Source organism: Lelliottia jeotgali, from assembly GCF_016771845.1.
Taxonomy (GTDB): Bacteria; Pseudomonadota; Gammaproteobacteria; order Enterobacterales; family Enterobacteriaceae; genus Enterobacter; species Enterobacter jeotgali.
This window is the reverse complement of sequence record NZ_JAENMQ010000010.1, coordinates 1-57,671: the sequence shown is the minus strand read 5'-3', so window position 1 is coordinate 57,671 and position 57,671 is coordinate 1. Positions and strand designations below refer to the sequence as shown.

Below are 57,671 nucleotides of genomic sequence, written 5' to 3'. Positions count from 1 at the left end.
CACTCTTCGGGGGACGAAAACGCTAAACGTCTGATGCTGGCTTTCGGCATCACGGCTTCGTTTATGGTTATCGAGGTTGTCGGCGGACTTATTTCTGGTTCACTGGCCCTGCTGGCGGATGCGGGTCATATGCTCACTGACGCCGCCGCACTGCTGTTCGCGTTAATCGCCGTGCAATTTGCCCGCCGTCCACCTAATGCACGCCATACGTTTGGCTGGCTACGCCTGACCACACTCGCCGCTTTCGTCAATGCCATTGCGCTGGTAGTGATTACTGTCTTAATCGTTTGGGAAGCCTTCCAGCGTTTCCGCCATCCGCAGCCTGTTGCCGGAATGACGATGATGGTGATTGCCGTCGCCGGGTTGCTGGCTAATATTCTTGCGTTCTGGATTTTGCATCGTGGCAGTAGCGAGAAAAATCTTAATGTACGTGCGGCGGCGCTGCACGTGCTGGGCGATCTGCTGGGATCAGTAGGTGCTATTGTCGCGGCACTGGTAATTATCTACACCGGCTGGACGCCTATCGACCCTATTCTGTCGGTACTGGTCTCGTGCCTGGTGCTGCGTAGCGCATGGGGATTATTAAAAGAGAGTGTGAACGAACTGCTGGAAGGCGCGCCGGTGTCACTGGATATTCCGGCGCTAAAACGCAAAATGTGCCGGGATATCCCGGAAGTGCGCGATGTACATCATGTTCACGTCTGGCTGGTCGGTGAGAAACCGGTGATGACCCTGCACGTACAGGTCATTCCGCCGCACGATCACGATGCTCTGCTGGGACGTATCCAACACTTCCTGGAACATCATTACGAAATTTCACACGCCACCATCCAGATGGAGTATCAGACCTGCAACGGGTCGGACTGCCATCTCAATGAGACACAGTCCGACCATTCACACCATCACCACCATTAACTGGACAGCGCGTGGGAGCCACGCTGACGCGCGCTGTTAATCCACATCCGGCTGCCGTTCAGGGCGATAAAGGTGAGCAGGAGATATTCCAGCGACATAGCGTAGACGCCCTGCAACGCGAAAATCACCACGCTAATGACGTTGATGATCACCCACAACAGCCAGTTCTCTACGTACTTACGCGTCATCAGGATCATCGCGGCGATAGACAGCACCATCATGCAGGAATCCCAGAACGGGAAAGCATCTGGCTGAAGTTCGGGCATTGTGACGTTCAAACCCAGGCTGGACATCACCGACACCGCAATGCGGGTCAGGAAACCAAACACCGGGTTGATGAAGACTGTCATCAGACCAATCGCCACCACGCAGGCAACAAGCCAGGCGATAGCCTTTGGTAAAGGCAGCCAGCGAATCTGTAGCTCGGCTTCCTTCTCACTGTTTTGCCGTGACCAGGCGTACCAGCCGTAGATGTTCGCGGCGAAGAAAAACAGCTGCAACAGCAGGCTCGCATAGAGCTGAATCTGGAAAAAGATAATCGCAAACAGCGTGACGTTAATCAGGCCAAATGCATAGTTGCTTATCTTCTCCAGACTCGCCAGCCAGATGCAGAGCAACCCTGCCAGCGTACCGATGGCTTCAATCCATGACAGGTCGTAGCCGCCCGCCCCGATCGGTATGTGAACCAGGATGTTCTGCGTGCTAAAAAAATCCATCTTTTCCCCAGAGCGTAGTGATACGCGTTATCTCATCTCAGGAGCGTAGTGTAGCCGCAAAATCGAGCATGCGGTTAAGCGGAATTAACGCGCCCTCACGCAACGCAGCGTCGACATGGATTTCATGTGCCGCTCCGCCAGATTCCAGCCCTTCAGCAATCGCCTTGAGGCCATTCATAGCCATCCACGGACAGTGTGCGCAGCTACGGCAGGTGGCCCCTTCTCCGGCGGTCGGCGCTTCGAACAACTCTTTGTCCGGTACCGCCTGCTGCATTTTATAAAAGATGCCGCGATCGGTGGCGACAATCAGTTTCTGGTTCGGCAGGGTTTTCGCCGCATTAATCAGTTGGCTGGTGGAGCCGACCGCATCTGCCATGTCGACCACCGACTGTGGAGATTCAGGATGCACCAGAATCGCCGCTTCAGGATAGAGGGCTTTCATGCGCGCCAACGCCTGAGTTTTGAACTCGTCGTGCACAATACACGCACCCTGCCAGCACAGCACGTCTGCGCCAGTTTGCTTCTGCACGTAATTGCCCAGATGCTTATCCGGTGCCCAGATGATTTTTTGCCCCAGACTGTCCAGATGCTCAATGAGTTCAACCGCGATGCTGGAAGTAACCACCCAGTCAGCGCGCGCTTTCACGGCAGCAGACGTGTTGGCGTACACGACGACCGTACGGTCTGGGTGGGCATCGCAAAACGCGCTGAATTCGTCGATCGGACAGCCTAAATCCAGAGAGCACTCCGCATTGAGCGTAGGCATCAGGATGGTTTTTTCCGGACTGAGGATTTTCGCCGTCTCACCCATGAAGCGTACGCCCGCAACGAGCAGCGTTGAGGCAGGATGTTTCGCCCCAAAACGCGCCATCTCAAGAGAATCGGAGATACAGCCGCCGGTCTCTTCCGCCAGCTGCTGGATTTCGGGATCGGTATAGTAATGCGCGACCATCACCGCATCTCGCTCCTTCAACAGGCGCTTGATTTTTTCACGGTAAAACTGTTTTTCGTCCCGATTGAGTGGCACGGGTTTCGGCGGGAAAGGATAGATTGCGGCTTCAGGATCAAACATCACGCTCATCATTGCTTCTCGTTTTACTGGCTTAACAATAATGTCTCTCTTTTGCGTTCTGAACGAAAGATATGACATTTGTGTTTTGTATACTAAACAAGATAGCGCGTTGAGCGGAAAAAGTCACAATATTTGGATAGCAAAAAGGCGCCTTTAGGGCGCCTTTTTACATAGAGATTTAACATCAAGTCACAATGCTAAAATTGGTGGGTCGTGCAGGATTCGAACCTGCGACCAATTGATTAAAAGTCAACTGCTCTACCAACTGAGCTAACGACCCCTTTCGGGACTTGCAAATTGTATTCAGGCTGGTGGGGCGTGCAGGATTCGAACCTGCGACCAATTGATTAAAAGTCAACTGCTCTACCAACTGAGCTAACGCCCCTTCCGGGTGCTGCCTGAATTTTCACTTAAAACTGTAGTATTGGTGGGGCGTGCAGGATTCGAACCTGCGACCAATTGATTAAAAGTCAACTGCTCTACCAACTGAGCTAACGCCCCAAATGGTGGGTGATGACGGGCTCGAACCGCCGACCCCCTCCGTGTAAAGGAGGTGCTCTACCAACTGAGCTAATCACCCAACGCATACTACCGGGTACTACAGGAAAATCTTAAGTGGTGGGTCGTGCAGGATTCGAACCTGCGACCAATTGATTAAAAGTCAACTGCTCTACCAACTGAGCTAACGACCCACTTTTTTCGCGGCTTTCGGGCTGTTCGATATCCCTTGGCAACGGCGGCATATATTACTGATTTAAGAATTCAGCGCAACAAAAATTTCGACGAAGATCACTTAACTGCTTACGAATCAGGCAGCACGACCAGAAATAATGCGATTTCTGGTCATGCGACACTCAACCCATCGATCCAAGACGTTTTTGCGCTTGTTTTGCACCTTCGGTGCCAGGGTACTTCGTGACCACCTGCTGATAAACGGCCTTCGCTTTCGCGCTGTCGCCTTTATCCTGCATGATGACGCCGACCTTAAACATGGCATCAGGCGCTTTAGGTGATTTTGGGTAATTTTTCACCACGGAGGCAAAATAGAACGCAGCATCATCCTTTTTCCCCTTGTTGTAATTCAACTGACCGAGCCAGTAATTGGCATTCGGCTGATACGTTGAATCCGGGTACTTTTTCACGAAGTTCTGAAACGCCGCGATAGCGTCGTCCTGACGCGATTTATCCTGCACCAGGGCAATGGCTGCGTTGTAGTCAGTATTCGCGTCACCGCTCTGTACAGGAGCACCTGTTGAGGCTGACGCATCTGCCGATGGCGCTGGAGTGGCTGTCGCCGCCCCACTCTGATCGCCAGCCGCAGGTTGCGCCGTTGCACCACCGTTGCTCATGCCGTCGATCTGCAACAGGATCTGCTTCTGACGCTCGACAACCTGGTTCAACTGGTACTGACTTTCCTGAATCTGACCACGGAGAGAATCAATATCGTTTTGGTTATCGGAGAGTTGCTGCTGGAGTTGGGTTAAAAGCTGACTATGAGCGTTAGAAATACGCTCGAGTTGAGTGACGCGGTCTTCGACCGAGCCGGAGCCGACACTACTGATTGGTGCCTGAGCAAAAGCGGCCCAGGGGGCCGCTATTCCAACCAGTAACGACAGACTCAATAGTTGATGTCTGAAGTTACTGCTCATGCAATTCTCTTAGTAAACCAGTACGGCACGACGGTTTTTGGAGTAAGCCGCTTCGTCATGACCCAGTACTGCAGGTTTTTCTTTACCGTAAGAAACGATGGAGATCTGGTCAGCAGAAACGCCTTTACCCTGCAGGTACATCTTAACGGCGTTCGCACGACGCTCACCCAGGGAGATGTTGTACTCAGGAGTACCACGTTCGTCCGCATGACCTTCTACGGTGACTTTGTAAGATGGGTTGCTACGCAGGAAGTTTGCGTGCGCATCCAGCATCGCAGCGAAGTCAGAACGGATGTCATACTTGTCCAGATCGAAGTAAACAATGTTGTTCTGCTGCAGCTGCTGCATCTGAAGACGCGCTTGCTCTTCAGAAGACATGTTGCCGTTACCGTTAGCGTCCATACCAGTGCCGGCACCCATCATGCCTTCGCCGCTCTGGTCGTTGCTTGCATTCTTGTTGGAAGAACACGCCGCGATTGCCATTACAGGCAGAGCGATCATCAGCCCCTTCAGCACTTTGTTCAGTTGCATTTCTAAGATTCCTTTAGTAATCAATTAATTATTATTTACAGATACGGCGACCAGGCAGGTGATTTTACCTGTCCATCAGTTGCCGGAATACGCGCTTTGAAACGCCCATCTGTAGAAACCAGATTCAGCACAGATCCCATCCCCTGAGAAGAGCTGTAGATTACCATCGTGCCGTTAGGTGCCAGACTTGGCGTTTCATCCAGGAACGTTGACGATAAAACTTGCACGCCACCCGTTACCAGATCTTGTTTGGCAATGTGCTGCTGGCCACCAGCAGAACTGACCATTACCATAAATTTACCATCACTGCTTACATCAGAATCCTGGTTTTGTGAACCTTCCCAGGTGATGCGCTGCGGTGCACCGCCATTCACATTGACTTTGTATACCTGCGGGCGGCCCGCCTGGTCAGACGTGAACGCCAGATTCTGGCTGTCCGGGAACCAGGTTGGTTCAGTGTTGTTGCTACGACCATCAGTCACCTGACGGATCTGGCCGGAACCGATATCCATCACGTAGAGGTTCAGGCTGCCTGTTTTAGACAGAGCAAATGCCAGTTTAGAACCATCCGGTGAGAATGCAGGCGCACCGTTGTGACGTGGGAACGAAGCCACCTGACGCACAGCGCCGTTGGACAGCGTCTGGATAACCAGTGCTGAACGACCACTTTCGAAGGTCACGTAAGCCAGTTTAGAACCATCCGGTGACCATGCCGGAGACATCAGCGGCTGCGGTGAACGGTGTACGGTGAACTGGTTATAACCATCGTAGTCAGACACGCGCAGTTCATACGGGAACTGGCCGCCGTTAGTCTGAACAACATAAGCGATACGGGTACGGAAGGCACCTTTAATACCGGTCAGCTTCTCGAACACTTCATCACTCGCAGTGTGACCCGCGTAGCGAAGCCACTGCTTGTTCACTTTATACGAGTTCTGCGCCAGAACGGTGCCTGGCGCGCCACCAGTATCTACCAGTTGATACGCCACGGTGTAGCCACCGTCCGGATTCGGAGTCACCTGACCCACAACCACGGCATCAATACCCAGTGCAGACCAGGCAGCAGGCTGAACTTCCTGAGCGGTACCCGGCTGCTGCGGCAGACGAGAGCGATCTAATGGATTGAATTTGCCGCTGTTACGCAAGTCAGCCGCAACAATGCCGCCAACATCTTCAGGTGCAGCGCCAGGGCCTGCCCACTGGAACGGAACAACGCCAATTGGACGCGCGGAGTCCACCCCTTGGGTGATCTCAATGCGTACCTCTGCGTGCAGCACAGCTGCCCACAGCATAAAGAAACTTACTGCAACACGTAATGCCTGCTTCATCATATCTCCCTTATCTGGGTAACCTTACCCACGATAATTTAGCAGAATGTTAACAAACTCAAATAGACAAAACTACCAGAACCCTGTGACTAAACCTGGTCTATTTTTCCCCGTTTGCACGGAGAAATTGTGACTTAAGGTTTAAAGTCCAGCGGCGCATTTTTAAAGACTTCATAGACGGCTTGCGAAGGTGGTTTTGGCATCTTCGCCTGACGTGCCGCTGCCAGCGCAGCAGTACACAGGGCCGGATCGCCACCTTCGGACTGAATATCAAGTAACATGCCATCCGGTGCCAGTTTTATCCGCAGCGTACACGTTTTACCGGCATAAGATGAAGCATCATAAAATCGACTTTCAATCGCTGATTTAATCTGCGAGGCATAGCCATTGATTTCAGCGCCTGAAGCGCCGTTATTCTTAGTGTTACCACTTCCTGCAGGCGACGCGTTACTTCCTTTCGCCCCGCCGCCCGTTTTCGGTGCATTCTTACCTGAACTCAGGTCACCGAAAAGGTCGTCAACATCTGATGCTGAAGCTTTTTCCGACGCGGCTTTTTTGGCCGCGGCAGCTTTGGCGGCTGCTGCTTTATCGGCAGCGGCTTTCTTATCTGCAGCAGCTTTTTCAGCGGCAGCGGCTTTTTTGTCGGCCGCAGCCTTCTCAGCAGCAGCGGCTTTTTCAGCCGCGGCCTTCTCTGCTGCAGCCGCTTTCTTCGCAGCATCGGCAGCGGCTTTCTTCTCCGCCTCCTGAGCTGCTTTCTTCGCGGTTTCTGCTTCAGCTTTCTTCTGTGCATCAGCGGCGGCTTTCTTCGCCGCTTCTGCTTGTGCTTTTTTCTCTGCGTCAGCAGCCGCTTTCTTCACGGCTTCGGCTTCAGCGACTTTTTGGGCATCAGCTGCGGCTTTCTTCGCTGCGTCAGCGGCTTGTTTTGCCTGAGCATCAGCCTTCGCTTTGGCATCCGCTGCGGATTTTGCTGCCGCCTCTTCTGCCTGCTTTTGCTGCTCTTGCGCTTTTTGAGCGGCAGCTTCAGCCTGTTTCTGCTGATCCGCCTGCTCTTTCGCCGCTTCTTGCGCCTGCAAACGTTCTTTCTCGAGCTGCTTCAGACGCTCTTGCTCCGCGGCCTGTTTTTCACGCAGTTCCTCGGCTTGCTGTTGCGCCTGTTTGTCACGCTGCTCTTCAGCTCGTTTTGCACTCGCCTGCTGCTGTTGCTGACGATTATAGTTTTGCACTACCGCGCCGGGATCTACCATGACGGCGTCGATGGAAGAGCCCCCACCACCGCCGGCTGACGCGTCAATGTGCTCATCGAACGAACTCCAGATCAGCACTGCAAAAAGAATCACATGCAGCACTGCGGAGACAATTATCGCTCGCTTAAGCTTGTCGTTTTGTTCGGTTGCCTTTGACACTATCGGTTCCCAAAAACTGTGCAGATGATTAGATCGGTTGCGTCATCAAGCCTACCGACTTAACACCCGCGCTATGTAGCAAGTTCAGCGCTTTAATAATTTCATCGTAAGGCACATCTTTGGCGCCACCGATTAAGAAGACCGTTTTCGGATTTGACTCCAGGCGGCGCTGCGCTTCAGCAATAACCTGCTCTGGCGGCAGCTGATCCATACGATCTTTCTCAACCACAACGCTGTATTGCCCCACGCCGGAAACCTCAATAATGACCGGAGGATCGTCATTGCTGCTTACCGCTTGTGATTCTGTCGCATCCGGCAGATCAACTTCAACGCTCTGGGTAATGATCGGCGCTGTCGCCATAAAGATCAGCAGCAGCACCAGCAATACGTCCAGCAGCGGTACGATATTGATTTCGGACTTAAGTTCGCGACGATTTCGTCCACGCGCTCTGGCCATGGTTTACCCCTTGTTACTCTCGGTGCTGGTAAACGCCTGACGGTGCAGAATCGCCGTGAACTCTTCCATGAAGTTGTCGTAGTTCAGTTCCAGTTTGTTCACGCGCTGGTTCAGTCGGTTATAGGCCATAACCGCCGGAATAGCGGCGAACAGACCGATTGCGGTCGCGATCAGAGCTTCTGCGATACCCGGTGCAACCATTTGCAGCGTAGCCTGTTTAACCGCACCCAATGCGATAAAGGCGTGCATGATCCCCCACACGGTACCAAACAGACCGATATACGGGCTGATAGAACCTACCGTGCCAAGGAACGGGATGTGCGTTTCAAGGGATTCCAGTTCACGGTTCATCGAGATGCGCATAGCACGCGATGCCCCTTCAACGACCGCTTCAGGTGCATGATTGTTAGCACGATGCAGCCGAGCGAACTCTTTGAAACCGCTATAGAAAATTTGTTCGGAGCCTGAAAGGTTCTCACGACGTCCCTGGCTTTCTTGATATAAACGAGAAAGCTCGATACCCGACCAGAACTTGTCTTCAAATGCTTCGGCTTCACGGCCAGCAGCGTTAAGAATACGGGTTCTCTGGATAATGATGGCCCAGGATGCGATTGAAAAACCAATCAAAATCAACATGATAAGTTTAACCAGAAGGCTAGCCTTCAGGAACAAATCAAGGATATTCATGTCAGTCACTGCTTAAACTCCGCGACAATAGACTTAGGAAGCGCACGAGGCTTCATGATGAGTGGATCAACACAAACAATCAGAACTTCTGCTTCGTTCAAAACTGTGTTCTCTGCGTTGACGATCCGCTGCGTGAAAACCAGTGAGGTTCCACGCATTGATGTTATTTCCGTTTGGACTTCGAGCATATCGTCGAGTCTGGCGGGTGCAAAATACTCCAGCGTCATCTTGCGTACCACGAAGGCAACTCGCTCAGCCAACAAAACCTGTTGGCTAAAATGATGATGGCGCAGCATCTCAGTGCGTGCCCGTTCATAAAAAGCAACGTAGCTGGCGTGGTAGACCACACCCCCGGCATCGGTATCTTCGTAGTAGACCCTGACCGGCCATCGAAACAGCGTTGTATTCACTTTACATCCTGGTAATGCAACAAAAGTTTAGAGCTTTTAAACTTCGCTACTATACGCGCGGGAATGATGGTTTGGAATGGGGGAAAGTAAACGGAGAGTAAATTTTTATGGGCTCGGGTAAGCCCATAAGATTAACGGACAGTTCTTATTCAGCTAAAGAAAAAAACAAGTCCTGCGAGAAGCACTACATCAGCGATTAACGGGCAGAAAATACCTTGCCAGTGAATGGCTCTCGGGCGAAAGCCGACGCCGTGAATGACGCCTGCGCAAACGGCCCACATGATCAAGAAACCATGCCAGATTTCCAGTTCACTGGTCTTCGCTGCAAAACGCGACGGGTCCCAGAAAATGCAGCCTGCCAGCAGCAATGCCATCACTAAGGAAAGCGCCCTTAGCGGGCGCTTGTCCATTACCGCATAGATATACTTAATCATTCAGGCTGCCTCTTCGTTGGCTGCGTCTGCTCACCCCAGTCACTGACTTGTGTCAGCTCCTGGGGATTCTCAGTCTTGCCGCCTCGACGCAACCAGAATGCTGTCGTATATCGCTTTACGATAACATTCATCATCAGTGCTTTTCTTCACCGGTTTTGGTCGCTTCGATATGTTCAAGCGCCAGCGCGGTAATGACACCAAATGCACAGGCAAGAAGCGTCCCCAAAATCCATGCGAAATACCACATATTCAGCTCCTTACTTAGTACAGGGAATGAGTGTTGCTTTCGATGTCTTCTTTCGTGATACGACCGAACATTTTCCAGTAACACCAGGAGGTGTAGAGCAGGATAATCGGTACGAACACGCAAGCAACATACGTCATCAGGTTAAGCGTCAACTGGCTTGACGTCGCATCCCACATGGTCAGGCTCGCATTCATCATGGTGCTGGATGGCATCACGAACGGGAACATCGCAATGCCCGCAGTCAGGATGATGCACGCCAGCGTCAGAGAGGAGAATACGAATGCCCACGCGCCTTTTTCCAGACGAGAGGTCAGCACAGTCAGCAGCGGCAACAACACGCCCAGAGCCGGGATAGCCCACAGCGCAGGAGTATTGTTGAAGTTGACCAGCCATGCACCAGCCTGACGCGCCACTTCTTTGGTCAGCGGGTTAGACGGCGCGGTATGGTTGATTGCCGAAGTCACAACATAACCGTCGATACCGTAAACCACCCAAACGCCAGCTAACGCGAAGCAGACCAGCGTCACCAGAGCCGCAACCTGAGCAGTTGCGCGGGAACGCAGATGCAGTTCACCCACAGTACGCATCTGCAGATAGGTCGCACCCTGAGTGATAATCATCGCAACGCTCACCACACCTGCCAGCAGACCAAACGGATTCAGCAGCTGGAAGAAGTTACCGGTGTAGTACAGACGCATATATTCATCTAGGTGGAACGGAACGCCCTGCAACAAGTTGCCGAACGCTACGCCGATCACCAGCGGTGGCACGAAGCTACCGATGAAGATGCCCCAGTCCCACATGTTGCGCCAGCGGGTGTCTTCAATCTTAGAACGGTAGTCAAAACCGACCGGACGGAAGAACAAGGACGCCAGTACCAGAATCATCGCGACATAGAAGCCGGAGAACGCAGCTGCGTAAACCATCGGCCAGGCGGCAAACAGTGCGCCGCCCGCAGTGATTAACCACACCTGGTTACCGTCCCAGTGCGGGGCGATGGAGTTGATCATGATTCGACGCTCGGTGTCATTACGACCGAGGAAACGGGTGAGCATGCCCACCCCCATGTCGAAACCGTCAGTGACTGCAAAACCAATCAGTAAAATACCGACCAGCAGCCACCAGATAAAACGCAATACTTCATAATCGATCATTTGACGACTCCTGTCTTAGCGTGCCGGCTGAGTAGTCACAGTGGACTGCTCGTAGTGATAGCGACCGGTTTTCAGGCTGCTCGGGCCGAGGCGTGCGAACTTGAACATCAGGAACAGTTCAGCCACCAGGAACAGGGTGTACAGACCGCAAATCAGCAGCATGGAGAAAATCAGATCCCCTGCAGTCAGCGACGAGTTAGCCACTGCCGTTGGCAGCACCTCACCTATCGCCCAAGGCTGACGGCCATACTCCGCAACAAACCAGCCGGATTCGATAGCAATCCACGGCAGTGGAATACCGTACATCGCGGTACGCAGCAGCCATTTTTTCTGACCGATACGGTTACGAATCACGGACCAGAAGGACGCCGCGATAATCAGCAGCATCAGGATGCCGCAACCAACCATGATACGGAAGGCGAAGTACAGCGGAGCCACGCGAGGAATAGAATCCTTGGTCGCCATCTGAATCTGTGCTTCAGTCGCATCAGAAACGTTCGGCGTATAGCGTTTGAGCAGCAAACCGTAACCCAGGTCTTTCTTCACGTCGTTGAACTGATCGCGAACAGCCTGATCGGTCGAGCCTGAACGCAGCTGTTCCAGCAGCGCGTAAGCTTTCATACCGTTACGGATACGTCCTTCGTGCTGCACCATCAGATCTTTCAGGCCCGTTACCTGCTTATCAACAGAACGGGTGGCGATGATACCCAGCGCGTAAGGGATCTGAATAGCAAAGCGGTTTTCCTGTGCATCCTGGTCAGGAATACCAAACAGGGTAAACGCTGCCGGAGCCGGCTGAGTTTCCCATTCGGCTTCAATTGCAGCCAGTTTGGTTTTCTGCACGTCGCCCATTTCGTAACCGGATTCATCACCCAGAACAATAACAGACAGGATTGCCGCCATACCGAAGCTTGCCGCGATGGCAAAGGAGCGTTTGGCGAAAGCGAAGTCACGACCGCGCAGCATATAGTAGGAGCTGATGCCCAGCACGAACATCGCGCCGCAGACATAACCCGATGCCACGGTGTGAACGAATTTCACCTGAGCAACCGGGTTCAGGACCAGCTCGGCAAAGCTGACCATCTCCATACGCATGGTTTCGAAGTTGAAATCAGACGCGATAGGGTTCTGCATCCAGCCGTTAGCAACCAGAATCCACAGTGCGGACAGGTTGGAGCCTAAGGCCACCAGCCAGGTCACTGCCATGTGCTGAACTTTACCCAGACGGTCCCAACCGAAGAAGAACAGACCTACAAAGGTGGATTCGAGGAAGAAGGCCATCAGACCTTCAATGGCCAGCGGCGCACCGAAGATATCCCCAACGTAGTGAGAATAGTAAGACCAGTTAGTCCCGAACTGGAACTCCATGGTCAGGCCGGTCGCCACGCCCAGCGCAAAGTTGATACCAAACAACTTGCCCCAGAACTTGGTCATATCTTTATAAATCTGTTTGCCGGAAAGGACGTAGACCGTTTCCATGATGGCCAGCAGGAACGCCATACCGAGCGTTAGTGGCACAAAAAGGAAGTGGTACATCGCGGTCAAGGCAAACTGTAAGCGCGACAGTTCGACTATATCTAACATCATGACTCCTTGCTCATCGCATGAAGACTCCGAGAGTGAATCCCTTAGAAAGGGTTCACACACATGCCCCAATACAAAGTTATCTGTTTCCCTTCTTCGTGACCTATTCTTCAAAAGAGGAAAAAGCCATGATGAAAAGTTACAAATACGTTAAGAAAAAACTCTAATTGATCCCGCAAATATAATACGCTGCAAAGCCCTTACAATAAACAGGTTTTTATTGAACGAGATTTACGTTTTACGACGTTGATCAATATATAGCGAATTTACACCTTTTCAGCCAATTTGATCGCGGACAATTTAGCGTCTTTTGGGGTGCATTTCCAAGCATTAAACATTGATTTAAATCAAAAACGGGTGATTCTGTTAAAGGTGTTTAAATGCATTAGCCATAGTAAATACAATGTTAATGATATGTAGATTTGATCACTGCAATGGTTAGCGAATGCGGAATGATATATAAATAATAGTGATTTTTTTTAACGCTGCTTGTCGTCTCGCTTTATAAAGCTGACAAACATTTAAGGATAGCGGCTTAGACTTCTTTTTCCATTTCGGCAATAGCCCAGCCAAAAATAACATTTATTTTACCTATCACCAGCTTCTAATTAACACCTCGCCGTGACTATACCGTTAACGAAATGATCACCGGAACGTGTCCGCCAATCTGTTCGAGTGAATTTTAGACAGATTTGATACTGCGGAAGGTGGCTGCTGCATACTCAAGCAGGTAGAAGAACCGATGTTCATCGCGCATTCCTGCCCGGCAGCTCCGCCAGGCAGGTTTTGCCGCTGCTTAGAGCGTAAACGTCATACCGATGCGGTAACGCGACTCGGCGATACCGTCTTCTCCTTCGTAAAAACCCTGTTTATCCAGGTAATCGTATTCCACATACGGGCTGAACCAGCTGTTCCATTTATAACGTAGCGTAACGGCATTTTCCGTTGCCGATGATTTATCATTCTTATATTTATAATCATCATTAACATGTTTATATATCGTTCCCTGATAGAGTACGCTCCACTGTGGATTAATTTTATAACCCAAATACAGATCCAGACGGTTAACGCTATCCCGATGAGACTCACCGCTACCATTCACCGTTTCATAAGTATTATAGTCATAGCGATAACGTAAACTTGTATTTAAATCGGCAGTGATTTTATAATTCAGGCGTAAATAGGGCCGGATTTGTGTACCATTGCTGCTCCAGTGATAAATACCTCCAGGTTGAAAACTCCATTGTTCCGTTAACGGAATCGTGTAATTAGACTCTATTTCATTATAATCTGACTTACTGTCACCCAATGAATGAGCACCGTCCGATTTATCCCCACCGTTTGTACCTCTGCCGTTACTCTTATTATTTTTGTTATCGGTTTCGATACTTCCCCACCAGCCACTCTTCCAGCTCTGGCTGACCTTATAGCGCGATTCATATGAGTGACTACCCGCTCTGTAGCCGCCTCTGACGTCAAACGTCAGTGCCTGACAAACAAGCGGACACGCTGTAACACAAGACAGTAATAACCATTGCCATTTTTTCTGCATAATCCATCCCTTGATACTTTATAAGCTGAGATACGCAATATTTACTGCGTTATCACACCGACACCAAACCACAGGGAGGCATAATATTCATTAATTAAAATCGGTCACTCTCATTATTTTAAAAACAAGATCATCCACACACTTTTTATTGAAATAGTGTTTTGTTTTTATATTAACGAAAAATAGATCATTTTGATAAATGGTTTGAATGAATTAATTCATGGTGTTTATATATTTTTTATATTAATTAATTTTTACCGTATTTAAAAATCTGTGAGCATCATCAAGCACGGGCAGATATATTTCCAATAGCATTAATTGAAATTGCATTTCATTTTTAAAACAACAAAATTTCAACATACTCAAGGAAGGCACCGTGAAGATAAAAAAACTACGCTGGTACATTATTTCACTCGTTATGCTCGGCACCATTATCAATTACCTCGCGCGCAGCACGCTCGGCGTTGCTGCCCCGGAAATGATGAAAACACTGCATCTTTCGAGCGAGCAATACTCGTGGATCGTGTCAGTGTTTCCGTTTACCTACGCCATCGGCGGGATCGCCTGCGGTTTCATCATCGATAAGTTTGGCTTGCGCTTCAGCTTTAGCATACTGGCCATGCTGTGGTCACTGTGCAACATGTTAACCGCGCTTTTCAGCAGTTGGTTACCGATAGCCTGCCTGCGCGGCGGCCTCGGTTTAACCGAAGCGGCATTTAACCCGGCTGGTATGAAAGTGACCGCCGAATGGTTCCCGGCAAAAGAGCGAGGGCTGGCCTGCGGGATCTACAGCCTGGGGACCTCACTCGGCGCGATGCTCGCCCCGCCGCTCGTGGTTTGGGCCATCCTTAATTACAATTGGGAAATGTCGTTTGTGGTTACCGGCGGGATGGGGATTCTGTGGAGCATTTTGTGGCTGGTGTGCTATCGATCGCCGGAAAGCCATCCGGCGCTGCTCAAAGCGGAATATGACGAAGTTCAGGCGGACAACGGTCTGGTCCTGACGACAGAAAAAGCGACCCTCAGCTCGATGATCAAAGACAAAAATTTGTGGGCTATCTCTTTACCCCGCTTTATGGCTGACCCGGCCTGGGGAACCCTGCACTACTGGATGCCGCTGTATCTCGTCACCGTGCGTCATATGAATCTGAGTGAAATCGCTATGTTTGCCTGGCTTCCGTTCCTGACGGCAGATTTAGGCTGTCTGGCAGCCGGATACATCTCGAAGTTTCTTAACAATCGAGGCATTCACATTATCAATGCTAAACGCATCACCTTTACCTTCGCTGCGTTGCTGATGCTGGCGATGGCGGCTGTCGGCTACGTCGAAAACGTCTATGCTGCCATTGCGCTATTTTGCATTGCGGGCTTTGCCCATCAGTGCTTGTCCATCACCGTCATCAGCATGTCGTCCGACCTTTTCCCCAAACAAAAAGTCGCAACTGCCACCGGCTTTGCAGCCTTCACCGGCAGCATGGGAAACTTCGCATTTAGCCTTTTCCTCGGCGCGATGGTTGCCGTGGTTGGCTACAATGCTTTCTTTATTGGACTGGGTGTTTTCGATCTTATTGGCGCTGCGTTCCTGTGGTTGCTCATCAAAAATCCTGCAGCGGCATTCAAACCTGCTGTCGCCTGAACAAGGAAACGACAATGAAATATCAAACACTGTTCTTCGCTTGCCTGCTGTGTTCTGCACCGCTGTATGCCCAGTCCGCTGCTGATTCCTGCCTGACTTACGACTGCCAGCAGATGCAGGAGGTAAAAACGAAGATCGCCCAGAATGACGCCACCTACACGCCAGCCATTCAGGCACTGATGAAAAAAGCCGATGCTGCCCTGTTGCATCCTCCGTACAGCGTAACGCAGAAAAAGCTGCTCCCGGCCTCCGGCAATAAACACGATTACTACAGTTTTGGCCCTTACTGGTGGCCGAACCCGGATACCAAAGACCACCTCCCCTACGTGCGCGACGACGGTAATATCAATCCGTCTTCCAAAACCGATGATACGGACAGCGCGAGAATGGCCCATTTTTCCGATGACATCCGCGCGTTGGCCCTGGCGGCGTTCTACAGCGGCGACCCTAAATATGCGCAAAAGGCGAATGCTCAGCTGCAAACCTGGTTCTTGCACAAAGAAACCCGGATGAACCCGAATCTCAACTATGCCCAGGCGATTCCAGGCATCGTGAACGGACGGGGGATCGGCATTATCGACACACGCGTACTGATTGATGTCGCCGACAGCATTGTGCTGTTACACAACGCGAAAACACTTTCGGATCAGGATTTCAAACGCTATCAGCGCTGGTACGCTGACTACACTCGCTGGCTGAAAACCAGTCAGAACGGGCATGAAGAATCGAACTGGTACAACAATCATGGAGCCTGGTACGACACCCAGGTTACCGCGTTCTCGCTTTTCACCGGAGATAAAAAACAGGCGACAGAGCAGATTGAGATCTTTAAGCATCGCCATCTGATCTCGCAGATCAACAGCAAAGGTGAAATCACGGCAGAGCTTGAGCGCACCCGCTCCTTCCATTATTCGAATTTTGCCCTCGCCGCCTATGGCCGAATGGGGCGTTACGGGGAGCAGACCGGAAATGACGTGTGGAATTTCCAGCTCGACAGCCGCACTACCAAAAGCGCGTTTGCCTTCATCAGCGAGCAAATGGGCAAACCGGCCAGCAGCTGGCCGTATCCGGAGCTGAAATACACCCCGGAGGAAGCCACCGGCCCGATGCTGGCTGCGGCGAGAGCCTATAAAGATGCCACCTTTACGCAGAGCGTCGCCCTTCTGAGCAAAGAGAATGCCGATAATATCAACTTTTTAATGCCCGGCTCTCCGCTGGTGAAATAATCGGGTACAGGTGCACAGTGAAACAATTTACCGCAGAACAACTTACCGCCGCCCGTCAAAATGTCAGCCCGGCGATCCTCGCCGGGCTGATTGAGAGCAACCGCGACGTCATCAACAACGACACGCTGGTGCCCGAAACCGGATGCGCCACCTGGAACCACTACTTCTTCTGCCCTGAGCACAGCGTGCGCTTGCTGTGGAACCGGCACTCGCCCAACAAACATCGCTGCCCCGTGGACGGGGCCGTTTTTACCGGCGAACCCTACTACGGCGCCTGGTGGCGCTGGCTAAACGGATTGAATGCGAAAGCAAGCTACGAGCTTAGCGTTCTCTGGCTACTGACCGGTGAAATACGCTATCGGGATAAAGTGATCGATATTCTGATGCAGTATGCTAAGTACTATCCCGACTATCAGGAACACGGCGGTATTCCCTACAACGGTCCTGGAAAAGCCAATGCTCAGACGCTCTGTGAAGCGAATTGTCACGCCGATTTTGCTCGTGGGTTTGACCTGATTCGTTCTGAGCTCACGACCGAACAGAATGAGTTTATTGCTACGCGCCTGCTGCGTTGTGGAGCTGATTTTCTGATGCAGCATCGCAGCAATCAGATTCATAACCATGAGGTTAAAATCAGTGCCACCATCGGCATCATTGGCGCCGTGCTGGAAGAGAATGCTTATCTGGAGTTTGCCGTTAACAGCCCCTACGGCCTGCGTTATCAGCTGGAGAACGCCCTGCTGTCGGGCGGATTATGGTTTGAAGGCTCGCTGCACTATCACTACTACGCCCTGGAAGCCTTTTTCGCCTTTGAGAAACTGGCGAAAAACAGCGAATTTAGCCTGCTTGATCAACCGTTCTATCCGCAGATGCTCGGCCTGCCGATGCAATTCCTGCTACCAGATATGACGCTGCCGAAAGTGAATGATTGCGTAAACGGCCAGGAGCAGCTCGGCCATGCGGATATCTATGAATTTGCGTATTTTTATTATGGCAAAGAGGTGTACGGGCAGTTGCTCTCCTGTCTCTATCGCACCACGCCGCGCAATCATATCGACGCGTTGTTTTACGGCCAACCGCTGCCCGCTGACGCCCTGCAAGCCCCGACCGCCAGCGAACACCACCCCGGCGCAGGTTTTACCCTGATCCGAAACGCACCGGGCCGGGCAGTATGCATCAAACATGGCCCGTACGGTGGGGAGCACGATCATTACGATCGTCTGAACCTGATCGTTTTCAATCAGGGAAAAGCGTTGTTTCCCGATCTCGGCACGACGGGCTACGGCGCACCGCTGCACTACGGCTACTACAAAAACTCATTTTCACACAATACATTATGCGTGAACGGGTTGAACCAGCCACCCGCCGTCCCGCGCGTGCTTCGATATGAGGAGACACCTGCTGCTACGCACCTGATTACCGAAGTGGACTGGAAAACCCAGGCCGCCCTGCCCGACAGCAAAACGCGCGTGGAATGGGATGAGGAATCCTACCACGATGTCGTTTTCCGCCGCAGCGTACAGGTTACGGAAAATCTGCTGATCGACAGGTGGGATATCGAGAATCCTCATGCCCAGTGCGTGGATGCGATCTACCTGATTCGCGGTGAATCCCGGCCTGATATGCCGCAAACCGGGATCAGCCTGTGTTATCCCTACGTCCGCCAGGCCACACAAATGCCGCTGAACGGTCAGACGGACTTACGCTATCAGGCTGATAAACCCGTGACAATCAGCTGTTTTTCGCTCAGCAACGCGCACGTCATTCAGGCCAAAGGGCCTGACAATCCCTCGACGTCCGAACTGGAGTATCTGATTTTGCGCAGCCATGACCCACGGATTTGCTGGGTGTTTGTGACGGATTTAAGCGGCGAAAGTGAAGTGAGTATCGAAGCGCGCGAAGGCGAAATCATCGTGACGGATAAAGGGCTACATAAGGATTACCTGGCATAACTGCAGCGAAGTGCAGAAAATGAATGAACTGGTGGCGACCCATCCATGCCGCTGTTGCTGGTGCGCTTCGCTTTCCTGCACGTCATTCGGCCACGTCTCGCGACGGGTGAGATTGAGGTTTAATCGCAGGTGAAGCGCAACCGTCTTTAGATGTTTTCAAACATATCGCCACTGTGTTTAACGTTACGACGGGCTGGCTGATTTTTGAGGAAGATGAACGTGGACCCCAGGATATACTGATGATGATATTTGAGGCGGTTAAGCAAAGCCTGAGCTAAAAAACGGCTAGCAAGTGGGACTTTAACCGCACGGCATGCCGCTTTAAAGACTTTCCGGACTCGTTATTATTCGCGACACCCAAGCCTGAACCTTAAAGGCGACTGAGGTGGGATTTGATAACGGGTTACGGTGACAGTGAGATTATCGGAAGGATACCTGACTATTATTGTGACAGCAGCGAAGTTCAGGCACTGCGGACGGAACTTTGTCAGGTTAAGGGGATGAAGGGGGCTGGTTGCTTAGTGGATTAGATGGAGTTAAAGAATAATTAAAACCGGAAAGGAATGATGACATTTCCGGCTATTATAATAATTTAATGTTTAGAATACATAAAACTCAAACTATAAATGATTTAACATATCTTGCACTTCGTATAAAAAAGCTTTGCATGCAGATTCTTCATCATCAAAATACTCAGGATCAGTCCTCCCCCCCTTCTCACTATAGAAAACAATCCACTTTCCATTTTCCATTATTAAACAAAGAGTTTCATTATTCACCTCATCAATTGAATAAGTGCTTTCTGGGATATTCAGTTTTTTAAAGGCATTTATAAGATCTAGCTTATCCACAGCAGTCAACTCCTTCTATCATTTTTTTAAGATGGCCTGAATCTAAATAGGATTGAACGCTATACTCTAATTTATATTGCGTCCCCATACCCATTTCCCCAAACCAAGGTGCAATTTTGCTTTCCGCCACATTTGGAATGTGTTTCATAACTTTGTAAACAGTATAAGGTCCTGAATCCGTTCCTGGCGGTAACGCTCTCATAGGATAATGCGTTCCAACTGGAGAAACATATTTTCCTCTAGGTAAACCATACCTATCAATAGTCGTACCAGGCTCTAAAGTTGTAGAGCTTACTGGGCCATGTGCACCATCGTTCGGTGGATAGTAAGTTACAGGTAAATTACTTAAGCCCAGTGGATCAATATATTTCAGCGGATTTGATGCATATCCATATGGGTTTAATCCACCAAATAACCCTATCGGGTCGGCCGAGATGTACTGCCCCGTCTCAGCATCATAGTACCGGAATCGGTTGTAATACAACCCGGATTCGGCATCCTCGTATTGCCCCGGAAAACGCAGGCGACAGACAGGTGCGTCTTCTTTGTTGACGCCCTCTTCCCGGCCCCACAGCTGCTGCTTTCCCCGCCAGACAATCGTGCCGTCTTCGGTCATCAGCTCCTGAACGCGCCCGGTGATATCCGTCACTGCATAGTGCAGTTGCCCCTTTTCATAGCGCGCCATCGGCGTAAAACTGCCGGGGGCATATATCCAGCGAATCGCCTTTTCGTCATCCGGCGTGCCGTCAGGGGACAGCGGGATTTCTTCCGTTAACTGGTCGCCATTCCAGTGAAAATCCATCCCCGGTTTGTCGTGACTGGTGCACCGCTTGCTGATGCGCCGGCCGGACGGGTCGTATCTGTATTCCCACCGTTCACCCTCCGGCGTTTCCAGTCCGGTGAGCTGGCTTTTCGCGTCCCAGCGGTAGCGCCACTGCTGCGGGCGATAGCCACCTTTATCGACGAGTTTTTCCACCAGACGGCCATTCGCATCGTATTTCCAGGTGATGCCATGGGCATTCACGACCCGGACAAATTTCCCTTCTTCCGGCATTCCTGTGTCGGGGTTGATGCGACTGGTCGTGTGTCGCCAGCTTTTGTATTCGCGAGTGATGACCCGTCCGTGCTGTTGCAGCTGGTGCGCCTCACTTTCCAGCACGTCATTCAGCCACGTCTGACGGCAGGTGAGATTGAGATTTTTGTCGTAGGTGAAACGTTCCTCACGCATCGGCGTGGTGCCGCTGCCGGTCCAGGTGGCGTGGCTTATCTGATCGTTCGCCGTCAGGGTGTGGACGGCGGTGCCGCGCAGCGAGTCGGTTATCATTGTCAGGTTGTATGCGTGGTCATACAGCCACTCGCGCTGCAGGCTTTTATTGCGCCCGTAAGGCCCGGCGCGGTGGTCCCCGGCTTTTTGCTGTGCGAGCATCCCGGCCGGGGTGTAGTCCTGTTGCTGGTAAAAACCGGCATCGCTGCGGCGCAATGTTTCCTGGCCGCGCAGGTCGTGCTCAAACGTGAGTGGAGCGTAGTCGTTAAGCTGCCATGCCTTCAGCTCGCCCATTAACCCGCGGGTGAAGTGCTCAGTGAGCCCGCCTGTTGTCCGCCGCGTGACAAAATCACGTTGTTCATCGTAGCCGTATTCCGTGCGCCTGCCGTTGAGGGTTTCGGCGGTGATACGCCCGGCATCATCGTACTCATACGTGACGGTGGCATGGTCATTTTTCGCCTCGACCAGGCGGCACAGGGTGTCGTAGCGAAAAGTGGTGGTGCTGATAACGCGGGCACTGTCGCCGTGGGTGACGTCTTCATTGGTGAGCTGGTCAGTCACATTGTAACGGCGGCTAAGACAGGTACCATCCGGGAAGGTAGTGCTGATACAACGACCCGCGGCATCGTACGTGTAGCGCAGTGTGCGGCCGGTGAAGTCAGTTTCTGCGATAAGCTGCCCGGCTTTATCGTATTCCAGCCGGTAGTGTTCACCTGCGGCACTGATGATGCCGGTTAAGCGGGTAAGTTTGTCGTAGCGGCATTCCAGCCGCTCACCGTCCGGGCGGATGACGGCCGTCAAAACATCAAAAGCTCCATATTCATAGCGGGTGGTTCTGCCTTCGCCATCGGTGACACTTTCCGGCAGCTTTTCGCTGTTCTGGCGCATCAGCTCGCGCACGCCATCAGGGCGGTTGATTTCTTCCACACTGCCCTTCGGCCCGGCATGATTCTGGCTGTGGCGGAACCGGGTGGTGAAGCCCAGCGGATCCTGAACGCTCAGCAGGCGCCCGAGAAAATCGGTCTCTGTGTGGGTGACGCCGCCATCGGGGGTCATGGTTTCCTGCACCTGATGCAGGGCATCATGATGCCATACCCAGGTGGCACCGCCGGGCAGGATGTGGGCCAGCAGGTCACCCTGCTCGCTGTGGCTGAACTGCTGCCTGCGGCCCTGCGGGTCAGTGAGGCTGACCACGCTGCCGTGGTCGTCATAGTCCCATACCCAGGTCTGGTCGCCTGGTGTGGTGAGGCTCGTTAACTGGCCATCATCATTGTACTCATACCAGAGACTGTACCCGCCGGGCAGGGCAACCTGACGAATATCGCCGTTACGGTGATAGTCATATTTTGTGGTGCGCCCGAGCGCGTCAGTACGGGACTGTAGCCGGGTGTTGTCCCAGACTGAGTGCTCTTCACGCCCCAGCGGGTCGATACTGCGGGTAACCAGGCCATCTTCGTTATACCAGAAGCGGGTTTCACCGCCTTCGGCATCGAGGTAGGTGGTACACTGCCCTGCATCGTCGTAGACAAAGCGGTCATCGTAATAGCCTTCCGTCGACAGGGTACTGATGGCGCGGCCCTGCGCGTCATAACCGATATCCACGCAGGTTTTATCCGTGTCCCGCCAGCGGGTCATAAAGCCGTCGGGTGTGTATTCATGCCACAAATGAGTGAACTGGAAGGTGTCACATTCGGCGAGAAAACCGTGCTCATCATACTGGCATGTGACCAGACGCTGGCGCTGCGGGGACACGAGGTCAATGCTCATCAGCTGCTGTTGCTGCCAGCCAAGTGCGAGCGTATAGCCATCGCTGTGACAAATATCCGTCAGCAAACCATCGGTGCGAATGAAGTCAATCTGATTGCCGTAACGGTCATGGAGGGCGGAGAGCAGCCAGATGCCATTATCCGCCGGGGAAAAGAGTTGCGTTTGCTGTGAACGACGGTCGAAAACGCCCAGCCCGTCATGCAGGGTGCCGGAAAGCCGGTAGCGGGGCTGGCGGTCATTCACCGCATCACGGAACACCCCATCCTGCGGGACAGGGTAATACAGCACCACGCCTTCAGCGTCGGTAACGTGCAGATTATCACCCTGTATGCTCAGGGAGCACGACCACTCATCCGTCCATTTGGGGCCAAAGATGCCACCGCCTTTGGCCTGCGAGCGATAAAAGCGGGAAAGTGACAACGGGATTGAGCCTGGCAAAGAGAGGACACTGAAATGCTGGAGAAAATCGCCGGTTCCGGCGTCGACGGGTTCACCGGGTTTGGTGCACAACCCGCTAAAAACGCCGTCTCCTTCACCTTCCGGTGCTCTGGTTTTCCCCTTGATGTTGGCACCGTCCATCTCTGCAACCCCAGCGGTGTTTAGGGCAAACTCCATAACCACACTTTGCAGCGCAATCATCAGCGCCCTGTTTTGAGGAGTATCTGCCGCATTAAAGGTGTCAAGGGCTTCCCCACCGATTTGTTCTGCCGCGTTCCGTGCAGCTTCCGGAGTGGTGTTGTAGTAACCGGATGCATAGAGCATTGCACCAATTTGCTGGCTGTTCATCACACCGTCAGGGGTATGGTCAGTCGTAAAATCCTTAACTGCCGCTTTAATTGCCTTTGCAGTGTCCGCCATCGCCTGCGCTTCCTGACGCCCGGAATCCGCCTGATATGCATATAGATTTAACAGCTTATCCATGAAACCTTGTTCATTGGCGGTCTCAGGTATCACTGCCGGATCGGCCTGGCTGGCTGACACGCTGGCGGCAGGAGGCTGGCCCAGAATAATCCCCGTCGTATTCCTGGCATTCATCCAGAACTTATCAAAGTGCCGGAGAACCGGTTGCCCGCTCACGTAAAAGGTGGTGCTGAACTCCAGTGGCTCGCAGATATCGCCCACCGTGCCACTTTTAATTCCTTTCGCCACACCCGGTTCATCACCTTTGGTTTTAGGAATGAAACTCTGATTCAGGATCAGCACCGGACGGTCGTTAGCCAGCACAGAGGGTACCGTCAGTACTGAGCTCACCATGTCGGCGGTGACTGGATAGGGAACGGGGGGCGTCGCCGGCCCCATCGGGGTTTTGCAGACATCCGGCGTAGTACTAACCACCGTCCACAGCATGTCCTGGCGTGCTATGTAATTCAGCGCCATGGCTATTCTCCTGCCATGCTGTAACGTGCTTCCATCACCCGCACCGGCGAGCCCACTGGCACCAGATAACGCCAGGTCTGCGCTACCGTGAGAGCACCGGTATCAATATGTAATGTGTCGCTCCACATCATCTGCGGTACACATTCACCGGTGTTCATCCGCAGCAAAATACCCGCCTGGCCTGCGGGCAGTGTGAAGGTGATATCGCCGTCAGGATGCAGTCCCTGGAGGGTGAGTGTTTTCATGACGACAACGCGATGACTCTCGTTATGTTTGTCGTCCATTGCATATTCCATCACTGAAAACGGCGTCAGATTACGAAATTCCATTTTTCACCCAAGGTGCATTTATCTCTTGGGTAAAATGTAATTCTGCTTAGGGATTAACAATAACTTTCTAAGAAATCATCGATGTTTAGGATTAAAACCCGTGTTAATAATCAAACACTTAATATATAGCGCTTCAAATATTCACTTTAAAAATATCAGGCATAAAAAAGGCCGCTTTTCAGCGGCCAACCATGTCGAAACGGACATTTATTATGTCAAAGCTCCCCTCATGGGGAGCAGAGAGGATTACTTGATGATAGCGCTCAGTGCTTCGCCGATATCGGCCAGGCTACGAACGGTTTTGACGCCTGCGGCTTCCAGCGCTGCGAACTTCTCATCCGCTGTGCCTTTACCACCGGCAATGATGGCGCCTGCGTGGCCCATACGTTTGCCTTTTGGTGCAGTCACACCGGCGATGTAACCGACAACCGGTTTGGTGACGTGGTCTTTGATGTAAGCAGCGGCTTCTTCTTCAGCGCTGCCGCCGATTTCACCGATCATCACGATCGCTTCAGTCTGCGGATCTTCCTGGAACAGTTTCAGGATATCGATGAAGTTAGAGCCAGGGATCGGGTCACCGCCGATGCCCACACAGGTGGACTGGCCGAAACCGTAGTCGGTAGTCTGCTTAACCGCTTCATAGGTCAGGGTACCGGAGCGAGACACGATGCCCACTTTGCCTGGCTTGTGAATGTGGCCTGGCATGATGCCGATTTTGCATTCGCCTGGGGTGATAACGCCCGGACAGTTTGGACCGATCATGCGAACACCGGCTTCATCCAGCTTCACTTTTACGGTCAGCATATCCAGCGTCGGGATGCCTTCGGTAATGGTGATGATCAGTTTGATGCCTGCATCGATCGCTTCCAGAATGGAATCTTTGCAGAACGGAGCCGGAACGTAGATAACAGTCGCCGTTGCGCCTGTTGCTTCTACTGCTTCACGCACGGTGTTGAACACCGGCAGGCCCAGATGCGTGGTCCCGCCTTTGCCTGGCGTCACGCCGCCAACCATCTGCGTACCGTAAGCAATCGCTTGTTCGGAGTGGAAAGTCCCCTGGCTACCGGTAAAGCCCTGGCAGATAACTTTAGTGTTCTTATCAATCAAAACGGACATTATTTCCCCTCCACTGCGGCAACAACCTGCTGAGCTGCATCCGTCAGACTTTTCGCTGCAATAATATTCAGGCCACTGTCAGCCAGTTTTTTCGCGCCGAGTTCAGCGTTGTTCCCTTCCAGACGAACCACAACCGGGACGTTCACGCCCACTTCTTCTACCGCACCGATGATGCCGTCAGCGATCAGGTCGCAACGCACGATACCGCCGAAGATGTTAACCAGAACGGCTTTCACGTTGTCGTCAGAGAGGATGATTTTGAACGCTTCGGTCACGCGCTCTTTGGTCGCGCCGCCGCCCACGTCAAGGAAGTTAGCCGGCTCGCCGCCGTGCAGTTTAACGATGTCCATGGTGCCCATTGCCAGGCCCGCACCGTTAACCATGCAGCCGATGTTGCCATCCAGCGCCACGTAGTTCAGTTCCCACTGTGCAGCCTGCGCTTCACGCGGATCTTCCTGAGACTGATCGCGCATTTCGCGCAGATCGGACTGGCGGAACAATGCGTTGCCGTCAGCGCCCAGTTTACCGTCGAGGCAGATCAGGTCGCCCTGAGTGGTGATCACCAGCGGGTTAATTTCGATCAGCGCCAGATCGCGCTCAAGGAAGATGTTTGCCAGGCCCATGAAGATCTTGGTGAACTGTTGAACCAGTTTACCTTCCAGACCCAGTTTGAACGCCAGTTCGCGACCCTGGTAAGGCATAGGGCCTGCCAGCGGATCGATAGCCACTTTGTGGATCAGGTGCGGGGTTTCTTCCGCCACTTTTTCGATTTCCACGCCGCCTTCGGTAGACGCCATGAACACCACGCGACGGGAGCTACGGTCTACAACCGCGCCGAGGTACAATTCTTTTGCGATGTCAGTCGCCGCTTCCACCAGGATCTGGTTAACCGGCTGGCCGTTCGCGTCTGTCTGGTAGGTCACCAGGCGTTTGCCCAACCAATGTTCAGCAAAGGCGCGAATCTCTTCTTTGCTCTTAACAACTTTCACACCGCCCGCTTTACCACGGCCACCAGCGTGAACCTGACACTTAACTACCCAAGGGCCGGAACCAATTTTAGATGCGGCTTCTTCAGCTTCACGTGGGGTAGTACAGGCATAACCCACCGGAGCCGGTAAGCCATACCGGGCAAACAGCTGTTTGGCCTGATATTCATGTAAGTTCATGTGTTCTATCCATCCTTCAGGTAATCGTTATTTCAATCCTATAGGCCGGTCGCGCAGCGCGTATCCGGCCTACAGTGCAGGTGAGGCTAAAACTACTACACGTCCAGCAGCAGACGCGTTGGGTCTTCCAGCAGCTCTTTAATTGCCACCAGATAACCCACAGATTCACGACCATCAATCAGACGGTGATCGTAAGAGAGCGCCAGATACATCATTGGCAGGATCTCGACTTTACCGTCAACCGCCATTGGGCGGTCTTTGATGGCATGCATACCCAGAATCGCGCTCTGCGGCGGGTTGATGATTGGGGTAGACATCAGGGAACCGAACACGCCACCGTTGGTGATGGTGAAGTTACCGCCGGTCAGGTCTTCAACGGTCAATTTACCGTCACGGCCTTTCAGCGCCAGCTCTTTGATTTTCTTCTCGATATCCGCCATGCCCAGGGTATCAACGTCACGCAGAACCGGGGTCACCAGGCCGCGCGGCGTGGAAACCGCCATGCTGACGTCGAAGTAGTTGTGGTAAACCACATCTTCGCCATCGATAGAAGCATTCACTTCCGGATAACGTTTCAGCGCTTCAACGACCGCTTTCACGTAGAAGGACATAAAGCCCAGACGGATACCGTGACGTTTTTCAAACGCGTCACCGTACTGCTTACGCAGGTCCATGATTGGCTTCATGTTGACTTCGTTGAAGGTGGTCAGCATCGCGGTGGAGTTTTTCGCTTCCAGCAGACGCTCAGCCACACGCTTACGCAGGCGAGTCATCGGCACGCGTTTTTCACTGCGTGCGCCAAGCGCAGGCTGTGCTGTCGCAGGGGCTGCAGCCGCCGGTGCTTTGGCTTCTTCTTTAGCAGGCGCTTTCGCCAGATGTTTTTCCACATCTTCACGGGTCAGACGACCGCCGACACCGGTGCCTTTAATGGCGCTGGCTTCGAGATTGTGTTCACCCAGCAGGCGACGGATCGCCGGGCTGAGCGCATCGTTGGTTTGTTCTTCCAGAGACGCTTGCTGACGCTGAGCCGGAGTGGACTCTTTGCTTTCAGACTTAGCGCTGGACTCTTTACCCGCGCTATTGCCTTCACGCAGGCGACCGAGGATCTGGCGAGACGTCACGGTGGTGCCTTCGTCTTCCAGCACTGCATCCAGAATGCCATCCGCCGATGCCGGTACTTCCAGTACCACTTTGTCAGTTTCGATTTCTACCAGCACTTCATCGCGCTTAACGCTATCGCCCGGTTTTTTATGCCAGGTCGCTACCGTTGCGTCAGCGACGGATTCAGGCAGGTCGGGAACAAGAATATCTACGCTACTCATTTTGTATCCTTAAATTATTCGACGTTCAGCGCGTCATTCACCAGATCTTGCTGTTGCTTCTGGTGAACGGACATATACCCTACCGCCGGAGAGGCGGAGGCCGGGCGACCTGCGTAACGCAGGGCGGACCCAAATGGAATCACATCACGGAAATGATGCTGGCTGCAGTACCATGCGCCCTGGTTGAGCGGCTCTTCCTGGCACCAGACAAAATCATGCACGTGTGCGTACGGTTTCAACGCTTCCTGCACCGACTGATGCGGGAACGGATAAAGCTGCTCGATACGCACGATGGCGACATCTTTCTGATCTTTCTTGCGGCGCTGTTCCAGCAGGTCGAAATAAACCTTACCAGAACACATCACTACGCGCTTCACGCCTTGCGGATCGAGATCATCAATCTCACCAATCGCAGGCTGGAAGGTGCCGTTCGCCAGCTCATCGAGGCTGGACACCGCCAGTGGATGACGCAGCAGCGATTTCGGTGACATCACCACCAGCGGACGACGCATCCCGCGCAGCGCCTGACGACGCAGCATGTGGTAAACCTGAGCCGGGGTAGATGGCACGCACACCTGCATGTTCTGCTCGGCGCAGAGCTGCAGATAACGTTCCAGACGCGCGGAGGAGTGCTCCGGGCCCTGCCCTTCGTAGCCGTGTGGCAGGAGCATCACCAGGCCACACATACGGCCCCATTTCTGCTCGCCGGAGCTGATGAACTGGTCGATAACCACCTGTGCGCCGTTGGCGAAGTCACCGAACTGCGCTTCCCAGATGGTCAAGGTGCGTGGTTCTGCAGTGGCATAGCCGTATTCGAACGCCAGAACCGCTTCTTCAGACAGCACGGAGTCCCAGACCTTGAACTGGCCCTGACCGTTGTGCACGTGCTGCAGCGGAGTGTAAGTGGAACCGTTGGTCTGGTTGTGAATCACTGCGTGGCGGTGGAAGAAGGTCCCACGGCCCGCATCTTCACCGGACAGACGCACCGGAATGCCTTCGTCAACCAAGGTTGCGTAGGCCAGGTTTTCTGCGCCGCCCCAGTCGAACAGTTTCTCGCCTGCCGCCATTGACTGACGGTCGGAGTAAATTTTCTGCACGCGAGACTGCATCTCGATGGCTTCTGGCACGGTGCTGATGCGTTTTGCCAGCTCCTGCAGACGCTTCATCTCGACCTTGTTCGGGTAGCTCTCATCCCACTCGTGGTTGAGGTACGGCGACCAGGTAAAGGAGTGCATGTTCATCGGACGCAGCTCTTTCACCACGCACTCGCCGGCATCCAGCGCATCGCGGTAAAGGTTAACCAGCTCGGTGGCATCTTCGAGGGTCGCGATTTTGTCCGCTTCCAGTTTGTCGGCGTAGATTTTACGCGGCGTCGGATGCTTTTTGATTTTCTGGTACATCAGCGGCTGGGTTGCACTCGGCTCGTCCGCTTCGTTATGGCCGTGACGGCGATAGCAGAACAGGTCGATGAACACATCGCGTTTAAAGGTGTTACGGAAGTCCAGCGCCAGACGTGTCACGAAAGCGACCGCTTCCGGGTCATCGGCGTTCACGTGGAAGATCGGCGCCTGCACCATTTTACCGATGTCAGTACAGTACGGCGTGGAGCGCGCATCCAGCGGGTTAGAGGTCGTGAAGCCCACCTGGTTGTTGATGACGATGCGAACGGTACCGCCCACTTCGTAACCACGCGCTTTGGACATGTTCAGGGTTTCCTGAACGACGCCCTGGCCGGTCACCGCCGCATCACCGTGAATGGTGATTGGCAGTACTTTATTGCTGCTTGGTTCGTCCAGTCTGTCCAGACGCGCACGCACGGAACCGATAACCACCGGGCTGACGATTTCGAGGTGCGACGGGTTAAACGCCAGCGCCAGGTGAACCAGACCGCCGTTGGTTTCGATATCCGATGAGAAGCCCATGTGGTACTTCACGTCACCGGTACCGAGATGTTCTTTATGTTTGCCCGCGAATTCGTCGAACAGGTCCTGCGGTTTTTTACCCAGCACGTTAACCAGTACGTTCAGACGACCACGGTGCGCCATACCCAGCACCACTTCACGGGTGCCGCTGTTGCCCGCATGACGAATCAGCTCTTTCAGCATTGGCACTAAGGCATCGCCGCCTTCAAGGGAGAAGCGTTTTGCACCCGGGAATTTTGCACCGAGGTAACGCTCCAGGCCTTCTGCAGCGGTCAGTTCGCTCAGGAAGCGTTTTTTCTCTTCAACGCTAAAGCTGGCGTGGCCGGTCACCGATTCGATGCGCTGCTGGATCCAGCGTTTTTCGTCGGTGGAGGTGATGTGCATGTACTCTGCACCGATGGAGCCACAATAGGTTTGTTTGAGCGCCTCAAGCAGCTCTCCCAGCTTCATCGTGTCTTTGCCGCTGGCAAAGGAGCCGACGTTAAAGCTTTCCTGGAAATCCGCCTCGGTCAGATCGTGGTACGCCGGATCGAGATCCGCCACACGGTCTTGTTTCCACAGTCCCAGCGGGTCGAGGTTCGCATGCTGGTGACCACGGAAGCGATAAGCATTGATGAGCTGCAGGACTTTTACCTGCTTCACATTGGTGTCAGGGTCAGAGATCGAGGAAGAGTAACGTGAGGCATCCTTCGCCAGACGACGGAAATAATCACGTGTTTTGGAATGGAATTGATCCGGTTTGACCCCAGTGCCAGGTAACTGCTGGAACATGGAACGCCAGTTAGCGTCCACTGAGTCAGGATCGGTTAAGAAGTCTTCATAGAGCTGTTCGATCCAGCTTTGGTTTGCACCAGAGAGGAAAGAAGAGTCCAGCCAGGCTTTCATTGCGCCGTTCTGCATCGTGATCCCTTAAGCATTTTTATGCTTATTTCGCCGTAGAAACTACCACGCACACCTCGTGTACGTGCCGGGGTTCACCTGCGAGCTCTTGTCTCAGCTTGGCTCGCGAAGGAACCTTTAGAAACTGTCCGAGGGTTTCCCCTCACCCCGCCCCTCTCCCTAAGGGAGAGGGAGAAGGCGGGTCCGGCAGTTTTTAAAGGTTTCCTGCTATCTATCTTTGCTTTGCCCGGTGGCGCTCCGCTTACCGGGCCTACTGTTACGTAGGCCGGATAAGCGAAGCGCCATCCGGCGGTATTACTTAGGCACTGCGCTGCAACAGCATCGACTTAATATGGCCGATGGCGCGCGTCGGGTTCAGCCCCTTAGGACATACACTGACGCAGTTCATGATGCTATGGCAGCGGAATACGCTGAAAGCATCACTCAACCCTTCCAGGCGGCTGTCGGTTTCGGTATCGCGGCTGTCAATCAGGAAGCGATACGCGGCCAGCAGGCCCGCCGGGCCGATAAACTTGTCCGGGTTCCACCAGAACGACGGGCAAGAGGTCGAACAGCATGCACAGAGAATACATTCGTACAGGCCATCGAGTTTTTCACGCTGCTCTGGCGACTGTAAATGCTCGCGAGCGGGTGGATTCTGCCCATTATTCAACAAGTAAGGCTTAATCTTCTCATATTGTGCATAGAATTGCCCCATGTCCACCACCAAATCGCGAACGACCGGCAGGCCAGGCAGAGGACGGATCACAATTTTTTGTCCTGCACGCTGCAACGCCGAAATCGGGGTGATACAGGCCAGGCCATTTTTGCCGTTCATGTTCACGCCGTCGGAGCCACACACCCCTTCACGGCAGGAACGACGAAACGACAGTGTCGGATCTTTTTCTTTCAGCTGCATTAACGCATCAAGCAGCATCATGTCGCGACCTTCTTCCGCTTCCAGGGTGTAATCCTGCATATGCGGAGCGTCATCAACATCCGGGTTATAACGATAAACTGAGAATTCGAGTTTCATTATCCTGTCTCCGCATTAATAGGTACGAATCTTCGGCGGGAACGCCGGACGCAGTTTCGGTTCCATGTTGACTTCACGTCGCGTCATGGATTCCGACTCTGGCAGATACAGGGAATGGCACAGCCAGTTTTCGTCGTCACGATCCGGGAAGTCGAAGCGGCTATGCGCGCCACGGCTTTCGGTGCGGTAGTTTGCGGAGACCGCCGTTGCGTAAGCAGTTTCCATCAGGTTATCAAGCTCAAGGCACTCGACGCGCTGGGTGTTGAACTCGCTGGAAGTGTCGTCCAGACGAGCATTTTTGAGACGCTCGCGGATCACTTTCAGCTGCTCAAGCCCTTTGGCCATCGCATCGCCTTCGCGGAATACCGAGAAGTTGTGCTGCATACATTCTTGCAGCGCTTTGCGGATTTCCACCGGATCTTCGCCGTCGCGGTTGCCATTCCAGCGATTGAGACGCTCAAGGGACGCTTCAATGTTAGCTTCAGTCGCATCGCGCAGATCGCCTTGTTCAGCGATAGATTCTTGCAGATGCAGGCCAACCGCACGACCAAACACCACCAGGTCGAGCAGCGAGTTGCCGCCAAGACGGTTTGCACCGTGGACCGATACGCAGGCAATTTCGCCAACGGCGAACAGGCCAGGAATCACCACGTCTTCGCCCTGCTCGTTTACGGTCAGCGCCTGACCGGTCACTTTGGTCGGAATACCGCCCATCATGTAGTGGCAGGTTGGGATAACCGGAATTGGCTCTTTGACAGGGTCGACGTGCGCGAAGGTGCGCGACAGCTCCAGGATGCCCGGCAGACGGGATTCCAGAACTTCTTTACCCAGGTGATCCAGCTTCAGTTTCGCGTGCGGGCCCCACGGACCATCGCAGCCGCGACCTTCACGGATTTCGATCATGATAGAACGCGCCACCACGTCACGACCCGCCAGGTCTTTTGCATTCGGGGCATAACGCTCCATGAAGCGTTCGCCGTGTTTGTTCAGCAGATAGCCACCTTCACCACGACAGCCTTCTGTCACCAGAACGCCAGCACCGGCGATACCGGTCGGGTGGAATTGCCACATTTCCATGTCCTGCACAGGCACACCTGCGCGGATTGCCATGCCTACGCCGTCGCCGGTGTTAATGTGGGCGTTGGTGGTGGACTGGTAAATACGGCCTGCACCGCCGGTCGCCAGCACCGTTGCGCGAGCTTTGAAGTAAACCACTTCACCGGTTTCGATGCACAGGGCGGTACACCCGACCACTGCGCCATCTTCGTTTTTCACCAGATCCAGCGCATACCACTCAGAGAAAATGGTGGTGTGGTTTTTCAGGTTCTGCTGATAGAGAGTGTGCAGCAGTGCGTGGCCGGTACGGTCAGCCGCTGCCGCAGTACGTGCCGCCTGTTCGCCGCCGAAGTTTTTCGACTGGCCGCCAAACGGACGCTGATAAATAGTGCCATCTTCCAGACGGGAGAACGGCAGGCCCATGTGGTCCAGCTCAAGAATCGCTTCCGGGCCGGTCTTACACATATATTCGATGGCGTCCTGGTCACCGATATAATCGGAGCCTTTCACCGTGTCATACATATGCCATTCCCAGTTATCTTCATGGGTATTACCGAGCGCCACGGTGATGCCACCTTGCGCAGATACGGTATGGGAACGGGTTGGGAACACTTTAGAGAGCAGCGCACAGGTCTGGCCGCTCTGGGAAATTTGCAGCGCCGCGCGCATACCTGCGCCACCGGCACCAATCACAACAGCATCAAATTCTCTGACTGGCAGTTTCATCACACACCCCACACCACAACAAATCCATAAATAACGTAAACCACCAGCGCGACAACAATCAGCAACTGCAACGGCAGGCGAATCGCGAGAGGTTTAACGTAATCGGTCAACACCTGCCACATGCCAATCCAGGCATGAATAAGGATCGAGAACAGAGCCAGCAGGGTGAACACTTTGGTGAAGGCAGATCCGAAGAACCCGCTCCAGATCTCCCACGTCAGCTCGCCGCTGGTCGCGAAGAAACCGATCATGTAGATGATGTAAAGGGTGAGGACGATGGCGGTAGCGCGGACCAGAATGAAGTCATGTACGCCGTTGCGTCCTAATGCGGAGGCGTTGCTTACCATACGAGGACTCCTGCAAGAATTGAAAGCACGACAGTAATCACAAATGAAATATTGGCGGAACGTTTCCCCACTTCGAGGGTTTCTTCCAGATAGCCAAAGTCCATCAGCATATGGCGAACGCCCACTACAACGTGGTACGCCAGTGCAGTCAGAATGCCCCACATGATAAATTTCACGAAGAAGCTGTTCATGATGGCCGAGGCCTGGAGGAATCCTTCAGGAGAAGAGAGGCTGGTACCCAGTAACCACAGCAGAATACCCACTGCCACGAACGTAATCACACCGGAGACACGGTGGAGAATGGACGCTATTGCCGTTACAGGGAATCGGATCGTTTTGAGATCCAGATTGACAGGTCTTTGTTTTTTCACATTTCTTATCATGAATAACGCCCACATGCTGTTCTTATAATTCCCTTTGGACTTCGGATTACAGGAAGGCATTAAGGCCGGGTAAGCGGCACAGCCAACGCACTTGTAACCTGAAAGACGACGGGATTTCCTTCCTCCGGTCTGCGCGCGGGTCAAGCAGCGTCCTTATCTATAACTTCGCGTCATGCTAAACATTGCTTCCAAATGCTAAAACGACACGTTACAACGCTGGGTGGCTCGGGATTGCAGGGTGTTCCGGAGACCTGGCGGCAGTATAGGTCGTTCACAAAACCATTACAATTAACCTACATACAGTTTGTCGGGTTTTATGCGGAACAGTGATCAGAGTCACGATAACAACATTATTTTAAATTTTAATCATCGGATTTGACAAAGATTAAACATTATTGTTACAAACGATAGCAGAAAAGGCATATAATGCGCAAAAGTTATGAGGTCTCTCTTTCACCTGAGATTTAGTTATGTAACAGTGTGATGGTATTGACCGAAGTTATCAGGACAGTTATTAGTGGTATACAGGTTTGAATAATTCGGACTGCGAAGACACTGATTTGCTGTTATTTCTCTGATTTTTCATTCGTTTACCTGCAAGGCGCCATAGCTCTGTACCCTGGTTTCTCCTCGCGAGCTGAGCGGCAAGCCAAATAACAAACTGGTAACGATGTGATAAACAGCTGAATGCAAATCCGGTAAACCGTAGTCTTAAGCATAAGGCGCTAAGGAGACCGTAAATGGCTGATACAAAGGCAAAGCTCACTCTAAACGGTGACACTGCTATTGAACTGGATGTGCTAAAAGGCACGCTCGGTCAGGATGTTATTGATATCCGTACACTGGGTTCTAAAGGAGTATTCACCTTTGACCCTGGCTTCACCTCTACCGCATCTTGCGAATCCAAAATCACCTTTATCGACGGTGACGAAGGTATCCTGCTCCATCGCGGTTTCCCCATCGATCAGTTAGCCACCGAATCCAACTATCTGGAAGTGTGCTACATCCTGTTAAACGGCGAAAAACCGACGCAGGAACAGTACGATGAGTTCAGAACTACCGTCACCCGCCACACCATGATTCATGAGCAAATCACCCGTCTGTTCCATGCGTTCCGTCGTGATTCCCATCCGATGGCCGTGATGTGTGGGATCACCGGCGCGCTGGCGGCGTTCTACCATGATTCTCTGGACGTGAATAACCCACGTCATCGCGATATCGCAGCGTTCCGTCTGCTGTCCAAAATGCCCACTATGGCGGCGATGTGTTACAAATATTCCATCGGCCAGCCGTTTGTTTATCCGCGTAACGACCTCTCCTATTCAGGCAATTTCCTGAACATGATGTTCTCGACACCGTGCGAAACCTACGAGGTGAACCCGGTGCTTGAGCGCGCAATGGACCGTATTCTGATCCTGCACGCTGACCACGAACAGAACGCTTCGACTTCTACCGTCCGTACCGCAGGCTCTTCAGGCGCGAACCCGTTCGCCTGTATCGCAGCTGGTATCGCCTCCCTGTGGGGACCGGCGCACGGTGGTGCTAACGAAGCGGCACTGAAGATGCTGGAAGAGATCAGCTCCGTTGAGCACATTCCTGAATTCGTGCGTCGTGCGAAAGACAAAAATGACTCCTTCCGCCTGATGGGCTTCGGTCACCGTGTTTACAAAAACTATGACCCGCGCGCGACCGTAATGCGTGAAACCTGCCACGAAGTGCTGAAAGAGCTGGGTACTAAAGATGATCTGCTGGAAGTGGCGATGGAGCTGGAACATATCGCGCTGAACGACCCGTACTTCATCGAGAAAAAACTGTACCCGAACGTCGATTTCTACTCTGGCATTATTCTGAAAGCGATGGGCATTCCGTCTTCCATGTTCACCGTGATCTTCGCGATGGCGCGTACCGTGGGCTGGATTGCACACTGGAACGAAATGCACAGCGAAGGCATGAAAATCGCGCGTCCACGTCAGCTGTACACCGGCTACGAGCAGCGTGATTTCAAAACTGAAGTAAAGAATAAGTAATACTTAGCCCGGCCATCTGTCGGGCTAATGTACGAATGAAGGCCGGGTAAGGCGTAGCCGCCACCCGGCTTTTTTGTTTCTGCGCCAGCTTGTTTCCCTCACCCAAACCCTCTCCCGCAGGGAGAGGGAGATTTATTCCTGGTATTTTGGGCATCTGCATGTAGGCCGGGTAAGGCCCAGCCGCCACCCGGCTTTTTTGTTTCTGCGCAAGCCTGTTGCCCTCACCCCAACCCTCTCCCGCAGGGAGAGGGAGATTTATTCCTGGTGTTTTGGGCATCTGCATGAAGGCCGGGTAAGGCGTAGCCGCCACCCGGCTTTTTTGTTTCTGCGCAAGCCTGTTGCCCTCACCCAAACCCTCTCTCGCAGGGAGAGGGAGATTTATTCCTGGTATTTTGGGCATCTGCATGTAGGCCGGGTAAGGCGTAGCCGCCACCCGGCTTTTTTGTTTCTGCGCAAGCCTGTTGCCCTCACCCCCAACCCTCTCCCGCAGGGAGAGGGAGATTTATTCCTGGTATTTTGGGCATCTGCATGTAGGCCGGGTAAGGCGCAGCCGCCACCCGGCTTTTTCTATTTCTGACACGCCGGGCACCGGTAAAACGGTCTCGACGATAACATCGTTCGCTCAATCGCCCCGCCACACCGCTCGCACGGCTTCCCTTCGCGATGAAACACCTTAAAACGGAACAACGCCCCGTGATGTTTATTATCATCCACCACACCGCGCGTGTTGTAGGAAAGACGTGGAATCTCCAGCAACGCGTGGGACAAAGCATCAAGCTGAACCTCGTTAAGCTGCGAGGCTTTACGTTGTCCTGCCAGCCCGACTTCCCACAAAATTTCAACGCGTAAATAGTTACCTAAACCGGCGAGAAACGCCTGGTCGAGCAGCAGCCCGGAAAACTGGCGGTTGCGAAATGCGGGCGACAGCAGCCGTGCTTTCACCGCTTCTGGCGTCAGGCTCATATCCAGCACATCCGGTCCAACGCGTTGCAGGAACGGGTGAGTGAGCAATTGCTCCGGCGTTAACATCTCAATATCCGACGCGCTGTAGAGCAAAATGGCTTTATCCGCCGTTTGCAGCCTGACGCGCAGTACCCGATTGGTTTGTGGTTGCTCACCCGCATTAATCACTCGCCAGACACCATAAAGCTGGTTGTGGCTATATAACGTCAGGTTATGGGTGAAATGTGTCAGCAGCGCTTTGCCTCGCGTCTCGATCTGCGTCACGCTTTGCCCAATTAACTGCGCTTCATAGGGTTTTAACTGAGGGAAAGCAAACCACGCATCGGTCAGTGGTTTGCCCTTAATCGCCGCCTCCAGGCTATCCGCCGCACGGCGGATCTCCGGACCTTCTGGCATCTTTGCTCCTTTGTTAGTGCGTCGCACCGCCCACGATTTTGACGTCAGCCGTCTGGCGTAACGCCACTTCAATCGCCACGATCAGCGCCGCTTTTACCGTCTGCGCCGCCATGCTCGGTGCGCCCGCATGGGCTGCAGCCTGTTCTGGCAGGTAAGGGATATGGATAAACCCGCCCTTCACTTCCGCATTTTCGCTGATTTTATGCAGCAATCCGTACATCACGTGGTTGCAGACAAACGTCCCCGCCGTTTGCGAAACAGACGCCGGAATGCCTCTTTCGCGCATCGCCGCCACCGTCGCCTTGATCGGAAGCCGAGTAAACCACGCCGCCGGACCGCCCGGCACTATGGCAACATCAATCGGCTGCTGGCCGCGATTATCTGGAATACGCGCATCGTCCACGTTAATAGCGACCCGCTCGACGGTCACATCCACACGCCCGCCCGCCTGCCCGACCGCAATGACCACCGCCGGATTGAGCTCGTCGATGGCGGCGTTGAGCACGCTTAATGATTCGCCAAACACGCAGGGAAGCTGGCGCGTCACCACGCGACAGCGGTCAATAATACTCCCCTCAAGCTGACTGACCACTTCCCACGAAGGGTTAACGGTCTCGCCGCCAAAGGGCTCAAAACCGGTGACTAATACATAACGCATCGTCTCTCCTTACAGGAACATCAGGAAGTACAACAGGAACACGTTGGCAATCAGGAGCAGCACGCCGGTTGGCACCTGCGCTTTGATTACCGCGTTTTTATCCGGCAGCTCCAGCAGCGCAGCGGGTACGATATTGAAGTTCGCCGCCATCGGCGTCATCAGCGTGCCACAATAGCCGGAGAACATCCCAATCGCCGCCATTACCGCCGGATTACCACCGTGCTGGAGCACCAGAATCGGGATGCCGATCCCCGCCGTCACAATCGGGAACGCCGCGAACGCATTGCCCATTACCATGGTTAACAACGCCATGCCGATAGCGTACACCGCCACGGCGATAAAGCGGCTGTCCACCGCCAGATACGTTTTGGTCAGCCAGGAGATCCCGTCGCCCACGCCCGCGGCGGTAAACAGCAGGCCCAGCGTCGCCAGAATCTGCGGCAGGATAAATGCCCAGCCGATGGAGTCCAGCAGACGACGTGCCTCCTGCAACGGCTGATGCACTTTTTCGTGCGTCATTTTGACCGCCATCGCCAGACCAATCAGCGATCCGGCAGTCATTGAGAATAACGTCACCAGCGTCGAGTGATTGCCCGGCCCGAACAAGGTTTCCTGCAATCCAGGCACATGGTTGAACATCAGCACGCCTATCACGGTCACCACCGGAATGGCTAACGCCGGATAAAACAGTCGGTTGCCGAGACGTTTGGCGCTAACTTCGCGCTCTTCGGGTTTGCGCTGATGATAGCTGCCCAGTTTCACGCCACCAAAACCGGCGATCAGCGCCAGGCCGACGACCGCCACACCAACAGCGATGTGCACGGTGCGCTTATCGCCCACCAGCTGATACGTCCAGTCGCCGAGCAGGAAAATCAGACCGTAAACACCCCAGAACAGACCGGTAGTAATACGACGCGGGTTGGCTTTATCACGAAACGACATCACCGCGACGATCAGCAAGATCAGCCCCGCCAGCCAGTAGAGATAGCTTTGTTGAAAATTCATGATGCATCTCCCTGTGCGTGTGCCAATTTGCCCAGCTCGCGTTCAAGATGCTTGTCCAGTCGCCACAGGCGAGTCGCGTGGATGATAAACGCGCAGATCGCCGTCGGAATCCCCCACAGGGCAATGTGCAGCGGCTCGGTCTGAATGCCCCCGGACTCCAGCATAAAGTTATGCATGAAGATAATCGCCCCGAAGGCGACAAAGATGTCTTCGCCGAAGAACAGCCCGACGTTGTCCGTCGCCGCCGACATCGCCCTCAGGCGATAGCGGACCGTACCCGGCAGCTCACCGTATTTTTTCTCTGCCGCACCTTCCGCCATCGGGGCCAGTAACGGTCGCACCATTTGCGGATGCCCGCCCAGACTGGTCAGCCCCATTGCCGCCGACGCCTCACGCACGAAGAGATAAACGATCAGTAATCGCCCCGCCGTCGCGCTGTGGATTTTGGCAATCCACGCCTGAGCACGTTCCTTCAGCCCGTGTCTTTCCAGCAGGCCGATAACGGCTAACGGAATCAAGAGGATATAGGGCAGATTACGAGTATTGAGGAACCCTTCGCCCAACTTTTCGAGGATGGTGGCGATCGGCATATGCGCCGCCACGCCGGTGACGATCCCGGCGACAATCACCACCAGCACCGGATTAAAACGTAAGATAAACCCGACCACGATCACCGCAATACCGATGAGTGGCCAGAGCGATAGCGTCTCTGCCATTTTTTCTGTCCTGTTGTTATGTTGTGTTTGCGTTTATTTTTCGTGCGTTATGCACTGATTTTAATATTATTTAACTCAAATTCTTTGCGCAAGCGACGGGCAAATTCCAGTGCGTGTTCCCCGTCCCCGTGCAGGCAAACGGACTGCGCACGCACGCTTGCCCATTCGCCGCTGATACTTTTCACCTTGCCGTGCCGCACCATCTCCAGCGTTTGCGACAGCGCTTGTTCCTCATCATCAATCAACGCACCCGGCTCGCTGCGCGGCACCAGACTGCCGTCAGCGCGATAACCACGATCGGCAAATACTTCTTCACGGGTAGCGAGTCCGTAACGCTCTCCGGCGCGAATTAATTCGCTCCCCGCCAGCCCAACCAGAATCAAATTGCTGTCAACGGCATGCACCGCGCGAGCGATCGCATCAGCCAGCACCGCGTCTTTCGCCGCCTGGTTATAGAGCATCCCATGCGGTTTGACGTGGCGGAGTTGCCCTCCTTCGGCGCGGACGATCGTTGCAAGCGCACCAATCTGGTACAGCATCTGAGCGTAAACTGTGTCCGGCGGCAAATTCATGGCCGTACGCCCGAAGTTTTCCCGGTCGGGAAAGCTCGGATGCGCGCCAATCGCCACGCCATTTTTTAACGCTTCCCGCACGCTCTCAAGCATGGTCTGCGCATCCCCGGCGTGAAATCCGCAGGCGATATTGGCCGATGAAACCAGCGTCAGCAGTTCGGCATCGGCTCCGCAGCCTTCGCCCAGATCTGCATTTAAATCAACGACGATCATTCAACCTCCATGCCAGTTGTTCGATAAATTGTTTCTGCACACGACGTGCTTCGAGCGCCTCTTCAAGCGTACAGGGAACAAAGTGGATCGGCTGTCCGAGCGGAATTTGCGCCAGATGGTACATGTCCGCCTCAATAATGCAGGCGATACGCGGATAACCGCCGGTGGTCTGGGCGTCATTCATCAGCACAATCGGCTGGCCGTTGTGCGGCACCTGAATCACGCCAGGTAACAGGCCGTGCGAGACCATTTCGCGATCGGTGGTGCGCGCCAGCTGCTGGCCTTGCAAGCGGTAGCCCATGCGATTACTCTGCGGGCTAAGCTGCCAGGGCAAACGCCAGAAGGCATCCTGCGAGGCCTGATCAAATTCGTGATATTCCGGCCCCGGCAAGGCGCGAATGCGGTTGCTCCACAGCAGTTGTTTGACGCCCTGTGCTTCAGCGAATTCGCGCTTGCTCTCGCCGAGCGGCAAGCTGTCGCCGTCTTTCAGCAGTCGCCCTTCAAATCCACCCATGCCGGTTTTGAGATCGGTGCTGAACGAATTCATCACTTCCGGCACATCAATCCCACCGCTGACCGCCAGATAGCTACGCATACCGCGCAGGGGGCGATTAAGCGTCAGGCGCTGTCCGGCTTTTACCTGCAAACGCCAGCCGGTCCAGACCGCCGCACCGTCAAGCGTCGCGTCACAGCCCGCGCCCGTCAGGGCAAACCAGCCGTCGCGTTCAAACTCAACGCTGCACTGTCCGAGGGTGATTTCCAGCGCTGCGGCATTCGGATCGTTACCCACCAGCAGGTTGGCAATCTGCAACGCGGGTTTATCCAGCGCGCCGCAATAGCTGATTCCGGACTGTCGCAGACCCATTCGTCCACCATCCTGCACCGAGGTATATAACCCCGCGCGAATCACCTTCAACATACCCCCTCCTTCTGCGGCACAAACCGCACGGTATCGCCCGGACGCAACAGCACCGGTTCTTCGCGTTTGGGATCAAACAGCGGCAGGCTGGTGTGGCCAATAAGCTGCCAGCCGCCCGGTGAGGCCAGCGGATAAATACCGGTTTGCGGCCCGCCAATCCCCACAGAACCCGCCGGCACTAACAGGCGCGGCTCCCCGCGACGCGGCGTGACAAGCTGTTCCGGCAAGCCGCCCAGATAGGGAAAACCTGGCTGGAAGCCTAAGAACCACACCACATAATCCACGGAGGAATGCAGCTCGACGACCTGCTTTTCAGATAACGCCGCATGACGCGCCACTTCGCCCAGATCCGGCCCCGCATCGTTGCCGTAGACCACCGGGATTTCAATAAAGCGCGATTCCGGCTCCAGCGCTTCGCTCTCTTCCCACCAGCGTTGCAGACGCTCGATGGCGTCCAGCGCCACCGACTGCGGATTACGCAACACCACGGTAATGTTGTTCATCCCCGGAATGGCTTCCACCACTTCCGGTATTTCAGCCAGTCGCTGTGTTAAGCGCCAGATTCGCTTTTGCGTAGTGATCGTCACCGGAGGTTCAAGCTCCAGCACCACCGCCGTTTCGCCTAATAAATAACAACGCGCTCGTTGCACTTACGCACCTCTCATCAGGCAGGATTCGGGATATCGATGAAGGTCACATCGAGATCGGTATTTTCTGTTAACCACTCGCTCAGGGCGCGAATACCACCGCGTTCAGTGGCGTGATGCCCCGCCGCGTAGAAATGCAGACCTTGCTCGCGGGCAGAGTGAATGGTCTGCTCGGACACTTCTCCGGTAATAAAGGCGTCCACGCCAAAGCGCGCGGCGTTGTCGATAAAGCCCTGACCGCCGCCGGTACACCACGCCACGCGTTTCACCAGATCCGGGCCAGTATCGCCACACCACAGAGGACGACGGCCCAAACGAGCCTCAATCCAGGATGCAAATTCCAGGCCTGGAACCGGCATCGAAAGCTCCCCCCACGGCACCAGCGCTTCGATTTCGCCCATCACGTTGATACCCAGTAGTTGGGCGAGCTGGACGTTATTGCCCAGCTCCGGGTGCGCATCCAGCGGCAGATGCCAGCCGTACAGGTTGATGTCGTTCGCCAGCAGCGTTTTAAGGCGGTTACGCTTCATGCCGCGAATGATCGGCGCTTCGTTTTTCCAGAAATAACCGTGATGCACGATCACCGCATCCGCCTGCAGACGCACCGCTTCATCCAGCAGAGCCTGGCTTGCCGTGACGCCGGTGACAATTTTTTGCACCGTTTCACGCCCTTCCACCTGCAGGCCGTTGGGACCGTAGTCGCTGAAGCTGGCGCTGTTCAGCTTTTCATTGATTAAGGTTTCCAGTTCGCTGTTTTTCATCATCACTCTCTTACGCTTTGCGGGCAGCCTCATAGGCCGCCAGTGTGGCGACTCGCGCCTGTTTATGGTCAACAACCGGGCGCGGATAATCGAGGGTTTCGCCCGTTTTATCCGCCCACGCCCAGGGTTCATGAATCGATTTGCCCGGCACATCAGTCAATTCCGGCAGCCACTGGCGGATAAACTCGCCGGTCGCGTCAAAACGTTGTCCCTGGGTTGTCGGGTTAAAAATACGAAAATAAGGCGCGGCGTCGGTTCCGGTCGAGGCCGCCCACTGCCAGCCGCCGTTGTTAGCCGCCAGATCGCCGTCGATCAGCTGCGAAATAAAATATCGCTCCCCGGCGCGCCAGTCGATCAGCAGGTCTTTCACCAGGAAGCTGGCGACGATCATTCGCAGGCGGTTGTGCATCCACCCCGTTTCGTTGAGCTGCCGCATCGCCGCATCGACAATTGGATAGCCCGTCTGGCCGTTTTGCCATGCCTGTAGCAGTGCGTCATCCTGCTGCCACTGCACCTTATCCGTCCAGCGGATGAAGGGCCGATGTTTACATAAATCAGGATGATACGTCATTAGGTGACGGTAAAATTCGCGCCAGATAAGCTCGTTAAGCCATACCGCGCCCGCCCCGCCGTCCAGCGCCTGTGGCTGTTCGGCCAGCAGGCGATGCAGGCACTGGCGCGGCGAAAGTACACCCAGCGCCAGGCACGCCGATAACCGGCTCGTCCCTTCGATGGCGGGGAAATCGCGATGTTCTTCGTATTCGGCGGCCTGCTGTTTGCAGAAGTGGCGTAATTGCGCAATGGCGGCTTTTTCGGTCGCGGGGAAGTGTTTCGCGTCGAAATCAGTCTGGGGGTAATCGAAATGAAGATCAGCGGAAACAGTCAGTGCGTTCTCTCTGGCAGCAGGTGCGGCGACACATTCCGGCAGCCCTTCTTTCAGCCGCTTAATGTAGGCATTTTTGAACGGGGTAAAGACTTTATACATTTCGTGGTTGCCGGTCATTACACTGCCGGGGGCTAACATCACGCTGTCGTCAAATCCCTGACACACCACCGTATCCAACATTTTTTCCAGCTGTCGGTCGCGCTGCTGTTCGTTGAATTCGTACTGATAATTATAAAAAAGATAGGTTACGTGATGCTCTTCGCAGAGCTGCTGCACTTTGTCGCTCTGCGCGGCAAAATCGCTCACCTCGTCATAAATGAGCGGAATGCCTTTCTGCGCCAGCCCCTGTTGCAGTTCATTGAGATGCGCGCGCAGGTACGCAGCTTGTCGCGGAGCCATGCCGTGTTCCCGCCACTGTTCGGGCGTGGCGATAAACAGGGCCAGCACGCGGGCGTTGGGTGAACGACAGGCCGCAGCAAGCGCGATGTTGTCATGAAGGCGCAGATCCGCGCGAAACCAGACCAGATGCGTGGTCATAACACTCCTGAATAATTGTCCATAACCTAAGCGTAGCGTTTCTGACCGCAGGCCGAAACCGCGTCGTGTATCCCTTAAAAGGCGGGATGACGAACTCTATAATGTTTAAGTTATGTTACAGGAGCAAGTGTAACCTTCGCTTGGCTTACGTATGGGAAGGTATAAGCATAAAAAAAACCGCCACATTTCTGTGGCGGCTCGACATTGCTATGCGAATCTTTGTCTTATCTTAGTAAAAATCGCAGGTCGCTTTTTCGGCCTGGTCCATCCATACCGGTTTCTCGCTGGTTTTCGCCCAGACGCGGTGCAGATAGCTGTAAAAACGGGCACGGTCTTTCCAGAACAACATCACTGGCAGCGCCACAATCCCGGCCACTACGGCGAAGGTGCGACGTAAAAAGACTACATGTGCTGGAAACTCTTTATACAGATCCATGATTTTCTCCCCTATAGCTGGCCGGAAACGTTATCCGGAAAATTCAAAAGTGGTTATCTGGCTAAAATAGTACCGCTTTGTTTGTAATTTTACTACTCATCCGACCACTTATTTTCGTCCGTTTAGTGAATATTTACATTCCACCTGTAATTAAGTTACATAAAAGTTAACAGGATACTTATCATTAGTTAAATCAGGGTTTTGTCATTTTTATACTTTTTTTACACCCACCCCGCTGATTTTTGCGAAATCTTTGCGCCATAAATCCTACCTTTTGCACAAAGACAAATGTCACCCGGAGGTGAATTGTGAGTGCAGGTCTGATTGCTGGCATCGTGCTGGTGTTCCTGTTGTTGGGCTATCTGATTTATGCCCTGATTAATGCGGAGGCCTTCTGATGGTGGCCCAGGCATTTTTACTGATCGCCAGCTTCCTGCTGGTGCTTTTCTTGCTCGCAAGGCCACTGGGAACCTGGCTGGCGCGGATGATTAACGGCGGCGCACTGCCTGCGGTTGGGGGCGTCGAAAAAGGAGTCTGGCGAGTTCTCGGTATAAACACCGAGGAGATGAACTGGCGTCAGTATCTGGTCGCCCTTTTGCTGCTGAATATCGTCGGGCTGGCTGCGCTGTTTGCAATGCTAATGTTGCAGGGCATCCTGCCGCTGAATCCGCAGCAATTGCCGGGCCTGTCCTGGCATCTGGCGCTGAACACTGCGGTCAGCTTTGTCAGTAACACCAACTGGCAGTCGTATGCCGGGGAAACAACACTGAGTTATTTCAGTCAGATGGTCGGGCTAACCGTGCAGAACTTCCTCTCTGCCGCCAGTGGGATTGCGGTGATCTTCGCCCTGACCCGCGCCTTTGCCCGTCAGAAAATCAACACGCTGGGTAACGCCTGGGTGGATCTCACGCGTATCACGCTGTGGGTGCTGCTGCCGATTTCTCTGCTGATCGCCCTGTTCTTTATTCAGCAAGGGACGTTGCAAAACCTCCTGCCCTACTCGTCTTACACCTCGCTGGAAGGGGTGAAACAGATGCTGCCGATGGGACCGGTGGCGTCACAAGAGGCGATCAAAATGCTCGGGACCAACGGCGGTGGCTTCTTTAATGCCAACTCGTCGCATCCGTTCGAAAACCCGACCGCGCTGACTAACGTCGTACAGATGCTGGCTATCTTCCTGATCCCCACCGCGCTGTGCTTTGCGTTCGGTGATGCGGTGAGCGATCGCCGTCAGGGCCGAACCTTGCTGTGGGCGATGTCCATTATCTTCGTGGTCTGCGCGGCGCTGGTGATGTGGGCGGAGTGGCAAGGTAACAGCCACTTCCTGCAACTGGGTGCTGACAGCAGTATCAATATGGAAGGCAAAGAGAGCCGCTTCGGTATTCTCGCCAGCAGTCTGTATGCGGTGGTCACAACGGCGGCCTCCTGCGGGGCGGTGAATGCTATGCATGACTCTTTCACCGCACTGGGCGGGATGATCCCGATGTGGCTGATGCAGATCGGCGAAGTGGTCTTCGGCGGCGTCGGGTCCGGTCTGTACGGCATGTTGCTGTTCGTCCTGCTGGCAGTGTTTATCGCCGGGCTGATGATTGGCCGCACGCCGGAGTATCTGGGTAAAAAAATCGACGTGCGCGAGATGAAACTGACCGCCCTCGCCATCCTGGTCACACCGGCTCTGGTCCTGATCGGTACCGCACTGGCGCTGATGACTGAAGCCGGACGCAGCGGCATCTTCAACCCAGGCATCCACGGTTTTAGTGAAGTGCTGTACGCCGTCTCGTCTGCCGCCAACAACAACGGCAGCGCCTTTGCCGGGTTGAGCGCCAACTCACCGTTCTGGAACTGCCTGCTGGCGTTCTGCATGTTCTTCGGTCGTTTTGGTGTCATCGTGCCGGTGCTGGCTATCGCCGGGTCGCTGGTAAGTAAAAAAATTCAGCCCACCTCAACCGGTACGCTGCCGACACACGGCGCGCTGTTTATTGGCCTGCTGATTGGTACCGTCCTGCTGGTCGGTGCATTGACCTTTATCCCCGCCCTCGCGTTAGGCCCGGTCGCGGAACATCTTTCTTTACGCTAACTGAGCGGAGATATCAGTCATGAGTCGTAAACAACTGGCCCTCTTAGAACCGACCCTGGTTCGCCAGGCGTTGATGGATGCGGTGAAAAAACTTAGCCCGCGCGTGCAGTGGCATAACCCGGTGATGTTTATCGTCTGGATTGGCAGCGTGGTCACCACTGCGTTAGCCATCGCCATGAGCACCGGACACCTGACGGGCGATGCCTTCTTTACCGGCGCGATCAGCCTGTGGCTGTGGTTTACCGTGCTGTTCGCCAACTTTGCCGAAGCACTGGCAGAGGGCCGCAGCAAGGCGCAGGCCAACAGCCTGAAAGGGGTCAAAAAGACCGCCTTCGCCCGCAAACTGCGTGAGCCGAAATATGGCGCGCAGATGGATCACGTCCCGGCAGATGAACTGCGCAAAGGCGACGTGGTGCTGGTGGAAGCCGGGGACATCATTCCGTGTGACGGCGAAGTGCTTGAAGGTGGCGCGTCGGTGGACGAAAGCGCCATCACCGGGGAATCTGCGCCAGTGATCCGCGAGTCCGGTGGCGATTTTGCCTCGGTCACCGGCGGGACGCGCATTCTCTCTGACTGGCTGGTGATCCAGTGCAGCGTTAACCCTGGCGAAACTTTCCTCGACCGGATGATCGCGATGGTCGAAGGCGCGCAGCGTCGCAAAACGCCGAACGAAATCGCGCTGACCATTTTACTGGTGGCCCTGACCATCGTCTTCCTGCTGGCAACCGCCACCCTGTGGCCGTTCTCCGCCTATGGCGGCGCAGCAGTAAGCGTCACGGTGCTGGTGGCTCTGCTGGTCTGCCTGATCCCCACCACCATCGGCGGCCTGCTGTCGGCGATTGGCGTGGCCGGGATGAGCCGGATGCTCGGCGCGAACGTGATCGCTACCAGCGGCCGTGCGGTCGAAGCGGCGGGCGACGTGGATGTGCTGCTGCTGGATAAAACCGGGACCATCACTCTAGGGAACCGTCAGGCGTCGGATTTCCTGCCTGCTCCGGGCGTCGATGAAAAAACGCTGGCCGACGCGGCGCAGCTCTCCTCGCTGGCGGATGAAACACCGGAAGGGCGCAGCATCGTGATTCTGGCGAAACAGCGCTTCAATCTGCGTCAGCGCGACGTACAAAGCCTGCACGCCACCTTTGTGCCCTTCACGGCGCAAACGCGGATGAGCGGGATTAACATCCAGGAGCGCATGATCCGTAAAGGCTCGGTGGATGCCATTCGTCGCCACATCGAGGCAAACAATGGCCACTTCCCGCCGCAGGTTGATCAGCTGGTCGAAAGCGTGGCACGTCAGGGTGCTACGCCGCTGGTGGTCGCCGAAGGGGCGAACGTTCTCGGGGTGATTGCCCTGAAAGATATCGTCAAAGGCGGCATTAAAGAACGCTTTGCTCAGCTGCGCAAAATGGGGATCAAAACGGTGATGATCACCGGGGATAACTCTCTGACCGCCGCCGCGATTGCCGCCGAAGCGGGGGTGGATGATTTCCTCTCTGAAGCGACGCCGGAAGCAAAACTGGCGCTGATCCGTCAGTACCAGGCGGAAGGCCGTCTGGTGGCGATGACCGGCGACGGCACTAACGACGCTCCGGCGCTGGCTCAGGCCGACGTGGCGGTGGCGATGAACTCCGGGACTCAGGCCGCGAAGGAAGCAGGCAACATGGTCGATTTGGATTCTAACCCGACCAAGCTGATCGAAGTGGTCCACATCGGGAAACAGATGCTGATGACGCGTGGGTCGCTCACCACCTTCAGTATCGCCAACGATGTGGCGAAATACTTCGCCATTATCCCGGCGGCGTTTGCGGCGACCTATCCGCAGTTGAACGCCCTGAACGTAATGCACCTGCACTCCCCGGCCTCGGCAATTCTCAGCGCCGTCATTTTTAACGCCCTGATTATTGTCTTCCTGATCCCACTGGCGCTGAAAGGGGTGAGCTATAAACCGCTGACCGCCGCCGCCATGTTGCGCCGCAACCTGTGGATTTACGGTCTTGGCGGATTAGTGGTGCCGTTTATCGGGATCAAAATTATCGACCTGTTACTGACCGCGTTCGGGCTGGTTTAAGAGAGAAATCAAATGACTATGTTACGTCCCGCTATACTTCTGTTTATTCTGCTGTCTCTTGTCACCGGGGGGCTGTATCCGCTGGTGACCACCGCGCTGGGGCAGTGGTGGTTTAAGGATCAGGCAAACGGCTCGCTGATACTGCAAAACGGTGAGAACCGTGGTTCGCGCCTGATTGGGCAGAACTTTACCGACGCGGGCTACTTCCAGGGACGTCCTTCCGCCACCGCAGAAAGCCCGTATAATCCAATGGCTTCGGGCGGCAGCAACCTGGCCGGGAGTAACCCGGAGCTGGATAAAGCCGTGAGCGAGCGCGTTAGCGCCCTGCGCGCCGCCAATCCGCAGGCAAGCGCAAGCGTGCCGGTTGAGCTGGTTACCGCATCCGCCAGCGGACTGGATTACAGCCTGACACCTGCCGCCGTGGCGTGGCAAATTCCACGCGTCGTTGCCGCACGCGGGCTGACCACCGAACAGGTCACAAAACTGGTGGCCGAACACACGCAAAAACCGCTGGTCAGCTTTCTTGGCATGCCGGTCGTAAACATTGTTGAGCTGAATATGTCGCTGGACGCGTTAAGGAAAAACTAAATGACCGACGAGCCCCTGCGTCCGAATCCGGACAGGCTGCTTGAACAGACCGCTGAAGCGCATCGCGGCAAATTAAAAGTGTTTTTCGGTGCCTGTGCGGGCGTCGGGAAAACCTACGCCATGCTGACAGAAGCGCAGCGTTTACGGGCCCAGGGGCTGGATATTCTGATTGGCGTGGTGGAAACCCACGGACGCAAGGAGACAGCGGCGCTGCTGGAGGGGCTGGCGACACAGCCCGCTCGGCGCATCAACCACCGCAGCCGTCTGGTCACCGAGTTTGATCTCGACGCCGCCCTTGCCCGCCGTCCCGCCCTGATTCTGATGGACGAACTGGCGCACAGCAATGCGCCAGGCTCTCGTCACCCCAAGCGCTGGCAGGATGTTGAAGAGCTGCTGGAAGCGGGTATCGACGTCTTTACCACCGTTAACGTGCAACATCTGGAAAGCCTGAATGACGTCGTCAGCGGCGTCACTGGCATCCAGGTACGCGAAACCGTCCCCGATCCCTTTTTTGATTCCGCCGATGAAGTGGTGCTGGTCGACCTTCCCCCGGACGATCTGCGCCAGCGTCTGCACGAAGGCAAAGTTTATATCGCCGGGCAGGCCGAACGTGCCATCGAACATTTTTTCCGCAAAGGGAACCTGATTGCCCTGCGCGAACTGGCACTGCGGCGCACCGCCGACCGGGTGGACGATCAGATGCGCGCCTGGCGCGATCGGCAGGGACAGGATCGGGTCTGGCACACCCGCGACGCCGTTTTGTTGTGCATTGGGCATAACAGCGGCAATGAGAAACTGGTGCGCACTGCGGCCCGGCTGGCGGCAAAATTTGGCAGCGCCTGGCATGCAGTTTATGTTGAGACGCCGCACCTGCACGCCCTGCCTGAGAATCAGCGGCGCGCGATCCTCAGCGCCCTGCGTCTGGCGCAGGAGTTGGGTGCGGAAACCGCCACTCTGTCCGATCCGGCAGAAGATAAAGCCATTCTACGCTACGCCCGCGAGCACAATCTCGGCAAAATCGTCATTGGTCGCCGCCAGAACCGCCGCTGGTTCAGCCGCGAATCCTTTGCCGATAAACTGGCAAAACGCGCGCCGGATCTGGATCTGGTGATTGTCGCGCTTGATGAAAAACCCGCTCCCCTGCCCGGTCGCACCCCTGATGCGCGCACCTTTGGTGACAAATGGCGCATCCAGCTCAGAGGCTGTCTGGTGGCGACGGTGCTGTGCGCTTTAATTACCATTGTCGCCAGCCAGTGGCTGATTGCCTTTGACGCCGCCAACCTGGTGATGATCTATCTGCTCGGCGTAGTGGTAGTGGCATTGCTGTACGGGCGTTGGCCGTCGGTACTCGCCACGGTGATTAACGTCGCCAGCTTTGACCTCTTCTTTATCGCCCCGCGCGGGACGCTCGCCGTGTCGGATGTGCAGTACATTTTGACCTTCGCGGTGATGCTCACCGTCGGGCTGGTGATCGGTAATCTCACCGCCGGCGTGCGCTATCAGGCGCGTATCGCCCGCTACCGCGAACAGCGTACGCGACACTTGTATGAGATGTCGAAATCACTGGCGGTCGGGCGCACGCCGCTGGATATCGTCCAGACTAGCGAGCAGTTTATTCGTTCCACCTTCCAGGCCAGCAGCCTGATTTTGCTTCCGGACGAGCACGGAAAATTACGCCCGCTGACCTCCGCCACTGGCATGACCCCCTGGGATGAAGCCATTGCTCGCTGGAGTTTTGATAAAGGTCTACCTGCGGGAGCCGGCACGGACACCCTGCCCGGTGTACCGTATCTGATTTTGCCCCTGCGCAGCGCCGACAAAACGCTCGGGCTGGTGATTGTTGAGCCGTCGAATTTACGCCAGCTGATGATCCCGGAACAGCAGCGTCTGCTGGAGACCTTTACCCTGCTGGTCGCCAGCGCCCTGGAGCGTCTGGCGTTGACCACCAGCGAAGAACAGGCGCGGCTGGCGAGCGAGCGCGAGAGCATTCGTAACTCTCTGCTGGCGGCGCTGTCGCACGATCTGCGCACTCCGCTCACCGTGCTATTTGGTCAGTCGGAGATCCTGACGCTGGATCTGGCGGCGGAAAATTCCCCGCACGCACTGCAGGCCAGCGAAATCCGCCAGTACGTGCTGAACACCACCCGGCTGGTCAATAATTTGCTCGACATGGCACGCATTCAGTCCGGCGGATTTAACCTGAAAAAAGAGTGGCTGACGCTGGAAGAGGTGGTCGGCAGTGCGTTGAAAATGCTGGAGCCGGGCCTGGGCGGGCGGCATATTACCCTCGATATGCCAGAACCGCTGACGCTGATCCACGTCGACGGGCCGCTGTTTGAACGGGTGCTGATCAACTTGCTGGAGAACGCTGCGAAATACGCCGGTGCAAAAGCGGAAATTGGCCTCAATGCGGGCGTCTACCATCAGGCACTCCGCCTCGAAGTGTGGGACGACGGGCCGGGAATTCCGGCGGGTCAGGAAGCCGCTATATTTGAGAAGTTTGCACGCGGGAATAAAGAGTCGGCGATACCCGGCGTCGGGCTGGGGCTGGCAATTTGCCAGGCGATTGTTGACGTTCACGGCGGGACGATTACCGCCCATAACCGCCCGGAAGGCGGGGCCTGTTTTTGTGTTACACTTCCGCTAGATGTCCCGCCAGAACTTGATGAATTACCAGAGGATTTGTGATTAACGTCCTGATTGTCGAAGATGAACTCGCTATTAGTCGTTTCGTGCGCGCTGCGCTGGAAGGCGACGGCTTGCGCGTGTATGACGCCGGGACATTACAGCGGGGGCTTATCGAAGCCGCCACCCGCAAACCCGATCTGGTTATCCTTGATCTCGGCCTGCCCGACGGTGACGGCCTCGATTTTATCCGCGAAGTGCGCCAGTGGAGCCAGATGCCGATCATTGTGCTCTCGGCGCGCGCCGAAGAGACGGACAAAATTGCAGCGCTTGACGCCGGGGCCGACGACTATCTCAGTAAGCCGTTTGGTATTGGCGAACTTCAGGCGCGACTGCGCGTAGCATTGCGCCGCCACAGTGCGACCACGCCTTCCGACCCGGTGTATACTTTTTCGGATATTCAGGTCGATCTGCCTGCACGTCGCATCCTGCGCGGTGCAGAAGAGATCCATCTCACCCCAATTGAGTTTCGCCTGCTGGCGGTGCTCCTCAACAATCACGGCAAAGTCCTGACCCAACGCCAGCTGTTGAACCAGGTTTGGGGACCGAACGCCGTCGAGCATAGTCACTATTTACGCATATATATGGGCCACCTTCGTCAGAAGCTGGAGATGGACCCCGCACGCCCCCGCCATTTATTAACTGAAACCGGTATCGGTTATCGGTTCATGCTTTGAATACTTATTCAGAATTAACTCAATTCAATTAATACAGCTTAATGTTACGTATTTAATTATTAAGTGGACGCATATATATGCTCCCCTTAAAATAATCAAACACATCAGAAATACATTGTATTAACATTATTAATACAAACCAGCGTTATGCACTGCTCTATTCACGCAAAACGAATATTTATTTCTGATATGATCGGTTATTGGTGATCTTCTTCACGGTTTGCTGCCTTTTCATGGATAAAATGGCCTTGCTTTCAATTACTGAAAGGAAATGTACTCATGGAAAACAACAATCGTTTAATGCCTCATATTAGGCGGACAACACATATTATGATGTTCGCCCACCGCAATAGCTTTGATTTTCATTTCTTCAACGCCCGGTAGTCCTTCGACCCAGGGCGCGTCTGCTTACAGGTTATCCTGAAAACTCCTGACTTACAGGCACTTGCCTGTGGGCGCTGCGCTCCTTTCCCTTAAATCCGCTTTTTTCCGTCACCGGACGGCGTGGATTTATTTCATCTAAAAGCAATTAACTGATTTTTTATCAGCGGCCCCTCTTTGCTTTTTTTTCCGGAATATTTCGATTTCATTTTTATACGAAGTCGAAGGACAAATATTGCCTAAAATAAAGAGATAATTATGAAGATGTTAAAAATCGCGGCCAGCCGCGCTTGCCCGGACTGCTTTACAACCACACGTGAAATGACTGATGTCACAGCGACGGATTATATTGATGTTGCTGCCGTTGTTCTGGCCGTTGGCGATATATTTAATGGCACCATAGAAGAAATAGAAGCCACTGGATTTGAAATTCCGGTATTTATCGCCACACACAAAGAAGAGATTGTCCCAGCAGAATATTTACCGCGCATTCAGGGTGTTTTTGAGTGCAACGACACCAGCAACGATTTCTACGGGCGTCAGCTTGAAGCGGCTGCCCTGAAGTATGAAACCCAGCTGCGCCCGCCGTTCTTCCGTGCGCTGGTCGATTACGTTAAACAAGGCAATAGCGCCTTTGACTGCCCAGGGCATCAGGGGGGCCAGTTCTTCCGCCGTCACCCGGCCGGGAATCAATTCGTTGATTTCTTCGGTGAGACGCTGTTCCGCTCTGACCTGTGTAATGCCGACGTGGCAATGGGCGATCTGCTCATTCACGAAGGTGCGCCGTGCACGGCACAAAAACATGCGGCCAAAGTGTTTAACGCCGACAAAACCTACTTCGTGCTAAACGGAACATCATCGTCCAATAAAGTGGTGCTGAATGCCCTGTTGACGCCAGGCGACCTGGTGCTGTTCGACCGCAACAACCACAAATCCAACCACCACGGCGCACTGTTGCAGGCGGGAGCCACGCCGGTTTATCTGGAAACCGCGCGCAACCCGTACGGCTTTATCGGCGGGATAGATGCGCATTGCTTCGAAGAGAACTATCTGCGTGAACTGGTGGCTGAAGTGGCACCGGGCCGCACCCGCGATCAGCGCCCGTTCCGCCTGGCGGTGATCCAGCTTGGTACTTATGACGGCACCATCTATAACGCTCGTCAGGTTGTCGATAAAATTGGTCATCTGTGTGACTACATTCTGTTTGACTCTGCGTGGGTCGGCTACGAGCAATTTATTCCGATGATGGCGGATTGTTCCCCGCTGCTGCTGGAACTGAACGAGAACGATCCGGGGATCCTGGTTACCCAGTCGGTGCATAAACAGCAGGCCGGGTTCTCTCAGACTTCGCAAATTCACAAGAAAGACAGCCACATCAAAGGCCAGCAGCGCTACGTTCCGCACAAACGCCTGAACAATGCCTTTATGATGCACGCCTCCACCAGCCCGTTTTATCCGTTGTTTGCCGCTCTGGACATCAACGCCCGGATGCACGAAGGCCAAAGCGGACGCAACATGTGGATGGACTGCGTGGTGAATGGCATCGAAGCCCGTAAATTGATCCTGCAAAACTGTCAGTTTATCCGCCCGTTTGTGCCAGATATGGTCGACGGAAAACCGTGGGAAAGCTGGCCGACGGCGGAGATTTCCTCTGACCTGCGCTTCTTCCACTTTGTACCGGGAGAAAACTGGCATGCGTTTGAAGGCTACGCTGAACATCAGTATTTTATCGATCCGTGCAAATTGCTGCTGACCACGCCGGGCATCAACGCACGTACCGGTGAGTATGAAGATTTCGGCGTACCGGCCACAATCCTCGCCAATTTCCTGCGTGAAAACGGCGTGGTGCCGGAGAAATGCGACCTCAACTCAATCTTGTTCCTGCTGACCCCTGCTGAGGATATGGGCAAGTTGCAGCAACTGATTGCCCAACTGGTGCGTTTTGAGAAATTGCTGGAAACCGACGCGCCGCTCAAAGAAGTATTGCCGTCACTCTACAAACAGCATCCTGAACGTTACGCCGGTTATTCCCTGCGCCAGATTTGCCAGGAGATGCACGATCTCTACGCCCGCCACAACGTGAAACAGCTGCAAAAAGAGATGTTCCGCAAGGCGCATTTCCCGCCTGTGAAGATGAATCCACAGGAGGCGAATTACGCCTATCTGCGCGGCGAAGTGGAGCTGGTTTCCCTGCGTGATGCCGAAGGTCGTATTGCGGCTGAAGGGGCGCTCCCTTACCCACCGGGCGTGCTGTGCGTGGTCCCTGGCGAAGTGTGGGGCGATTCAGTGCTGCATTACTTCACCGCGCTGGAAGAAGGGATCAACCTTCTGCCGGGCTTTGCGCCTGAGCTACAGGGCGTTTACGTCGAAGAGTGTGATGGTCGTAAACAGGTCCGCTGTTATGTCATTAAGCAGCCAACCGCACAGCCCACGCTGCTGAAAGGGGAAAAACTATGAGTAAGAAATCCAACAAGATGGGTGTGGTGCAGCTCACCGTATTGACGATGGTGAATATGATGGGCTCCGGCATCATCATGCTGCCGACCAAACTGGCGGAGGTCGGGACGATCTCCATTATCTCCTGGCTGGTGACAGCCGTCGGCTCGATGGCGCTGGCGTGGGCCTTTGCCAAATGCGGGATGTTCAGCCGCAAGTCCGGCGGGATGGGCGGTTACGCGGAGTATGCCTTCGGTAAGTCGGGCAACTTTATGGCCAACTACACTTACGGTGTGTCACTGCTGATTGCCAACGTGGCGATTGCCATATCGGCAGTCGGTTACGGTACGGAACTCTTCGGCGTCGCACTGACGCCGGTGCAGATTGGACTGGCGACCATCGGCGTGCTGTGGCTGTGTACCGTGGCAAACTTTGGCGGCGCACGCATTACCGGGCAGATCAGCAGTGTCACCGTCTGGGGCGTGATCATCCCGGTGGTGGGTCTGTGCATTATCGGCTGGTTCTGGTTTAGCCCGACGCTGTACGCAAACTCCTGGAACCCACATCACGTGCCGTTCTTTACGGCGGTCGGGTCGTCTATCGCCATGACGCTGTGGGCGTTCCTGGGGCTGGAATCGGCGTGTGCCAACGCTGAAGTCGTGGAGAATCCAGAACGCAATGTACCGATCGCGGTGCTGGGCGGGACGTTGGGCGCAGCGGTAATTTATATCATCTCCACCAACGTGATTGCCGGGATCGTGCCAAACATGGATCTGGCGAACTCCACCGCCCCGTTTGGCCTGGCGTTTGCGCAGATGTTCACCCCGGAAGTCGGGAAAGTGATCATGGGCCTGATGGTAATGTCTTGCTGCGGTTCGCTGCTCGGCTGGCAGTTCACCATTGCGCAGGTGTTTAAATCGTCCGCTGACTCCGGTTATTTCCCGAAAATCTTCTCCCGCGTCAGCAAAGCAGATGCGCCGGTTCAGGGCATGTTAGCGATTGTGATTTTCCAGAGCGGTTTGTCGCTGATGACCATTAGCCCGTCGCTGAACAGCCAGTTCAACGTGCTGGTCAACCTGGCGGTGGTGACCAACATCATTCCGTACATTCTGTCGATGGCGGCGCTGGTGATTATTCAGAAGATGGCGAACGTCGACCCGCGCAAAGCGAAGATCGCGAATTTCGTGGCGCTGGTCGGGGCGATTTATAGCTTCTATGCCCTCTACTCTTCCGGACAGGAAGCAATGCTGTACGGCGCGATGGTGACGTTTATGGGCTGGACGCTGTACGGGCTGGTGTCGCCGCGGTTTGAGTTGAAGAATAAGCACAGTTAAAAAAGGTAAAAGCAAAACGGCAACCCGAAGGTTGCCGTTTTTAGTGTTTTCTCCCTCTCCCTGTAGGAGTGTGCGGTCCGGGGACATCATGAACACTTGTTCGGGGACATGGTAGACACTTACAACTAAGGCATACGAACCCGTTTTTGGAGTCGCTTATGCCCTGGGATGCGAGAGATACCATGTCATTACGTA

The 57,671-nt window shown here is 54.3% G+C and carries 49 protein-coding genes, 5 tRNA genes and 1 pseudogene (1 of these 55 running past the window's edge); 15 read left to right on the top strand and 40 right to left on the bottom strand.

The genetic code is table 11. The features are described 5' to 3' along the window. Positions 1-915, top strand: partial view of a CDF family zinc transporter ZitB gene (zitB, locus tag JBO43_RS17025; protein ID WP_103946966.1) — the 3' portion only. The gene continues 24 nt to the left of window position 1, outside the view; only the last 915 of its 939 coding nucleotides appear in the window; its start codon lies beyond the left edge, outside the window; it ends in the stop codon at positions 913-915. On the opposite strand, the gene pnuC is transcribed toward zitB, so the two are convergent. The 19 genes from pnuC to JBO43_RS16930 all read right to left on the bottom strand — a co-directional run bounded on the left by pnuC (position 912) and on the right by JBO43_RS16930 (position 14,139). Beyond that, entirely contained in the window at positions 912-1,631 is a 720-nt protein-coding gene (pnuC, locus tag JBO43_RS17020) for a nicotinamide riboside transporter PnuC (RefSeq protein WP_095281289.1), read from the bottom strand. The two genes, zitB and pnuC, sit on opposite strands and share 4 nt — an antisense overlap. A gap of 37 nt (positions 1,632-1,668) precedes the next feature. Then, positions 1,669-2,712 (bottom strand): quinolinate synthase NadA, encoded by a 1,044-nt coding sequence (gene nadA, locus JBO43_RS17015; protein ID WP_095281288.1) that lies wholly within the window; start codon positions 2,710-2,712, stop codon positions 1,669-1,671. A gap of 195 nt (positions 2,713-2,907) precedes the next feature. Further along, positions 2,908-2,983: transfer RNA gene (locus JBO43_RS17010), tRNA-Lys, on the bottom strand. 29 nt (positions 2,984-3,012) lie between these two features. Then, positions 3,013-3,088 (bottom strand) — tRNA-Lys (locus JBO43_RS17005). A 40-nt stretch (positions 3,089-3,128) separates the two neighbouring features. Next, a tRNA-Lys gene (locus JBO43_RS17000) sits at positions 3,129-3,204 on the bottom strand. Positions 3,205-3,207: 3 nt separating this feature from the next. Beyond that, positions 3,208-3,283: transfer RNA gene (locus tag JBO43_RS16995), tRNA-Val, on the bottom strand. Between the two features lie 36 nt (positions 3,284-3,319). After that, positions 3,320-3,395, bottom strand: a tRNA-Lys gene (locus JBO43_RS16990). A 162-nt stretch (positions 3,396-3,557) separates the two neighbouring features. Further along, positions 3,558-4,352 (bottom strand): cell division protein CpoB, encoded by a 795-nt coding sequence (gene cpoB / locus JBO43_RS16985; protein ID WP_202674752.1) that lies wholly within the window; start codon positions 4,350-4,352, stop codon positions 3,558-3,560. Between the two features lie 9 nt (positions 4,353-4,361). Further along, entirely contained in the window at positions 4,362-4,883 is a 522-nt protein-coding gene (gene pal / locus JBO43_RS16980) for a peptidoglycan-associated lipoprotein Pal (protein WP_003858578.1), read from the bottom strand. A 35-nt stretch (positions 4,884-4,918) separates the two neighbouring features. Next, positions 4,919-6,211: a Tol-Pal system beta propeller repeat protein TolB gene (gene tolB, locus JBO43_RS16975; protein ID WP_095281286.1), complete on the bottom strand. Its 1,293-nt coding sequence runs from the start codon at positions 6,209-6,211 to the stop codon at positions 4,919-4,921. A 134-nt stretch (positions 6,212-6,345) separates the two neighbouring features. After that, a complete protein-coding gene (gene tolA / locus JBO43_RS16970) occupies positions 6,346-7,614 on the bottom strand; it encodes a cell envelope integrity protein TolA (RefSeq protein WP_095281285.1) in 1,269 nt (422 codons plus the stop codon). Between the two features lie 28 nt (positions 7,615-7,642). Next, positions 7,643-8,071 (bottom strand): colicin uptake protein TolR, encoded by a 429-nt coding sequence (tolR, locus tag JBO43_RS16965; RefSeq protein WP_095281284.1) that lies wholly within the window; start codon positions 8,069-8,071, stop codon positions 7,643-7,645. Between the two features lie 3 nt (positions 8,072-8,074). Next, positions 8,075-8,767, bottom strand: coding sequence for a Tol-Pal system protein TolQ (gene tolQ / locus JBO43_RS16960; protein ID WP_095281283.1), 693 nt, complete (start codon positions 8,765-8,767; stop codon positions 8,075-8,077). Next, on the bottom strand, positions 8,764-9,168 hold the full coding sequence (gene ybgC, locus JBO43_RS16955; RefSeq protein ID WP_032617092.1) for a tol-pal system-associated acyl-CoA thioesterase: 405 nt from the start codon (positions 9,166-9,168) through the stop codon (positions 8,764-8,766). Before ybgC ends, tolQ begins: the two co-directional genes overlap by 4 nt. 149 nt (positions 9,169-9,317) lie before the next feature. Continuing rightward, the gene (ybgE, locus tag JBO43_RS16950) at positions 9,318-9,602 is read right to left on the bottom strand and encodes a cyd operon protein YbgE (protein WP_237730088.1); all 285 of its coding nucleotides are present in this window, start codon (positions 9,600-9,602) and stop codon (positions 9,318-9,320) included. A 133-nt stretch (positions 9,603-9,735) separates the two neighbouring features. Continuing rightward, the gene (gene cydX / locus JBO43_RS16945) at positions 9,736-9,849 is read right to left on the bottom strand and encodes a cytochrome bd-I oxidase subunit CydX (protein WP_095281280.1); all 114 of its coding nucleotides are present in this window, start codon (positions 9,847-9,849) and stop codon (positions 9,736-9,738) included. Between the two features lie 14 nt (positions 9,850-9,863). Beyond that, the gene (gene cydB / locus JBO43_RS16940; protein WP_202674751.1) at positions 9,864-11,003 is read right to left on the bottom strand and encodes a cytochrome d ubiquinol oxidase subunit II; all 1,140 of its coding nucleotides are present in this window, start codon (positions 11,001-11,003) and stop codon (positions 9,864-9,866) included. 15 nt (positions 11,004-11,018) lie between these two features. Further along, complete coding sequence (gene cydA, locus JBO43_RS16935) at positions 11,019-12,587, bottom strand: cytochrome ubiquinol oxidase subunit I (protein WP_095281278.1); 1,569 nt, start codon at positions 12,585-12,587, stop codon at positions 11,019-11,021. 796 nt (positions 12,588-13,383) lie between these two features. After that, positions 13,384-14,139 carry an oligogalacturonate-specific porin KdgM family protein gene (locus tag JBO43_RS16930; protein ID WP_202674750.1) on the bottom strand — a complete coding sequence of 252 codons (756 nt, stop codon included), beginning with the start codon at positions 14,137-14,139 and terminating at the stop codon, positions 13,384-13,386. Positions 14,140-14,515: 376 nt separating this feature from the next. Here JBO43_RS16930 and JBO43_RS16925 point away from each other — a divergent pair, with 376 nt between their 5' ends. The 3 genes from JBO43_RS16925 to JBO43_RS16915 are packed head-to-tail and all read left to right on the top strand — an operon-like array spanning position 14,516 to position 18,953. Beyond that, the gene (locus tag JBO43_RS16925) at positions 14,516-15,775 is read left to right on the top strand and encodes an MFS transporter (RefSeq protein ID WP_202674749.1); all 1,260 of its coding nucleotides are present in this window, start codon (positions 14,516-14,518) and stop codon (positions 15,773-15,775) included. 14 nt (positions 15,776-15,789) lie between these two features. Continuing rightward, positions 15,790-17,001 carry an alginate lyase family protein gene (locus JBO43_RS16920; RefSeq protein WP_202674748.1) on the top strand — a complete coding sequence of 404 codons (1,212 nt, stop codon included), beginning with the start codon at positions 15,790-15,792 and terminating at the stop codon, positions 16,999-17,001. 17 nt (positions 17,002-17,018) lie between these two features. Further along, positions 17,019-18,953 (top strand): heparinase II/III domain-containing protein, encoded by a 1,935-nt coding sequence (locus JBO43_RS16915; protein ID WP_202674747.1) that lies wholly within the window; start codon positions 17,019-17,021, stop codon positions 18,951-18,953. Positions 18,954-19,573: 620 nt separating this feature from the next. Here the strand turns inward: JBO43_RS16915 and JBO43_RS16910 are convergent. From JBO43_RS16910 to sdhC, 11 genes are all read right to left on the bottom strand, one after another. After that, positions 19,574-19,804: a hypothetical protein gene (locus tag JBO43_RS16910; protein ID WP_202674746.1), complete on the bottom strand. Its 231-nt coding sequence runs from the start codon at positions 19,802-19,804 to the stop codon at positions 19,574-19,576. Continuing rightward, entirely contained in the window at positions 19,797-24,212 is a 4,416-nt protein-coding gene (locus JBO43_RS16905; RefSeq protein ID WP_202674745.1) for a PAAR-like domain-containing protein, read from the bottom strand. Before JBO43_RS16905 ends, JBO43_RS16910 begins: the two co-directional genes overlap by 8 nt. A gap of 2 nt (positions 24,213-24,214) precedes the next feature. Further along, the gene (locus JBO43_RS16900; protein ID WP_202674744.1) at positions 24,215-24,541 is read right to left on the bottom strand and encodes a DUF2169 domain-containing protein; all 327 of its coding nucleotides are present in this window, start codon (positions 24,539-24,541) and stop codon (positions 24,215-24,217) included. Positions 24,542-24,787: 246 nt separating this feature from the next. Then, entirely contained in the window at positions 24,788-25,657 is an 870-nt protein-coding gene (sucD, locus tag JBO43_RS16895; protein ID WP_095281274.1) for a succinate--CoA ligase subunit alpha, read from the bottom strand. Beyond that, positions 25,657-26,823 (bottom strand): ADP-forming succinate--CoA ligase subunit beta, encoded by a 1,167-nt coding sequence (gene sucC / locus JBO43_RS16890; RefSeq protein WP_023310791.1) that lies wholly within the window; start codon positions 26,821-26,823, stop codon positions 25,657-25,659. Before sucC ends, sucD begins: the two co-directional genes overlap by 1 nt. Before the next feature lie 95 nt (positions 26,824-26,918). Then, complete coding sequence (gene odhB / locus JBO43_RS16885) at positions 26,919-28,145, bottom strand: 2-oxoglutarate dehydrogenase complex dihydrolipoyllysine-residue succinyltransferase (RefSeq protein WP_202674743.1); 1,227 nt, start codon at positions 28,143-28,145, stop codon at positions 26,919-26,921. Positions 28,146-28,159: 14 nt separating this feature from the next. Further along, a complete protein-coding gene (gene sucA, locus JBO43_RS16880; RefSeq protein WP_095281272.1) occupies positions 28,160-30,967 on the bottom strand; it encodes a 2-oxoglutarate dehydrogenase E1 component in 2,808 nt (935 codons plus the stop codon). 298 nt (positions 30,968-31,265) lie between these two features. Further along, positions 31,266-31,982 carry a succinate dehydrogenase iron-sulfur subunit gene (locus JBO43_RS16875; RefSeq protein WP_103948365.1) on the bottom strand — a complete coding sequence of 239 codons (717 nt, stop codon included), beginning with the start codon at positions 31,980-31,982 and terminating at the stop codon, positions 31,266-31,268. 15 nt (positions 31,983-31,997) lie between these two features. Further along, positions 31,998-33,764 (bottom strand): succinate dehydrogenase flavoprotein subunit, encoded by a 1,767-nt coding sequence (gene sdhA, locus JBO43_RS16870; RefSeq protein WP_095281270.1) that lies wholly within the window; start codon positions 33,762-33,764, stop codon positions 31,998-32,000. Next, positions 33,764-34,111 carry a succinate dehydrogenase membrane anchor subunit gene (sdhD, locus tag JBO43_RS16865; protein ID WP_095281269.1) on the bottom strand — a complete coding sequence of 116 codons (348 nt, stop codon included), beginning with the start codon at positions 34,109-34,111 and terminating at the stop codon, positions 33,764-33,766. The genes sdhA and sdhD overlap by 1 nt, the downstream gene beginning before the upstream one ends. Further along, complete coding sequence (sdhC, locus tag JBO43_RS16860) at positions 34,105-34,509, bottom strand: succinate dehydrogenase cytochrome b556 subunit (protein WP_165790660.1); 405 nt, start codon at positions 34,507-34,509, stop codon at positions 34,105-34,107. The genes sdhD and sdhC overlap by 7 nt, the downstream gene beginning before the upstream one ends. Positions 34,510-34,965: 456 nt before the next feature. Between sdhC and JBO43_RS23295 the strand changes: the two are divergent. Further along, positions 34,966-35,028 (top strand): annotated as a pseudogene (locus tag JBO43_RS23295) (hypothetical protein); the annotation flags it as partial. A 206-nt stretch (positions 35,029-35,234) separates the two neighbouring features. Continuing rightward, positions 35,235-36,521 carry a citrate synthase gene (locus tag JBO43_RS16855; RefSeq protein ID WP_095281267.1) on the top strand — a complete coding sequence of 429 codons (1,287 nt, stop codon included), beginning with the start codon at positions 35,235-35,237 and terminating at the stop codon, positions 36,519-36,521. Between the two features lie 567 nt (positions 36,522-37,088). Here the strand turns inward: JBO43_RS16855 and nei are convergent. The 10 genes from nei to JBO43_RS16805 all read right to left on the bottom strand — a co-directional run bounded on the left by nei (position 37,089) and on the right by JBO43_RS16805 (position 45,230). Then, positions 37,089-37,880, bottom strand: a complete 792-nt coding sequence (gene nei / locus JBO43_RS16850) for an endonuclease VIII (RefSeq protein ID WP_202674742.1) — start codon at positions 37,878-37,880, stop codon at positions 37,089-37,091. A gap of 13 nt (positions 37,881-37,893) precedes the next feature. Then, a complete protein-coding gene (pcp, locus tag JBO43_RS16845; protein ID WP_202674741.1) occupies positions 37,894-38,538 on the bottom strand; it encodes a pyroglutamyl-peptidase I in 645 nt (214 codons plus the stop codon). A gap of 9 nt (positions 38,539-38,547) precedes the next feature. Beyond that, positions 38,548-39,543 carry a DUF979 domain-containing protein gene (locus JBO43_RS16840; RefSeq protein WP_202674740.1) on the bottom strand — a complete coding sequence of 332 codons (996 nt, stop codon included), beginning with the start codon at positions 39,541-39,543 and terminating at the stop codon, positions 38,548-38,550. Then, positions 39,540-40,259, bottom strand: coding sequence for a DUF969 domain-containing protein (locus JBO43_RS16835; RefSeq protein WP_202674739.1), 720 nt, complete (start codon positions 40,257-40,259; stop codon positions 39,540-39,542). The genes JBO43_RS16840 and JBO43_RS16835 overlap by 4 nt, the downstream gene beginning before the upstream one ends. A gap of 47 nt (positions 40,260-40,306) precedes the next feature. Then, positions 40,307-41,041, bottom strand: a complete 735-nt coding sequence (gene pxpA / locus JBO43_RS16830) for a 5-oxoprolinase subunit PxpA (protein WP_202674796.1) — start codon at positions 41,039-41,041, stop codon at positions 40,307-40,309. Next, the gene (gene pxpC / locus JBO43_RS16825) at positions 41,031-41,963 is read right to left on the bottom strand and encodes a 5-oxoprolinase subunit PxpC (protein ID WP_103948790.1); all 933 of its coding nucleotides are present in this window, start codon (positions 41,961-41,963) and stop codon (positions 41,031-41,033) included. The genes pxpA and pxpC overlap by 11 nt, the downstream gene beginning before the upstream one ends. After that, the gene (gene pxpB, locus JBO43_RS16820) at positions 41,957-42,613 is read right to left on the bottom strand and encodes a 5-oxoprolinase subunit PxpB (protein ID WP_095281260.1); all 657 of its coding nucleotides are present in this window, start codon (positions 42,611-42,613) and stop codon (positions 41,957-41,959) included. Before pxpB ends, pxpC begins: the two co-directional genes overlap by 7 nt. Positions 42,614-42,627: 14 nt before the next feature. Continuing rightward, positions 42,628-43,371, bottom strand: a complete 744-nt coding sequence (locus JBO43_RS16815) for a type 2 GTP cyclohydrolase I (protein ID WP_095281259.1) — start codon at positions 43,369-43,371, stop codon at positions 42,628-42,630. A gap of 10 nt (positions 43,372-43,381) precedes the next feature. Further along, a complete protein-coding gene (phrB, locus tag JBO43_RS16810) occupies positions 43,382-44,794 on the bottom strand; it encodes a deoxyribodipyrimidine photo-lyase (protein ID WP_202674738.1) in 1,413 nt (470 codons plus the stop codon). Between the two features lie 229 nt (positions 44,795-45,023). Further along, on the bottom strand, positions 45,024-45,230 hold the full coding sequence (locus JBO43_RS16805; protein WP_095281257.1) for a YbfA family protein: 207 nt from the start codon (positions 45,228-45,230) through the stop codon (positions 45,024-45,026). Between the two features lie 308 nt (positions 45,231-45,538). On the opposite strand from JBO43_RS16805, the gene kdpF reads away from it, so the two are divergent. The 9 genes from kdpF (at position 45,539) to potE (ending at position 57,476) form a co-directional block, all read left to right on the top strand. After that, the gene (gene kdpF / locus JBO43_RS16800) at positions 45,539-45,628 is read left to right on the top strand and encodes a K(+)-transporting ATPase subunit F (protein WP_003858638.1); all 90 of its coding nucleotides are present in this window, start codon (positions 45,539-45,541) and stop codon (positions 45,626-45,628) included. Continuing rightward, positions 45,628-47,307 (top strand): potassium-transporting ATPase subunit KdpA, encoded by a 1,680-nt coding sequence (gene kdpA, locus JBO43_RS16795; RefSeq protein WP_095281256.1) that lies wholly within the window; start codon positions 45,628-45,630, stop codon positions 47,305-47,307. The genes kdpF and kdpA overlap by 1 nt, the downstream gene beginning before the upstream one ends. A 19-nt stretch (positions 47,308-47,326) precedes the next feature. Then, positions 47,327-49,375, top strand: coding sequence for a potassium-transporting ATPase subunit KdpB (gene kdpB / locus JBO43_RS16790; protein WP_202674737.1), 2,049 nt, complete (start codon positions 47,327-47,329; stop codon positions 49,373-49,375). A gap of 12 nt (positions 49,376-49,387) precedes the next feature. Beyond that, positions 49,388-49,963 (top strand): potassium-transporting ATPase subunit KdpC, encoded by a 576-nt coding sequence (gene kdpC / locus JBO43_RS16785; protein ID WP_103948797.1) that lies wholly within the window; start codon positions 49,388-49,390, stop codon positions 49,961-49,963. Further along, positions 49,964-52,651: a two-component system sensor histidine kinase KdpD gene (kdpD, locus tag JBO43_RS16780; protein ID WP_202674736.1), complete on the top strand. Its 2,688-nt coding sequence runs from the start codon at positions 49,964-49,966 to the stop codon at positions 52,649-52,651. Continuing rightward, positions 52,648-53,325, top strand: a complete 678-nt coding sequence (gene kdpE, locus JBO43_RS16775) for a two-component system response regulator KdpE (RefSeq protein ID WP_095281252.1) — start codon at positions 52,648-52,650, stop codon at positions 53,323-53,325. Before kdpD ends, kdpE begins: the two co-directional genes overlap by 4 nt. 279 nt (positions 53,326-53,604) lie before the next feature. Beyond that, entirely contained in the window at positions 53,605-53,709 is a 105-nt protein-coding gene (gene speFL, locus JBO43_RS16770; RefSeq protein ID WP_106875989.1) for a leader peptide SpeFL, read from the top strand. Between the two features lie 255 nt (positions 53,710-53,964). Next, on the top strand, positions 53,965-56,163 hold the full coding sequence (gene speF, locus JBO43_RS16765) for an ornithine decarboxylase SpeF (RefSeq protein WP_103948799.1): 2,199 nt from the start codon (positions 53,965-53,967) through the stop codon (positions 56,161-56,163). Next, a complete protein-coding gene (gene potE, locus JBO43_RS16760) occupies positions 56,160-57,476 on the top strand; it encodes a putrescine-ornithine antiporter (RefSeq protein WP_095281250.1) in 1,317 nt (438 codons plus the stop codon). The genes speF and potE overlap by 4 nt, the downstream gene beginning before the upstream one ends. Positions 57,477-57,671 lie beyond the last annotated feature (195 nt).

Coding starts and splice junctions, on each gene's coding strand:
- JBO43_RS16840 (WP_202674740.1), bottom strand. CDS start 39,543: ATGAATTTTCAACAAAGCTATCTCTACTGGCTGGCGGGGCTGATCTTG.
- odhB (WP_202674743.1), bottom strand. CDS start 28,145: ATGAGTAGCGTAGATATTCTTGTTCCCGACCTGCCTGAATCCGTCGCT.
- sdhD (WP_095281269.1), bottom strand. CDS start 34,111: ATGGTAAGCAACGCCTCCGCATTAGGACGCAACGGCGTACATGACTTC.
- kdpB (WP_202674737.1), top strand. CDS start 47,327: ATGAGTCGTAAACAACTGGCCCTCTTAGAACCGACCCTGGTTCGCCAG.
- kdpC (WP_103948797.1), top strand. CDS start 49,388: ATGACTATGTTACGTCCCGCTATACTTCTGTTTATTCTGCTGTCTCTT.
- nadA (WP_095281288.1), bottom strand. CDS start 2,712: ATGAGCGTGATGTTTGATCCTGAAGCCGCAATCTATCCTTTCCCGCCG.
- speFL (WP_106875989.1), top strand. CDS start 53,605: ATGGAAAACAACAATCGTTTAATGCCTCATATTAGGCGGACAACACAT.
- sucC (WP_023310791.1), bottom strand. CDS start 26,823: ATGAACTTACATGAATATCAGGCCAAACAGCTGTTTGCCCGGTATGGC.
- phrB (WP_202674738.1), bottom strand. CDS start 44,794: ATGACCACGCATCTGGTCTGGTTTCGCGCGGATCTGCGCCTTCATGAC.
- JBO43_RS16900 (WP_202674744.1), bottom strand. CDS start 24,541: ATGGAATTTCGTAATCTGACGCCGTTTTCAGTGATGGAATATGCAATG.
- JBO43_RS16855 (WP_095281267.1), top strand. CDS start 35,235: ATGGCTGATACAAAGGCAAAGCTCACTCTAAACGGTGACACTGCTATT.
- pcp (WP_202674741.1), bottom strand. CDS start 38,538: ATGCGTTATGTATTAGTCACCGGTTTTGAGCCCTTTGGCGGCGAGACC.
- cpoB (WP_202674752.1), bottom strand. CDS start 4,352: ATGAGCAGTAACTTCAGACATCAACTATTGAGTCTGTCGTTACTGGTT.
- potE (WP_095281250.1), top strand. CDS start 56,160: ATGAGTAAGAAATCCAACAAGATGGGTGTGGTGCAGCTCACCGTATTG.
- JBO43_RS16905 (WP_202674745.1), bottom strand. CDS start 24,212: ATGGCGCTGAATTACATAGCACGCCAGGACATGCTGTGGACGGTGGTT.
- JBO43_RS16805 (WP_095281257.1), bottom strand. CDS start 45,230: ATGGATCTGTATAAAGAGTTTCCAGCACATGTAGTCTTTTTACGTCGC.
- sdhC (WP_165790660.1), bottom strand. CDS start 34,509: ATGTGGGCGTTATTCATGATAAGAAATGTGAAAAAACAAAGACCTGTC.
- JBO43_RS16920 (WP_202674748.1), top strand. CDS start 15,790: ATGAAATATCAAACACTGTTCTTCGCTTGCCTGCTGTGTTCTGCACCG.
- kdpD (WP_202674736.1), top strand. CDS start 49,964: ATGACCGACGAGCCCCTGCGTCCGAATCCGGACAGGCTGCTTGAACAG.
- kdpA (WP_095281256.1), top strand. CDS start 45,628: ATGGTGGCCCAGGCATTTTTACTGATCGCCAGCTTCCTGCTGGTGCTT.
- JBO43_RS16815 (WP_095281259.1), bottom strand. CDS start 43,371: ATGAAAAACAGCGAACTGGAAACCTTAATCAATGAAAAGCTGAACAGC.
- cydA (WP_095281278.1), bottom strand. CDS start 12,587: ATGTTAGATATAGTCGAACTGTCGCGCTTACAGTTTGCCTTGACCGCG.
- tolR (WP_095281284.1), bottom strand. CDS start 8,071: ATGGCCAGAGCGCGTGGACGAAATCGTCGCGAACTTAAGTCCGAAATC.
- pxpC (WP_103948790.1), bottom strand. CDS start 41,963: ATGTTGAAGGTGATTCGCGCGGGGTTATATACCTCGGTGCAGGATGGT.
- JBO43_RS16875 (WP_103948365.1), bottom strand. CDS start 31,982: ATGAAACTCGAATTCTCAGTTTATCGTTATAACCCGGATGTTGATGAC.
- sdhA (WP_095281270.1), bottom strand. CDS start 33,764: ATGAAACTGCCAGTCAGAGAATTTGATGCTGTTGTGATTGGTGCCGGT.
- cydB (WP_202674751.1), bottom strand. CDS start 11,003: ATGATCGATTATGAAGTATTGCGTTTTATCTGGTGGCTGCTGGTCGGT.
- sucD (WP_095281274.1), bottom strand. CDS start 25,657: ATGTCCGTTTTGATTGATAAGAACACTAAAGTTATCTGCCAGGGCTTT.
- JBO43_RS16835 (WP_202674739.1), bottom strand. CDS start 40,259: ATGGCAGAGACGCTATCGCTCTGGCCACTCATCGGTATTGCGGTGATC.
- ybgE (WP_237730088.1), bottom strand. CDS start 9,602: ATGATTAAGTATATCTATGCGGTAATGGACAAGCGCCCGCTAAGGGCG.
- pal (WP_003858578.1), bottom strand. CDS start 4,883: ATGCAACTGAACAAAGTGCTGAAGGGGCTGATGATCGCTCTGCCTGTA.
- sucA (WP_095281272.1), bottom strand. CDS start 30,967: ATGCAGAACGGCGCAATGAAAGCCTGGCTGGACTCTTCTTTCCTCTCT.
- JBO43_RS16930 (WP_202674750.1), bottom strand. CDS start 14,139: ATGCAGAAAAAATGGCAATGGTTATTACTGTCTTGTGTTACAGCGTGT.
- nei (WP_202674742.1), bottom strand. CDS start 37,880: ATGCCAGAAGGTCCGGAGATCCGCCGTGCGGCGGATAGCCTGGAGGCG.
- cydX (WP_095281280.1), bottom strand. CDS start 9,849: ATGTGGTATTTCGCATGGATTTTGGGGACGCTTCTTGCCTGTGCATTT.
- tolB (WP_095281286.1), bottom strand. CDS start 6,211: ATGAAGCAGGCATTACGTGTTGCAGTAAGTTTCTTTATGCTGTGGGCA.
- speF (WP_103948799.1), top strand. CDS start 53,965: ATGAAGATGTTAAAAATCGCGGCCAGCCGCGCTTGCCCGGACTGCTTT.
- pnuC (WP_095281289.1), bottom strand. CDS start 1,631: ATGGATTTTTTTAGCACGCAGAACATCCTGGTTCACATACCGATCGGG.